This window comes from Massilia sp. R2A-15, from assembly GCF_030704305.1.
GTDB lineage: Bacteria > Pseudomonadota > Gammaproteobacteria > Burkholderiales > Burkholderiaceae_D > JAFCUW01.
Genome location: NZ_CP131935.1, coordinates 570,369 through 626,468, shown reverse-complemented (window position 1 = coordinate 626,468; position 56,100 = coordinate 570,369). Strand labels below are relative to the sequence as shown.

The following is a 56,100-nucleotide window of genomic DNA, read 5'->3' as shown; positions in this document are numbered from 1 at the left end:
CAGCATCACGGCCATCACCAGCCACAGCACATTGCGGCGGCCCAGCCGGTCGGCCAGGCGCCCTGCCCACACGGAGCTGAAAATGCCGAGCAGGTAGAGCGCCGACAGCAGGCCGACCGCGCTCTGCGACAGCCCATACGCTGGCCCCAGCAGGCGGTAGCCGATGTAGTTGTACAGGCTGACCATGCAGCCCATCAGCAGGAAGGCCAGCGCGAATAGCCATGGAAGGCCGGGATCGGACAGGTGCTGGCGCACGCCGGCCACCAAGGCCGCGACGCCGACCTGGCCCTGTTTGAAGTTCTGCGACGCCGGCAGGCTGCGGCGGAATTCCCAGGCCGCGTACAGGCCGGCCGCGCCCATCGCCGCGAGCGCCACGCGCCACGAATAGAAGTCGCTCAGCACTGACGTGACGACTCGCCCGAGCATGCCGCCGAACGCGCTGCCGCCGATGTAGAGGCCCATCGACAGGCCCAGCGACGCCGGTTCGATTTCTTCGCCGAGGTAGGCCATTGCAATGGCCGGCATGCCTCCGAGCGAGACGCCGAGCAAGGCGCGCAGCACCAGCAGTTGGGCGTAGTCCTGCGCGAAGGCCGATGCGACGGTGAAGATGGCGCCGCCCATCATCGCTGCCACCATCATCGGTTTGCGGCCGATGCGGTCGGAGATCACGCTGGAAAACAGCAGCGACAGCGCCAGCGCAAAGGTCGACACCGACAGCGCCAGGCTGCTCTGCGCCGGCGTCAGCGTGAACTGGTGCGCCAGTTGCGGCATCAGCGGCTGCACGCAGTACAGCAGCGCGAAGGTGGAGAAGCCGCCGAACACCATGGCGCGGTTGATGCGCTTGAAGGCGGGGCTGCCGGCTTGGATGGACATGATTACTTTCGAGGAGGGATAGCTCCATCTTAGGATTGCGGATTAATACTGTCCAATATATATTTAAAGCGTTTCTAATACTTTAAAACGATTAATATCATGGAGTTAAGACATCTGCGCTACTTCATCGCCGTCGCCGAGGAGCTGCATTTCACGCGCGCGGCCGAGCGGCTACACATCGGCCAGCCGCCGCTGAGCCATGCGATCCAGGTGCTGGAGGCCGACGTCGGCGCGCGCCTGCTCGAGCGCACCAAGCGCTCGGTGCGGCTGACCGAGGCGGGCAAGCTGTTCCTGGCCGACGCGCGCAAGATCCTGACGCTGGCCGAGCAGGCGGCCGAGACGGCGCGGCGGGCCGAGCGCGGCGAAGCGGGCGAGCTGCGCATCGGCTTCACCTATTCCACGCCGCTGACGCCGCTGTTTGCCGATGTGATCAATCGCTACCGGCAGGAGTTCCCGCATGTGACCTTGACCTTGCACGAGATGGCGACCTTGCGGCAGTTGGAGGCGATCGGGCAGCGCACGCTGGACCTGGGCTTCATCCGGCCGCCGGAGGTGGCGGTGCCGGCGTCCATCAAGCTCACCAGCCTGCGCGAAGATCCGCTGGTGGCGGTGCTGCCTGCCGCGCATCCGCTGGCGGCGAAAAAGCAGATTGCGATCCGCGAGCTTGAGCACGAGGCGTTCGTGATGTATCCGCCGGGCGCCGGTACAGGGATTTATCCGCAGATTTTCAGGCTGTGCCGCGAGGCCGGGTTCGTGCCGCGGGTTGGGCAGACGGCGGGCGAGGCGTCCACGATCATCGGGCTGGTGGCGGCGGGCAGTGGTGTGACGCTACTTCCGGCGTCGTTCGATAGGATCAAGATGGATGGGGTGTGTTATCGGCCGATTGTCGATAAGGGGGCGACGACCATGCTGTTCCTGGCGCAGCGGGGCGGGGAGCATGCGCCGCTGGTGGATGCGTTTGTGGCGCTGGTGACGAATCTATGAAGATGGGGACAGGTCCGCAGGACCAGTCCCCGATGCTGCACGCGTCGCCGACAAAGGCGGGGTCAGGTCCTGCGCGACCTGACCCCATTTTGCTCTAATCGTAATCCGCGTCGAGCTCGGAGCCGGCGTAGTTCTCCAGCTCCGCAAACAGCGTCTTCATCGCCGCCCTCGTCCGAATCTTCTGGATCACCGTGCAGTGCTCGCGGTACGACGCGATCCGCTCGGCCATCACGGCCTGGTGCTGCGCCGGGATCTTGGCCATCAGCTCGGCCCACCCCGCGTCGTAGTCCGGCTTGTTCTTGCGCACCGATCCCACCAGCCGCTCGAACTCCTTCTGCCCGGTGCGCGCGACAATCCGCCCGCCGCCTTCGATCGCGAAGATGATCGCCAGCGCAATCACGCCTTCCGCATTCAGGTCCGGATCGTTGATCGGACCTTTGTAGTGATGCCGCCGCAGCCAGCCGGCCGCGCGCACGATCGCCTGCACCGCCTTGCGCTGCTTGAGCTGCAGTGCGTAGCGCTCGGGCCCCGACCAGTTCTGGCTCGGATCCGCGCTGCAGATATCGACGAACAGTTCCTTCAGGCGCCGCTGCATGTACACCGGGTCCTGGTCGTACTCGCCAACCAGCGCATCCTCGGGCAGCGCCGACAGTTCCTTGATCATGCGAAAACCCACCTGGAAGGCCGCCTCGGCGCCCTCCCCGATCAGGTATTCGAGCGCCGTCTCGTCGTCAGTCTCTTCGATCGCATGGTCGATCCCGAGCGACACGCCGCCGACGGTCAGGAAGAACGCGCGCTGGATGCCTTCGGCGGTGCGGTCGTTGGTAAACTTCTCGGCGACCATCGCGGTGATGCCGGCCAGTTCGTCGGCCAGCATCACGGCTTCGTCGCCGGCCGGCCGCGCGGACAGCGCGCGGATCGCCCGCACCAGCCGCGGCAGCTTTTCTTCGACAATCGCAATCTGCATCGTGCTCGCTTCGGCCATCACGAGAAGATGTCCGTGCCGATGCTCTTGCGCGCGCCGGCCTTGCGCACGATGCTGCGCGTCGACGGCACTTGCTTGCGCAAGCGGTACAGCAGTTCCTTGGTCGAACGCTGCAGGAATTTCGGCTCCTCGTCCGGATCGTCCGAGAACTCGGCGTCGGCCAGGTCGGCGCTGTGGCGGAAGTCGGGGAACAGCTCGAACAGCGCGCGGTCCCAGCCGTCTTCGCTGGCCTTGGCCAGTTCGATCGCCAGCGGCACGATGTCGCTGTCGCCCGAGGTCAGGCCGGTGATGTAGCTGCCCTTCGAGATGATCTCGCCGGCCACTTCCAGGATTTCCTTCGGCGCCATCGAGAACAGAATCGCGAACACGGTCGCGCCGTGGTCGCTGGCGGAGGCCTGCTCGAGCAGTTCGCGGCGGCGCTCTTCGTCGTCGGTCGAGAACACCACGCCGTGCACGTGCGAGAACAGGGTCTCGGCCACGCGCTCCGGGTCATCCTCGATCTGGTCGTCGGACCAGGTGGCGGCGATGAAGGCCAGGCTGTCGGCCCAGGCCTTGGGCGGCACCAGCAGCGTCGCCAGCGAGGTCTTGCCGCCGTCGAAGCCGGACAGGTGCAGCGCGGTCACCTGCGGCGCCAGCGTGCCCAGTACCTCGACCACGGCCAGGTCGCCATGCGCCTCGACCGCTTCGGAAAACGCCTGCTCGGCGTGGCTCAGCGAGCCGGCCAGCACCAGCTCGCTGACCTGCTTCGACAATGCGGGCAGATTGGAACTCATGATCAATCCTCCTGGTCGAACATCTGTGCGAAGTCGTCGGTGACGTCGTCCTCGTCATGCACGTCGTCGCCGTCGTCGTTGCGGGTGATCTGCTCGAGCGACTGGTCGTCGTCGTCCCACTTGCGCGGGTGCTTGAACAGGAACGCCGTGATGATGGCCTGGCGCGCCAGTTCGGGATGGTTCTCGGTCATGGCCGCGTACATCTTGCCGGCCTCGCCGTCGCAGGACGCCATCGCGAACACTTGGGCGGGGTCGCCGCCTTCGTATTCGGTCGCCTCGCGCAGCAGGCCTTTTGGATCGGAAAACTTGATGTGGTCAACCAGCGCGAAGCTCATCATGTTGACGTCTTCGATGCCGCCGCCGCTGGCGTACTCGCCGGCCAGCGCGTCCTGCATCATCTTGTAGTTCTTGCGGTCGGGCGGGTCGCCCAGGATGCCGTCGATCTGGCCCTCGAGTTCACGGGACTGGTAGGCAAATTCGGGATGTACTTTTCTCATGGGGATTCTTTTCGTTACTATTGTGTGACTCAGGCGGGCAGCGACACGCCGTTCAGGCTGAACAGCGAGCGCCACAGTTCGAACGCTTCGGCCTCGGCGTCGAGGATGATGCGATGATTCACGCTCTGGTCGTATTCCGCGCGCTTGGCGGGATCGGACAGGATTTCGTAAGCCTTGGTCACGCTCTTGAAGCGCACCTCGGCCGCCGGGGCGTCGTTGCGGTCCGGGTGGTAGCGCATCGCCAGCGACCGGTAGACCTTTTTGATCTCCTCGTCGGTAGCGTTCGGCGCCACGCCGAGGACGGCATATAAATTTTCCACGTGGGATCCTTGGCAACAGCCAAAACCATTAAAGCGAGATTATCCTATAGAACGCGCCTGCCCGCCCAAGTTCCCCCTTCCATACGGTAAAATGCCGCAACCCCATCATTTTTAAGCCTTTTTAATGAGCAACGATAAAAATAATGCGGCGCCCAATGCGCCCTCCTCGAATTTCCTGCGCGCCATCGTCGAATCGGACTTGGCGGCAGGCACGCACGTGCGCGAAGGCTTGCCGCCGGTAATCACCCGCTTCCCGCCGGAGCCGAACGGCTACCTGCACATCGGCCACGCCAAGTCGATCTGTGTCAATTTCGGCATCGCGCGCGACTACAGCGGCCTGTGCCACCTCCGCTTCGACGACACAAATCCCGCGAAAGAAGAGCAGGAATACGTGGACACCATCATCGACACCGTCAAATGGCTGGGCTTCAACTGGGAGCAGGACGGCAAGAGCCACCTGTACTACGCGTCGGATTACTTCGAGCAGCTGTACCTGATGGCCGAGTACCTGATCACCTCGGGCCACGCCTACGTGGACAGCCAGAGCGCCGAGGACATGGCGAAGAACCGCGGCAACTTCAGCACGCCGGGCACCAACTCGCCGTTCCGCAACCGCCCCGCCGCCGAATCGCTGGCGATCTTCCGCGGCATGAAGGCGGGCAAGTACAAGGATGGCGAACACATCCTGCGCGCCAAGATAAGCGAAGACGGCATGGCCTCGCCCAACATGAACATGCGCGACCCGGCGATCTACCGCATCCGCCACGCGCACCATCACCGGACCGGCGACGCCTGGTGCATCTACCCGATGTACGACTACACGCACCCGATTTCGGACGCGCTGGAAAACATCACGCATTCGCTGTGCACGCTCGAGTTCCAGGATCACCGGCCGTTCTACGACTGGCTGCTGGCCACGCTGACCGAAGGCGGCTTCTTCAAGGCGCCTCTGCCGCGCCAGTACGAATTCTCGCGCCTGAACCTGACCTACCTGGTGATGAGCAAGCGCAAGCTGCGCCAGCTGGTCGATGACGGCATCGTGTCCGGCTGGGACGATCCGCGCATGCCGACCCTGGTGGGCCTGCGCCGCCGCGGCTACACGCCGGAATCGATCCAGCTGTTCTGCGAGCGCATCGGCGTGTCGAAAGCCGACGGCTGGATCGACATGAGCACGCTGGAAGGCGCGCTGCGCGACGACCTCGACCCGAAAGCGCCGCGCGCGACCGCCGTGCTGCGTCCGCTGAAACTGATCATCGACAACTTCCCGGAAGACAAGTCCGAGGAATGCACGTCGCCCGTGCACCCGCACTTCCCCGAGCGCGGCCTGCGCACCTTTCCGATCACCAAGCACCTGTGGATCGAGCGGGAAGACTTCATGGAAGTGCCGAGCAAGGGCTACTTCCGCTTCTACCCGCCGATCGGCGACGCGCCGGGCAGCCGGGTGCGCCTGCGCCACGGCTACGTGGTCGAGTGCACCGGTTACGACAAGGATGAGAACGGCGTTGTCACGGCCGTGCACGTGAAGTATTTCGAGGACAGCAAGTCGGGCACCGAAGGCTCGAACGCGTACAAGGTCAAGGGCAACATCCACTGGGTCAGCGCCGCCACCGCGCTGGAAGCGGAAGTGCGTCTGTACGACCGCCTGTTCTCGGACCCGAATCCGGACGCCGGCGGCAAGGACTTCATCGCCGCGCTCAACCCGAACGCGCTGGAAGTGGTCACCGCCTACCTGGAGCCGGGCATGAGCGCGGCCGAGCCGGACCAGCGCTTCCAGTTCGAGCGCCACGGCTATTTCGTGGCCGACCGCGTCGACAGCAAGCCGGGCAAGCCGGTGTTCAACCGGGTCACGACCTTGAAGGACAGCTGGGTCAAGTAAGCAGGCAGCTCCTAACGAAAAATCCCGCTCCGGCAGCCGCCGCGGCGGGATTTTTTACGAGGTAAACAACCAGTGCATTCTGCTAGGTTCGTTTGTTCGCGACTTTGCGTAACTTAGACCTATATCAAATCCCCCTAATTCCAGATCCGCGATTGCTCGACTGGATCGTCGAAAGTAGCGAGCGATGCACTCTCTGACCGGCCACAGCAAGGCGTTCGTTTCGGGAAAATCGGCATTCTCGATCGGCGCCCTGCTGTCTTGCGGCGTTGGACTGCTGTGCTACGTGACCACGACGCAAACCATAGAATCCGATGCACAACTGCGCTTCAATACCATGGCGCGCAGCGTACAGACCGCAATTGATGGCCGCATCAAGAGCTATACCGATGTGCTGCGCGGCAGCGCCAGCCTGTTTCAGACTTCCCCCAATCTGACGCGCGAGCAATTTCACCGGTACGTCGAAGGACTGTCGCTTGCCAAGGAATTTCCCGGCATCGAAGCGATCAATTTCGCCCGCCATGTCGACGAAGCCGAACTGCCGGCCTTCGAGGCAAGCATGCGCAAGGAGATCGCCGCCATGTCCAGCGGCTATCCCCCGTTCCGCATCGCGCCGCCAGGGCGCCGCGCCAGCTACAACGTGGTCACCTATATCGAGCCGATCGCCGGTTGGGCCAACAGGTTCGGCTTCGACATCACCGGCCATGGCGAATTGCCAGCATTTAAGAAAATGCGCGAAACAGGAGAGATGTCGGCGTCCGCCGTACCGGTACCGTTTTTGTCCGGGGTCAACAGAACCGGCCTGTCGCTGCGCATGCCGATCTACCGCATGGGCGCGAATCCCACCACGGTAGAGCAAAGGCGCGCCGCCTTTGTCGGCAGTGTCGGACTTGGCTTTCGCGTGCAGACGCTGGTCGCCGGCGTGCTCGATCAATTGCCGGTGCGCGGCGTGCGCCTGACCTTGAGCGACTTCGGCCTGCGACAGGAGCAAGCGCAACGGCCCGTCCACCCGCTGGTGCTGTTCGATTCCATGGCCAGCGCGGAACAACCGGCGCCGCCGCTGGCAACGCCGGACCGCGACACGTTCGTCGTCAGCTTGCCGCTCGGGTATAACGCGCGCGTGTGGGAAGCCCATTTCAGTATCCGCAAGTCCGACCTCTATACCGGCTTCGACGCCTACGTTCCCTGGCTGGCGATGCTGGCCGGATCCGTCAGTACGCTGTTGCTGTATGTGTTGTTCCAGATGCTCAGCTCATCGCGCCGAAAGGCTGTCGCGCTGGCCCAGAACATGACCAAGGAGCTGCGCGCCAGCGAGGCGAAACTGCAACGCTCGAACGAGACCCTGCGCCGGCTCGGCGCGCACGCGGAGCACATCAAGGAGGAAGAACGCAGACGCATCGCACGCGAAATTCACGACGACCTGGGCCAGAATCTGCTGGCGCTGCGCATCGAGGCCGACATGCTATCCTCGCGCACCGGCGATCGGCATCCGCGCCTGCATGCGCGCGTGCGCGCGACCGTGAACCAGATCGATGCGACGATCAAGAGCGTTCGGCAAATCATTAACGACCTGCGTCCGAACGTACTCGATCTGGGGCTGAGCGCAGCGGTGGACTGGCAAATTGCCGAGTTCCGGCGGCGTACCGGCATCGAATGCGAATTCACTGAAACTCATCAGGATATCGAAGTCAGCGACCACAGTGCGACTGCGCTGTTCCGCATCTTGCAGGAGTCGTTGAGCAATATTGTGCGTCACGCCCAGGCGACGCGGGTGCAGGTCGTCCTGCGCATGGAGCACGACTCGATCTTAATGTCGGTCCACGACGATGGTGTCGGGCTCCATCCCAAGGGGCGCCACAAACCAGGCTCATTCGGGCTGGTCGGCATCGAAGAACGAGTCAATATCCTGGGCGGCACGTTCGACTTCCACAGCGAGCCCAACGCCGGCACGACGATCCGGGTGGCCGTTCCGATGCACACCGCGATCCCGGAGCGCCCCGTTGTCAGCGGTCAGATCGACGTGTTCGGCGACCACACCGCCATGGTCTGATTGGCCGCCGCATTTTCCTACACGACTGATGCCGTCACCGCTAAGCGCGTGTCGGCGGATCCGACTGTGGCTCGGAATCCACTTCTTGCATTTATTGATCGAACGCAAGTTCGTGTGTCCTCGCGTAAGCAAGAATAGCCTCAATGCCTGAGCTCAATACGGCAGACGGAAAACCTCCCGCAACGTCACCCTGATGGCCCTTTAACGGATTCGTACAGATGAGCGAAAAACCCCGAACTCGACCCCCATAAAAACCAAAGGTTACAACACTCCAAATACTTAGGATACGCCATGAACTCGACCGCACAATTCAATGTCATTGCAGCACTGGATCTGGCTTCGATCAAAACCAAGCTGATGAACCCGGAATCCGGCGAAGGCTGGAGCCGGGACCGGGTCGACGCTGCGGAATTCGAATACCGCCGCTTCCTGTACCTCGCCAAGCTGTATCCGCACGAATCGGCGGCACCGCTGTGCGACGTTGATATTTTCTGGCATCACCACATCCTCGACACGATGAAGTACGCCGCCGACTGCGAGCAGGTGTTCGGTTACTTCCTGCACCACCTGCCGGACAACGGCCAGCGCGGCGAAGTGGACGCCGCGCTTCACGACCGCTGCAGCGGGCGCATGCACGATTTGTATGCGGCGACCTTTGGCGTGGAATGCGGCCGTCAGCACAACGATGGGCCGGCGATTGCGGCGAATGCGGCCTGGTGCCAGCTCGGGATCAAGAAGAAACCGCAGGCTGCCGCGGCAATCGGGATGCAAATGGCATGGTGCCAGTTGGGAATAGAGAAGAAATCGCAGGGCGCGGCGGCAACCGGGGCCCAAGTAGCTTGGTGCCAACTCGGATCTCCTGTGAAAGCGGATGGTGTGAATGCGCAAACCGCCTGGTGCCAGTTGCTGACCCCGGTCACGGCGCGCATGGCGGCACAGAACCATCGCCTCTATTCGCCAGTCCCGGAAGTGGCCGCAGCAGCATAGCAACGCCCTACCAGGTCGCCTCCAACCCGTGTGCCGGGTTGGAGGCGACCGATCTTCGCGCCTTTGATCTCCCCGCATCGCAGCGTCCGCCCCTTCCCTGTCCGCAATCGCACGTGAATATTCACGGCCGCGTTTGATCTGGATCAAGTTGTTGTTCCATTAATAGTTCGATATTTGATTTCCATCATGACCAAGGCGTCGGCGGTCCGACAGCGTGCGGCCGTCCTGACTACCCAATCTCGTCACTTAAGAAAGCGAATCGAACATGAAAACACCCGCACTCTGCGCGCCCATCGCGGCGCTCGACCTGGATCCAATTAAGGTCAAAATCATGCACGCGCAATCCGGCGAAGGTTGGTCGCTGGCTTACACCGAAGCGGTAGAAGTGGAGTACCGCCGTTTCCTGCACCTGATGAAATTATTTCCCCATGAACAGGCAGCGCCGCTCTTCGATGTCGATGTGTTCTGGCACTACCACATCCTCGATACGATGAAATACGCGGCCGACTGCCAAGCGGTATTCGGCTATTTCCTGCACCATTTCCCCTACGTCGGGCTGCGTGGCGAGGACGACCTCGAAGCGCACGAGCGGGCGGGCGGGCGCATGGACGAACTGTATGAGCGGACTTACGGCGAACCCCAGGCCATGACCTGCCCGGACGCAAGCAGAATCGCGTTCTCGCTCGCCACCGCCCCGTCCGCGCCCACGCTGGCGGGCGAGGTGGCGTTCTCGCTCGCGGCTGCCCCGGCGGCACCCACAATGGCGGGAAAGGTTGCGTTCTCGTTGGCGGCGGTCACAGCTGCCCCCGCAGACGATGCCGAATTCGCCGATTTCGGCCAGCTCGACACGGTGGCCGCAGCAAGGTTCTTTTCCACGCGCCCGCGCCTGGTCCGGAGCACTCCCGCTACCTAGCAAATGTGTGAATTGACGATATTGCGGCGCGCGATAATCTTATCGTAATGAAATCGGCGCGGGGCCAAAGCGTGTTCGGCTGTCAGCCGCCATCCTGATCAAGCAACAGGGGCATAATAGCGATGGTCCGAGAAACAATATCGTCAAAGCCGAACTGGCAGATCTCCTTGCAACTGGCAGCCGGCATCGCAGTGATCGCCGCGCCGCCGCTGCGGGCGCAGGAGAAAATGGAAGTGGTGCAGGTAACGGGAACGAGGATCACCGCACCCGGCACTACCTCCAACAGCCCCATCTCGTCGATCGGCGCGGAGGAAATCAAGGCTGCTCAACCGATCGCCGTCGAGGAATTTTTCAAGAGCCTTCCGGCGGCAGTGCCGGCGATCGGGCCCGGCACCAACAACGGCACCGGCGGCGCCGCGACGATCGATCTGCGCGGCCTCGGCCCGAACCGCACGCTGGTGCTGGTCAACGGCCGCCGGCTGGTGCCGTTCAATCTGAGCGGCGCAGTCGACACCAATGCGATTCCGCTTGCATTGATCAGCCGGGTCGACCTGATCACCGGCGGCGCATCGGCAGTGTATGGCGCCGATGCGGTGTCGGGTGTGGTGAACTTTAACCTGAAGCGCAGCTTCACTGGCATCGAGCTGGCCACCTCGTATGGCGCCACCGCCGACCAGCGCGACGCGAGGCGCCGCCGCGCCGACCTGACGATTGGCGCCAACCTGCCCGATCACCGCGGCAACGTGGTGCTGAATGTGGGAAAGACCATCGCCGATCCGCTGACCCAGGGCGCGCGCAGCTACGGCATCACCAGCCTGAACTCACTGACGGGCGGACCGACCGGGTCGCCCACCACGGTGCCCTCGGCGTTTTCGACCAGCAAGGGCGCCGGCGGCACCGATGCCCTGCCCGGCACCTGGCAGATCGACCCCGCCAGCGGCGCACTGGTGCAACCGGTCCAGCTCTACAACGGCAATCCGCCCAACTATTATGTGACCGGCTTCGATCGGAAGCAGGCCACTTCGCTGGGCAATTTCAAGTTCAACGAGCACGCCGAAGCGTACGCCGAACTGTTCCACACCGACAGCAAAGTCGGCGCTACCATCGCCGAGGCAGGCACCTTCAGCAGCACGTTCAACGTCCCGATCGGAAATCCGTTCATTCCGGCGGCGGCGCGCCAGCAGTTGTGCGCACGCCGCGGCATACCTGCCGCCAGCTGCGTGGAAGGCAATCCGACCATCGTCCCGCTGATGATCAACCGGCGTTTCGTCGAACTGGGACCGCGCGCCTTCGACTTCGACACCAGGACGCAGCAATACACTGTTGGCCTGAAGGGCGAGATCGCGGCCGACTGGACCTACGATCTTTACTGGAGCCGTGGCAACGCCGACCAGGACGGGATGCGCCGCAACTGGGGCTCCCAGTCGAGGGTGGTTCAGGCGCTGAACGCGCTCACGACGACAACCTGCGTCAACCCGGCCAACGGCTGCGTGCCGCTCAACGTGTTCGGCGCCGCCGGGTCGATCACGCCGGCCCAGCTCGGCTTCATCAACCTGAGCACCCACATGCTGCAATCGCTGCGGCAGGACGTCGGCGCGCTGTCGGTCTCGGGCGACCTGGGCCAACGCATGGCCAGTCCTCTCGCCGCGCAACCGGTCACGATGGCGCTCTCGCTCGAGCAGCGCAAAGTGCGCGCGTACACGCAATCGGACGCCGCCTTGCAAACGGGCGATGTGCTCGGCAACGCGGCGATGGCGCCGGATCGCGCGGGCGCGTTCGAACTGAGGGAGTACGCGCTCGAAACGCTGGTGCCGCTGGTGAGCGACAAGCCGTTCATCAAGGCGTTGAACCTGGAGCTCGGATATCGGCAAACCCGTTTTTCCACCGACGCCAGGTCGCTCGACTACGGCAGCTGGAAATACGGCGGCGAATGGGCCCCGGTTCGGTCGCTGCGCTTGCGCGGCATGGTCCAGAAGGCGACGCGCTCGCCGAATATCAACGAACTGTTCGCGCCGGTGGTGCCAGGCCTGTCGAACCTGGCGGTCGATCCATGCCAGGGCAACCGGATCAACCAGGCCGAATCGAATGTGGCGGGCACCCTGTCGAACCTGTGCCGCCTGACAGGCGTACCGCAAGGCGAAATCGGCGTCCTGCCGGCGCCGACGACGGGACAGATCAGCATCCAGAGCGGCGGCGACCCCGCGCTGGGACCCGAGGAAGCGAAGACCAGGACCATCGGCTTCGTGTGGGAGCCGCTGCCTAAATTCGCGCTGACGGCCGACTACTACAAGATCGACATCGACAAGGCGATCTCGAGTCCGAGCACCACCGACATCATTGACGGCTGCTACAGCACCGCGTTCAACCCGGGCCTGACGCCGAACGCCGCGTGCGCCCTGCTGGGTCGCAACACGATCACCGGCACGTTCAACGGCGTCGAGGCGAAGGGCGTGCAGACTGCGCTGTCGAACCTCGGCAGGCAGAACATCAGCGGCGTCGATGTGAATGTCGCCTACCGGTTGAGCGCGGGCGCTTTCGGCATCGATGCCAGATACGGCAGCATCGACATCAGCGGCGGCTTCAATCAGATACAGCGCTTCCGCTTCCGCCCCACGCCCGCCGCGATCGAACACGATTGCCTCGGCTATTACAGCGTGGCTTGCGGCGGACCGACCTACAGGCGCAAGTTCAATCAGCGCACCACCTGGACGGTCGGCGCCTTCTCGCTCGGCTACAACTGGCGCTATGTCAGCGCCGTGAGCGAGGAACCTGGCGGCACCGACTTCCTGCCGGCATTTGCCAAGATCGCCCCGTACCACTACGTCGATGTCAGCGCCGGGTGGAACGTGACGAAGATGATTCGCCTGAACATCAGCGTGAACAACATCGCCAACAAGCAGCCGCCCATCGTCGGCGGCACGATCGGCACCACCACCACCAACAGCGGCAATACCTTCCCCCAGTATTACGATGCGGTCGGGCGTTACGTGACGTTCGGTGCCGCGCTGAAGTTCTGAACCCTTTCAGCGGGGGCGGGTGCCCCCGGCGGCGCGCGACGCGGCGAACATCCAGTCGAGCAGCAACTGGGCGGTGAGCTGGCCGCAGGCCGACGGAATAAGGCAGAACTGCAGCAGCGCGGGCTCGCCGGGCGGCGCCTCCAGGCGCCAGCCCAGCTGGCGGCGGATTTCAGCCGGCGCAGGCGGCGGCCGGTGCGCGGCCTCGCGCCGCATCATGTAAGCCCGCACTTGCTCCTTGGTCGGATGAGTGATCTGATGGTCCATGATGGCGCTGGCGCATGTGGGAAAATCGGAAGGAGACACGTTCCACAATAGAGCGTGCGGCTCACCCCGGTTTGACGATTGTCAAATGGGCGCGTGGAACCTTGCAAAATGGCGCAGGTCCGCGGGACCGGGCCCCGGCCGGCTATTTCTTCTGGCGGGCCTGGTAAATCGTCTTGGCGTCCTTGTGCGCATTGTCCAGGGTGCGCAGCTTGTCGTCCTGGTCGTGCGGCACGAAAAATTCGGCGTCCTGCGCCTTGACCACCAGGTCGATGGCGGCGGCGTCGCTCAGGTTGTATTTTTCGGCGATCAGGGTGGTTACTTCATCGAGGTATTCTTCGTAGGTCATGGCGCTTTTCCTTGTTAGCGCGTCATTTTACCAGCGCCATGCGCGCCAGCGCGGGACGCACCTCGGGATACGCCAGGCGCACCCCGAGCTCGCGCTTGATGCGGTCGTTGCGCAGGCGCCGCGATTCGGACATGAACGACAGCAGCACCGGCGACACTTCCCGCGCCAGCTCCGCGCGCGCCAGCCGCGGCGGACGCGCCATGCCGAAGGCGTCGGCCACGGCGTCGAAATACTCGGCCATCTTCATGTGCGAGTCGTCCACCGCGTTATAGACTCGTCCTGGCAGCGCGCGAAACAGCGCCAGCGCGGCGATGCGCGCCAGGTCGTCGGCATGAATGTGATTGGTGTGGACGTCGTCGGCGTCGCGCAGGGCCGGCGTGCCCTTTGCCAGCCGCTCGAGCGGGAGCCGGCCGCTTGCGTAGATGCCGGGCGCGCGCACAATCGCCAGCCTGCCCTGCGCGCGCCGCGCCCACGCGCGCAGCACGCGCTCGGCGTCCACCCGCCGCGTGGCGCGCGCATTGTGCGGCGCCACGGGGCGCGTCTCGTCGATCAGCTGCCCCTGGCAATCGCCGTACACCCCGCTGGTGCTGACATAAACGAGGCGTGCCCCGTCGGGTAAAATGGCGGTCAGCCTGCGCGTGCGCAGGTCGAGCGCGCCGCTTGGCTGCGGCGGCGCCAGGTGCACCACGTACGGCGCCAGTCGCGCCAGGCGCTGCAGGCTCTCCGGCTGGTCGAGGTTTGCGACGATCGGGATCGCGCCGGCCGCGCGCAGCTCCGCACGACGCTCCGCGCTGCTGGTGACCGCGAACACGCGGAACCGGCCGCGCAGCAGCGGCAGCAGGCGCATGCCGACATCGCCGCAGCCGACAATGAGCAGGCGTGGGCGCCCGAATTTTTGAACCATATTGTTTTTCATGTTGAGGATTGTATGACTTTCCAGATCACTGTCCAGCCGAGCGGCCACCGCTTCGAATGCGAAGCCGACGAAACCGTGCTGGGCGCCGCCATCCGCGCCGGCGTCGGCCTGCCGTACGGCTGCAAGAACGGCGCCTGCGGTTCGTGCAAGGGCAAGGTGGTCGAAGGCGCCGTCACGCACAAGGCGCACCAGCAGCGCGCGCTGTCGGAACAGGAAGCGGCCGAGGGCTTTTCGCTGTTCTGCTGCGCCACGCCGTCGGCCGACCTGGTGATCGAAGCACGCGAGGTGGCCGGCAGCAGCGAGTACCCGGTGCGCAAAATGCCGTCGCGCGTCGCGAAGCTCGAAAGGGTCGCGTCGGACGTGATCGTCATGAGCCTGCAGCTGCCGGCCAACGAGGCGCTGGCCTACCGCGCCGGCCAGTACATCGAATTCATGCTCAAGGACGGCAAGCGCCGTGCCTACAGCATCGCCAACGCGCCATCGAGCCTCGACTCGCCGGTCACGCTGCACATCCGCCACATGGGCGGCGGCCTGTTCACCGAACACGTATTCAACACGATGAAGGAGCGCGACATCCTGCGCTTCGAAGGCCCGCTCGGCACCTTCTTCCTGCGCGAGGAATCCGACAAGCCGATCGTTCTGCTCGCGTCGGGCACCGGGTTCGCGCCGGTGAAGGCGCTGGTCGAACACCTGATCCACCTGAAGTCGCCGCGCCCGGTCACGCTGTACTGGGGCGGGCGCCGGCCGCAGGACCTGTACATGAACGAACTGTGCGAGCAGTGGGCGCAGATCCTGCCGAATTTCACCTACGTGCCGGTGGTGTCGGACCCGCTGCCGGAAGACCACTGGACCGGCCGCGGCGGCTTCGTCCACGCGGCCGTGATGCAGGACCTGCCGGACATGTCGGGCCACCAGGTCTATGCGTGCGGCGCGCCGATCATGGTGGAATCGGCCCAGCGCGATTTCGTCAAGCAGTGCGGCCTGCCGGCCGACGAATTCTTCGCCGATTCGTTCACCTCCGAGGCCGACCTGGCGCGGCCGTAAAGATATATCGCCGAGCTTCGATTTGAGGTAATTTATGGGTCCGGCTTTCAATCCGGTCCCATATTCCAATCTCACATGAAGGGGCTCCACATGCACCAACGACTCGCCTCCCTGCTGCTCGCCTGCTGCGCCTGCGCGTTCAATGCGCCGGCCTTTGCGTCGCCCGATATGTACAAAGCCGCGATCGACCATCCGGCCCGCACCGCCGATGACCGCAAGGGCGATGCCAAGCGCAAGCCGGCCGAATTCCTCGCTTTCGCCAAGGTGCGGCCGGGGATGAAGGTGCTCGACGTGTCGGCTGGCGCCGGCGCCACCTCGGCGTTGCTGGCCGCGGCGGTCGGGCCATCGGGCGAGGTGTGGGCGCAGACGCCGAAAGCGTCGCCGAAACTCGAAGCGAGGCTGGCTGCGGCGCCGATGGCGAACCTGCATCCGCTGGTGGCGCCGTTCGACAGCCCGGTGCCGGCCGGTACGCCGCCGCTGGACCTCGTGACCATCAACATGAACTACCACGACATCGTCAACACGCCAACCGACCGCGCCGCGATGAACAAGCGCTTGTACGACGCGCTCAAGCCGGGCGGCGCGCTGGTGGTGATCGACAATGCCGCGAAGGCTGGCAGTGGGCTGACCGCGACGCAAACCCTGCATCGGATCGAGGATGCGGCGGTGATCGACGAAGTGACCAAGGCCGGCTTCGTGCTCGATGCGAAGAGCGACTACTTGCACGTGGCGTCGGACCCGCGCGATCAGCCGTTCTTCAAGATGGAAGGCAAGCCGGACGACAAGTTCGCGCTGCGGTTTGTGAAGAAGTAGCGTCAGCTTGCATAAAGGTCGTCGTACCTGCGAAGGCAGGTACCCATACTGAAGGTGCTCGGCTCCAGGCTTGCTCAGTATGGGTTCCTGCCTTCGCAGGAACGATGCTGCGCCTTTGCGCGTGCAAATGCTGGTACCCATTTTTAGAAAGCTTCAATGTCTCTGCAGTTCCCCGCCGTCCTCCGCAACCGCAACTTCGCGTGCTACCTGTCGGCCCGCGTGCTCGGCACCCTCGCCGTCCAGATGCAAAGCGTCGCCATCGGCTGGCAGGTCTATGAAATCACCGGCAACCTGTATGACCTCGGCCTGATCGGCCTCGCGCAGTTCGCGCCCTTCCTCGCGCTGATCCTGTTCGCGGGCCACGCCGCCGACCGCTACAACCGCCGCAACATCATCGTGCTGTGCCTGGCCGCGCAGATGGCGTGCGCCCTGCTGCTGCTCGCCTTCACCCTCTCCGGCAGCCACGTCGTCGCGCCGGTGTTCGCGATCCTGGTCCTGTTCGGCAGCGCGCGCGCCTTCATGATGCCAGCCACGCAGGCGATCATGAAGAACCTGGTGCCGATCGAGCGCTTCAGCCAGGCGGTCGCACTGAGCTCGTCGACCTTCCACGTCGCCGTCATCACCGGCCCGGTGCTCGGCGGCCTGCTTTACCTGGCCGGTCCGAAGATGGTGTACATGACGTCGGCGAGCCTGCTGATGCTGTCGGTCTTCCTGATGAGCCGGACGAAGAACGCGCCGCAGGCGGTCAACACCGCGCCGGCCAGCTGGCACACGGTGCTCGAAGGCTTGCGCTTCGTGCGTTCGCGCCCGGTGGTGCTGGGCGCCATGTCGCTCGACCTGTTCGCCGTGCTGTTCGGCGGCGCGACGGCGCTGCTGCCCGCCTACGCGCGCGACGTCCTGCACGCCGGCCCGACCGGCCTTGGCCTGCTGCGCACCGCGCCCGGCGCCGGAGCCGCGCTGTGCTCCGTGCTGCTGGCGGTCGCGCCGATCCGGCGCCGCGTCGGCGCCTTCATGTTCGGCGGCGTCGCGCTGTTCGGCGCCGCCACGCTGGTGCTCGGCGCCACCACCAGCTTCGCCCTCGCGCTCGGGGCGCTGTTCCTGCTCGGCGTCGGCGACATGGTCAGCGTGTACATCCGCCACCTGCTGGTGCAGTTCGAAACGCCGGACGAAATTCGCGGCCGCGTCAGCGCGGTCAACTCGGTGTTCATCGGCGCCTCGAATGAACTGGGCGAGTTCGAATCGGGCCTGACCGCCGGCTGGTTCGGCCTGGTGCGCGCGATCCTGCTGGGTGGCGCCGCCACGCTGGTGGTCACCGGCACCTGGGCGCTGCTGTTCCCGGTGCTCTCGCGCATGGACCGCTTCCCGCATCACGGCAAGGATGGCCGCTGATGTGGAATAATGGACCGCATTGACAGTTCCCTAACAAGAAGAACATGGCCTCGACCCATAAGAAGCACAAATGGCACAGCATTCTCTCCAGCCGCCCGCACCTGTTGGGGTCGATCGGCCTCGGCGCGATCGTCGCGGTGTTCCTGCCCGACGAGCTGCAGCTGATCACGCGCGCGCTGATCGCCTGGAACGTCGCGGTGTGGGCGTTCCTGGCAATGATGATGCGGGTGGTGATCACCTCGAACCACCACGAGGTGCGCGCGCTGGCCGACAAGCAGGACGAGAACGCCGGCGTGGTGCTGGTGGTGCTGCTGGTCGCATCGATCTTCAGCCTGTCCGCGATCTTCCTCGAACTGAGCAAGCTGACCGACGCCAAGGGCGCCGAAACCGCCGGGCGCTACGCGTTGACGGTGGCGACGCTGTTCGGCTCGTGGATCATGGTCGGCATCCTGTTCTGCTTCCACTATGCCCACAAGTACTACCGCTGCGACGAGACCAAACTGCCGCTGAAGTTCCCCGATGACGAGAAGGAGCCAGACTACTGGGACTTCATGTACTTCTCGTTCACCATCAGCGTCGCGGTGCAGACCTCCGACGTCAGCGTCATGACGCGCGGCATGCGCAAGCTGGTGCTCGGGCACTCGGTGCTCAATTTCTTTTTCAACCTGGTGATCCTGGGACTGTCGATCAACATCGCGGCCGGCCTGATCAAATAAGGCGCGTCCAGCAGGACGTTGCCATTTTGCTTAAAGGTGTAAGATCGAATCAAGTGCGCACTGCATCGCCAACCATTGGCTCGACGCGGTATCCGCGCGGACAGCACGCCTATGGTTGGGGCAGGCATCGATCAACAACCAGGAGCGACCTATGCAAATTAATATCAACACCGACAAGACCATTGAACGCCACCAGGGTCTCGACGAGCACGTCGAGTCCGTCGTCAACGCCGCCGTAGCCCGGTTTGGCGAGCAAATCACCCGCGTCGAAGTACACCTGAGCGACGAGAACAGCCAGAAATCGGCGGACGGCGGCAGCCGCTGCATGCTCGAAGCGCGCGTCACCAACTATCAGCCGATCGCCGTCAGCGACCATGCGCCGACCCTGCACCAGGCTATCAGCGGCGCGGCGGAAAAGCTCAAGCGCGCGGTGGACAGTGCGCTTGGCCGCCTGCACGACAAGCAGCTGCACAAGACGCCGACGCTGGCCGACCAGGCCGGCGAAGCCGAAGACATCAACGAATAACTCCTGCCCTGCCCGTCGCACCTGTGAAAGCAGGTGCCTTTACTGAGCGGGCATGCGCGCATATTCGAGTTCAGCATGGGTACCTGCCTTCGCGGGTACGACAACACAGGTGGCCGCGCAGTCCTTCCGCCGCGACCACCATCAAACCAGCAGTTTCCCCTCGGCGATCGCGCGCAGGTAGCGCAGGCCGGCCAGCGAGCGGCTGCCGTACCAGGACATCATCTCCCCATCGATCAGGTGCACGGGCTTGCCGATCTGCCGCTTGAGCGCGTCGGCGTGCGCCTCGGTGAAGCGGTACGGCTCGGTCGACAGCAGCACGCCGTCTATCGCGTCCACAAGCGCGGCGTTCCACTCGAAGCGGGGATAGCGCGCGGGCTCGCGCATCGGCGGCAGGCGCCAGCCGATTTCGGCCATCATGCGGGCGATGTAGGTGTCGGGCGACACGCTCATCCACGGGTCCTGCCAGATGCAATACAACATGGTGCGCGGCGGGCCTTTCGGCGTCGCCTGCAGCGCCGCGTATTCCGCTTCGAACTGCGCGCACCAGGCCGCCGCTTCGGAATCGCGGCAGAACACCCCGCCCATCAGCCGCGCCAGGTCGAGGTTGTCGCGCGGCGCCAGCGGATGGGTGACGACGATGTGCGGGATGAATTCGGCCAGCGCCTCGACTGTGGGCTTCTCGTTTTCGTCGATATTGACCACCAGGTGGGTCGGCGCGAGCTTGCGGATTTTGTCGATGTTGACGTCCTTGGTGCCGCCGACCTTCGGGATAGCCGCCACCTGATCGGCCGGGTGAATGCAAAAGCCGGTGCGCCCGACCAGCTGGGAGGCCAGGCCCAGGTCGCACAGCAGTTCGGTGACCGACGGCACCAGCGAAACGATGCGGGCGGCGGGGTCCGGCGTGTGGTGCGCGCCGGCGGCGTCGATGAGGGTCATGTGCTTGTTTTCCAAAAAAGGCCAGGCCGCCATTGAAACACTGTTGTTTATCGCGCGCCAGCCCTCCTTGGCGGCGTTGCAATGGGTTATCATACTATTGCTTAGCAGAATTATATTTCCAGCACGAAATCCTGAGGCTTATTTTGGACCACATCGGCACCTTTGGCGCCTCCCCCTACCGTATCCGCGACCTGCACCTGTTCCGCGACACCGACGAAGCACAGCTGGCCGCGGCATTGGCCCACTGCGCGGTGTGCCGGCTCGCGCATGGCCAGCGGCTGGAGGACACCTTTCGCGCGCGCCTGTACATCGTGCTGCGCGGCGCGCTGGCGGAGACGGCGCCGGACGGCGCGATCGGCAAGATCCTGCCGGGCGAAAGCGTGGGCGAGCAATCGGTGCTCGACGAGACGACCAACCTGGCCGACATCAGCGCGATCGACGACACGGAGCTGCTGGTGATCGAGGCCGACCTCGTGTGGCAGCTGATCGACCAGTCGAACGGCGTGGCGCGCAACCTGCTGCGGCTGCTGTCGTTTCGCATCCGCGCCGCCAGCGCGCTGCTGCGCCGGCGCCAGAAGCTGGGCGAATTCTACCGGCAGCTGTCGATGAACGACGGCCTGACCGGCCTGTACAACCGCGCCTGGCTGGCCGACATGCTGCCGAAGATGGTGTCGGCGGCGCAGCGAGCCGGCCATCCGCTGTCGCTGGTAATGATCGACCTCGACCATTTCAAGCGCTTCAACGACACGCACGGCCACCTGGCGGGCGACGAAGCGCTGCGCGCGGCGGCGGGCGTGATCAACGCGGCGCTGCGGCCGTCGGACTTCGCGGTGCGCTACGGCGGCGAAGAAATGCTTGTGATCCTGCCCGAGACCGGTGAAGCGCGGGCGCGGATGGTGGCCGAGCGGCTGTGCGAGCGGCTGCGGCAGGTGGTGATCTTCGACGACATGCGGCTGCCGATGCCGCAGCTGACGGGCTCGTTCGGCGCGGCCAGCCTCGGCGACGACATGGACGAACAAACGCTGCTGGCGGCGGCCGACGCCGCGCTCTACCGCGCCAAGGAATCGGGCCGCGACCGCGTCTCCCTCTAAAAAATTCTTGAATTCAAATTGGGGTCAGAGCCGCTTTTTCGCTGCCGCCGCTCCGTTTTCGCCTGACAAAAAAGCGGGTCTGACCCCAAAGTGATTTTGGGAATTTGCGCGCGACGCTGACGCCGCCCCTAGCCGCTGGCTCAGTTTCGTGACACCATACGCCCGCCCCCACTGAGCATCCGATATGAGCAACCACACTTTCCTCTGGCACGACTACGAAACCTTCGGCGCCGTGCCGCGCCGCGATCGCCCGGCGCAGTTCGCCGCGATCCGCACCGACGCCAACCTGAACGAAATCGGCGACCCGATCATGCTGTACTGCGCGCCGGCAAACGACTTCCTGCCCGATCCGCAGTCCTGCCTGATCACCGGCATCACGCCGCAGCAGTGCCTCGAGTGGGGCGTGCCCGAGCACCAGTTCGCCAAGACGATCGAGTCAGCCTTCAGCCAGCCCGGCACCATCGGCGTCGGCTACAACACGATCCGCTTCGACGACGAGATCACCCGCTACATGTTCTGGCGTAACCTGATCGATCCGTACGCGCGCGAGTGGCAAAACAATTGCGGCCGCTGGGATCTGCTCGACGTGGTGCGCATGACCTACGCGCTGCGCCCCGAAGGCATCGAGTGGCCGCTGCGCGAGGACGGCAAGCCGAGCTTTCGCCTCGAGGACCTGGCGCGCGCCAACGGCCTGCTGCACGAGGCCGCCCACGACGCGCTCTCCGACGTGCGCGCCACCATCGCGCTGGCCCGCCTGATCCGCGACAAGCAGCCCAAGCTGTTCGACTTCTGCCTGGGCCTGCACAAGAAGGACAAGGTCGCCGCCGAGATGGGCATGCACCTGGCCGCCGCGTCGCGCCAGCCCTTCCTGCACGTGTCCGGCATGTTCCCCGCCGAGCGCGGCTGTCTGGCGCTGGTGTGGCCGCTGGCAACGCACCCGACCAACAAGAACGAGGTGCTGGTGTGGGATTGCAGCCACGACCCGGCCGAGCTGTTCGCGCTCGACGCCGACACCATCCGCCTGCGCATGTTCACCCGCAGTGCCGACCTGCCGGAAGGCGTGACGCGCCTGCCGATCAAGAGCATCCACGTCAACAAGTCGCCGATGCTGGTCGGGAACCTGAAGACCCTGAGTCCGGCGATGGCCGAGCGCTGGGGCATCGACATCGAACAGGGCCGCGCGCACGCGCAGGCTGCGGCCGGCGCGCCGGACATGACGGCGCTGTGGGCCGAAGTGTACAAGCGCCCGGCGATGGCCAGCCTGGATGTGGACGAGGATTTGTACGGCGGCTTCGTCGGCAACAACGACCGCCGCAAGCTGGACGCCCTGCGCGCCGAGACGCCCGAGCAGATGGCGAAAGCGCGGCCGTCGTTCGACGATGATCGCCTTGAAGAACTGTTCTTCCGCTACCGCGCGCGCAACTTCCCCGAGACGCTCGGAGACGCGGAACGGACGCACTGGGAGCAGCATCGCGCCGCCAAACTGTTCGACGGCGAAGGCGGCGCGCGCACGATCGAGCAGCTGTTCGCCGAGATCGACGCGCTGTACGAAGACGCCGACGAACGCACCGAGGAAATTCTGGGCGCGCTGTACGAGTACGCCGAGTCGATCGCACCGGTGCGCCGCTAGGTCACGCGCCGCATGCATCGCCGGGGTCTGGTCCTGCGGACCTGACCCCATTTTGCATGAGCCGCGTGAAAAATGAAAATGGGGTCAGGTCCGCAGGACCAGACCCCATCCGGGCCACCGCCGCGTGAGCTTAACGCGACGCGTTGATCGCATCCCGCGTCTCCAGCGCCACCCTGCGCGCCGCCTCCGCGAAATCTTCGCCGCCAGCCGGCTTCGCATACAGGATCGCCCGCGACGAACTGATCATCATCCCGGTCCCGGCCGCGGTCACGCCGCCCTTCACCGTCGCCTCGATATCGCCGCCCTGCGCGCCGATGCCCGGCACCAGCAGCGGCATGTCGCCGACGATCGCTCGCACCTGCGCCAGCTCGCCCGGAAACGTCGCGCCCACCACCAGCGCGCACTGTCCGTTGCGGTTCCACTTGCCGGCCACCATCGCCGCCACGTGCTGGTAAAGCGGCTTGCCGCCGACGTCGAGGAACTGCAGATCCGAGCCGCCCGCATTCGACGTGCGGCACAAAATGATCTGCCCGCGGTCGCTCCACTCCAGGTAGGGCTCGACGGAATCGAAGCCCATGTACGGACTCAGGGTGACGGCGTCGGCGCCGTAGCGGTCGTACGCCTCGCGCGCATATTGATGCGCGGTGGCGCCGATGTCGCCGCGCTTGGCGTCGAGGATCAGGGGAATGTGCGGGTAGCGTTCGCGCAGGTAAGCGCAGATTTTTTCAAGCTGCGCTTCGGCGCCGAGCGCCGCGAAGTACGCGATCTGCGGCTTGAACGCGCACGCCAGGTCGGCCGTCGCATCGATGATCGCCTTGCAGAACTCGAAGATGCCCTCTTCGCGGCCCTGCAGGTGCGCCGGCAGCTTTGGCAGGTCGGGATCGAGCCCGACGCACAACAGTGAATTGTTACTGGTCCACGCCGCGGACAGCTTGTCGATGAAATTCACGTCATGCCTTTCGTCTTTTTTGCAAACGCAGCATTGTACCGCGCCCACGCACGGTTGAACCGGCAAGGTCGATCCGATTAGGGTATATTTTGTACATTCGACAACTCGCCAGGACCCCATCATGACTCACCAAGGTTTCGCGCGCTGGACGCGCCTGCTGCTGACGCTCTCCTTCATGGCGTCGCTGCTTTCCGGCTGCGGCTACAACAAGTTCCAGTCGCAGGACGAGGCGACCAAGGCCGCGTGGAGCGAAGTGGTCAACCAGTATCAGCGCCGCGCCGACCTGATCCCGAACCTGGTCAACACCGTCAAGGGTTACGCCGCGCACGAAAAGGATACGCTCGAAGCCGTCACCAAGGCGCGCGCCGCCGCCACCAGCATGACAGTGACGCCCGAAGTGCTGAACGACCCGGCCGCCTTCGAGAAGTTCCAGAAGGTGCAGGGAGAATTATCGAGCGCCCTGTCGCGCCTGATGGTGGTTACCGAAAACTATCCGAACCTCAAGGCCGACGCCGGCTTCCGCGACCTGCAGTCGCAGCTCGAAGGCACCGAGAACCGCATCACCGTGGCGCGCCAGCGTTACATCGCCGCGGTCCAGGAGTACAACGTGTCGGTGCGCAGCTTCCCGAACAACCTGACCGCGATGATCTTCGGCTACAAAGCGAAGCCGGCTTTCACGGTGGAGAACGAGAAGTCGATCTCGACCGCGCCAACCGTCAACTTTGGCAAATGAAATGAGTAGCCGGCTACGCTTTTTGTGGATGGCGCTGCTGGCGTGGATGCTGGCCGGCGCGGCGTACGCGCAGCTGGCGCCGGTGCCGAAGCTGACCGGCCACGTCACCGACCAGGCCGGCATGCTCGACGCCGCCCAGCGCGACAAGCTCGAGTCCGTGCTGACCGACTACGAAGCGAAGACCGGCAGCCAGATCGCCGTGCTGCTGGTCAAATCGACCGAGCCCGAGCAGATCGAGCAGTACAGCATCCGCGTCGCCGACGCGTGGAAGCTTGGCCGCAAGGGCGTCGATGACGGCGTGTTGCTGCTGGTAGCGAAAGACAATCCGGCGGCGCTGCGGCGCCTGCGCATCGAAACCGGGCGCGGTGTCCAGGGCGTGCTGACCGACGCCAAGTCGAACCAGATCCTGCAGGACGTCATCGCGCCCCATTTCCGCAAGAACGAGTACTACGATGGCCTGGTGGCCGGCGTGGGCGCGATCGCCACCCTGCTCAACAAGGAACAATTTCCCGCCGCGCCCGAACAGCAGCGCCAGCAGCCGCGCGAGTCGTCCGACGGCGGCATCCCCCTGATCCCCTTGCTGGTGTTCGGGTTTTTCATCCTCATGTCGATCTTCCGGCCGCGCCGCTCGCGCCTGTCGTCGGGCGGCTGGGGCAGCGGCGCGACCGGCTTCATCCTCGGCGCCGCGATGAACAGCCTGGGCCGCGGCGGCGGCGGCTTTTCCGGCGGAGGCGGATTTGGCGGCGGCGGCGGCGGTTTCTCCGGCGGCGGCGGCGGCTTCGACGGCGGCGGCGCCTCGGGGAACTGGTGATGAGCAATCTCTCCACCCGCCTCAGCCGCGCCATGCGCCACTGGAAAACCAGCGCCGCCGACGGTCGCCGCGCCTTCCCGCCTGAAGCGCTGGCGCAGATCGTCACGGCCATCGGCGAAGGCGAGCGCACCCATCGCGGCGAACTGCGCCTGATCGTCGAGGCCTCGATGCCGTTCGAGGCCATCTGGAGCGACGTCGGCAACCGCCAGCGCGCACTGGCCCTGTTCGCCGAGCACGGCGTGTGGGACACCGAGGAAAACTGCGGCGTGCTGATCTACGTGAACCTGGCCGAGCGCGCGGTCGACATCGTCGCCGACCGAAACATCGGCCGGAAGATCGACGCCGCCACCTGGCAATCGGTGTGCCGCACCATGACCGACGGCTTCGCGCACGGCCAGTATCGCGAAAGCACGCTGGCCGCGATCGCGCAGGTGAACGCCCTGCTGCACCAGCATTTCCCGGCCAGCGGCGCGCGCGCCAACGAACTGCCCGACAACCCCATCATGCTGTAGGGGCTTGCGCGAAACCCGCCACGCGCCGGCCGCCACTGGGTAAAATTCGTTCTTTCGAATTTACTGAAAGCGATCCATGAAACTAGCCGACAAAGTTGCCATCGTTACCGGCGCGACCCAGGGCATCGGCCTGGCCTGCGCCGAGCGCCTGGTGCGCGAAGGCGCGCGCGTGATGCTGGTCGATATCAAGCCGGAAGGCGAACAGGCCGCGCAGAAGTTCGGCGACGCCGCCCGCTTTTTCGCCGCCGATGTGAGCCAGAAGGCCGACGTCGACGCGATGATCGCCGCCACCCTGCAGGCCTTCGGCCGGATCGACATCCTCATCAACAACGCCGGCGTCACCCACGCCGCCGATTTCCTCGACCTCTCCGAAGACGATTTCGACCGCGTGCTGCGCATCAACCTGAAGTCGATGTTCCTGTGCGGCCAGGCCGCGGCGCGCGAGATGGTCAAGCGGCAGAGCGGCTGCATCATCAACATGTCGAGCGTGAATTCCGAACTGGCGATCCCGAACCAGGTGCCGTACGTGGTGTCGAAGGGCGGCGTGAACCAGCTGACCAAGGTGATGGCGCTGAACCTGGCGCCGCACGGCATCCGCGTCAACGGCATCGGGCCGGGCACGATCCTGACCGAACTGGCCAAGAAGGCCGTGCTGGCCAGCCCGGAAGCGCGCCACACCATCCTGTCGCGCACGCCGATCGGACGCTGCGGCGAGCCGGAAGAAGTCGCCTCAATCGCCGCCTTCCTGGCCAGCGACGACGCCTCCTACATGACCGGCCAGACCATTTACGCCGACGGCGGCCGGCTGGCGCTGAACTACACGGTGCCGGTGAAGGAATAAGCCGCCGCGCCACGCCGCCGGATCGGCTGCTCAAGATATTTGAATTAAGTATATCTGGTATCCGAATTCACAATTAGACATATATGTGGCGACGCAGCATAATCTCACCTGTCTCCACTATTCTCCTCCAAGAAAATAGTCTTCAAGCCCGCTTTCATCAGCGGGCTTTTTTTTTGCCGCAGCGCCACCCAACGATGGCGAAAACCGGATCCCGTGGCCCATCCTCGGGCTATTTGTGCCGGAAAGGGCCCGGACGCTTTTTCTTTTCTGGTGCCATCTGAAATCTGGTCTGGTCGAAGCTCGTGCGCTGGACCAGCAACTCTTCGCCGTCGATTCGCTGGGCCAGGGATTCAATGTTGCGATCCGTAACGCCTACCGTTGCGAAGTGGTCCCGCCAGCCGTTCACCACTTCGATGACAGCCGCCACCTCCGCGGCCGCTTCCATTGAGGTCAAGCCGAACGCAGCGCACTGCGACATCGCGTTTTCGAGTGTCGAATCTCGCCCCTGCGCGCCGCAAATAAATTCCTGATAACCTTGCCCCGAATTGGTCGGCAACACATCGTACGCGGGCGCCAGCTTGAAGCGGCCATTGTCGAACGGGTTCAGCACCAGCAGTGAATGATTTTTTTCGTGGTCATCGGTGTTGTCGATCAGGATGTTGAAAACCATGCGCCGAAAGAGCTCACGGGCGTCATGCCGGTTGGTGTCGTTGTCGGTGACGCCGACGCGGCGAAGAATCCGCGCCAGTTCCGGATAGCCCATCTCAGGTTCATCGGTGGACGCCGTAACCGCACGGATCGCGGTGCCCGCCGAAATACTGTGAATTCGTAGGCCGCGTTCGCGGTCGAAACGACGCACTGCCACCGCGCTGGTCTCGGCGAGGGGTATCGGTTGCGTCTCTGCTACGGTGATGCCGGCCCGCGCGGCGAGGGTCATCGCAGCGTGTTCCACAAGGGGCCCATCGACGGGCTCGCCGTTGTAGAATTTGATAACCCATTGCTCGCCACCGATCTCGATGAGCGCCTTTGGCTTGGCGCCGCCGAGACTGCCGCCCGCGCGGGCCAGGGTTGCTTCCAAGTCGCTGATGGGCTCCGATGCTGCTATCTTGGTGACCACGTCGCTGAGGCGTTGCACCTGTGCCAGCCGAGGTAGCGGACCACCCGCTCGCGGGCTGTACACACTCGACGATGTTGAAACCCCGAGCGCGCCGAATCGGTCGTCTCCCGCATAGTAGAGATATTCCATGAGGGAGTGGCGCCGGGGTTTGTCCACAATGCGGATCACCTTCTCGCCCCAACGGTCCGGGCGCGCATCATCGACTGCGCCAACCGCGCGTGGTGCGTCGGCGGCAAGACGGCCTGGTGGCAAGTGCTCCATGGCAACGAGTGGCAAGTCCTCGCTCAAAGGGAAGCCGCTGCTCAGCCATTCGTCGGCATAGCGTAGTGAGACACCCTTGCCGGTGGAGACCAACTTCAGTTCACCGACGTAGCGCGGTGCGGCAGGGTTACCCAAATACCACAGGTACAGTTCGTCAAGCCGCATCTCAATCCTTTCCGAGATTCCTATTCATCCGCGCTTCCGCGGAGACCCGCGCCCGGGCGCGGCCCAATTCCAGGGCCTCGCGGACATCCATCTCTATCGCGCCTTGATCGTGTTCGGGCGCCGCGACATTTCTCAGCTCTCCGTCGCGCTGGATTAGCCAGAGCGCGGTCGCGACGATGCCGATGCCAACCGACGGGTCTCCTGCTTCGAGTCGTTGCAGGGTGGGCACGGACACTCCCATGCGCTTGGCCCAAGTTTTCAATGACTCCTTGCGACGCAAGCGGGCGACAGCCAGGTCTGCGCCTAGCTTTTCGATGGCGGCAGCAGTGGCAGGAGGAAGTTGCAGGAGGGCGCGAGCAGTTTTCGGCATACACATAGATTATTACGAAAGACTGTGTATCGTCTACATCTATATTCATTTTTGGAGATTATCCGTGCGATGTCGGCGCACTCCACGCGACGGGCCGCAACCGTTCCGTCGCCCGACCGGGCCCAGCCGATATCGTTCGCCCCGGCCCGCCCCAGCCTTGCGCCGCGTCATACCCGTGTCACATTGGCCGCCTATACTTTGCTTCATCTGCCTTACATGCAACCGATATGCGTGATCGCAGCCAGGCGTGCCTCCCTCCAACGTTGGCACGCCACAACGAATTTCTCTCTCTTGGCCCGATCTTGGGTTTGCCCTCCTTCACGGCGGGCATTTTTTTGTTCTACATCAAGCCGGCGCGCTACTTTCCCGATTGGCGCGGATAACTGCTTGCAGCCGGCGCGCCATCGGCTATAGTGAATATCCCCCGACAGGTTTACCTGATTAACATCATTTCGCTGCGTCGGCAGCCAAAGGGAGTCCACCGAATGAGCTTGCAAACCCTCGAAACCCCGTTCAGTCCCCCATCCGAAACAACGGTCCATGGCCGCCGCCAGCGCCGCGCCGACGACAGCCTCCTCCTCACCGAACTCAGCCCATACGCAGTGGTCGACCACCTCGATGGCGACCAGGCGCCGGTCAACCTGACAAGTTTCGGTGTCGTTCGAGAAACCTGCCCGAAATGCCTGCAATCGCAGTTGCACCTGGTGCTGCGGCAACGCAATGTGCGCGCCGCGCACCTGTTCTGCGCCGCCTGCCACAGCTGTTTCGACGCACACTACGCCAGCGGCGCCCCGGCACTGACCATCTGAGCGGCGACAGCGCGCCTGCGCGGGCCGCACTGTGCCCGGCCGCCGCGACGTGCTATCGTTGCGCCTTTCTTCTTCACCTACCTCGCATGAACGCCAAGTTGTCGCTGCTCGTCCTCGATCCAAAACTGCGCAGGCTGCGCCTCGGAGTGGCCATGACCATGTACGCGGCGATCCTGATCATGGGATCGATCCCCGGTGCGCGCGCGGAAATCGGCCACTATGCCACCGGCGTCGTGCTGCATTCGGTCGCCTACGGCATCCTCGCGTTCCTCACCTTTACCGGCAGCACCGGCAGCGCCGCACGGCGCGCGCTGAAAGCCGTGCTCGCCGTGGCCCTGATGGGCGCCGCCGACGAGCTGGTCCAGAGCATGTTCCCGTATCGCGGCGCCGCGGTGGGCGACTGGCTGGTCGACTGCAGCGCCGCCGCCGTCACCGCCGCCGCCCTCTGGGCCTGGCTGCCCGAACCTGTCCTGCCAGCGCCCCCCTCCGTACCGAACTCCCCCACTGTTTGAACTGGCGCAGGCCGACTCCGCCTGAGCTGAACATTGCGCCCCTGCGCCGCTCTGACCTGGAGTGGCGCGCAGCCGTTTCGTTTGATCCAGGTCAGCGATTGCCCGGTTCCGCCCGAACGTCTTGCCGCTTTTCGCCTCTTACCCTCGTGGCAAACGGCATCGTCACGCACACCTACATCGCAGGACCCAACCCAAGGAGTGGATCATGAATCGAAAACAACAGAGCGTGGTACTGGCGAGCTTGCTGGCGCTGGCGTTGGCGGGATGTACTTCGACCAAGACCGCCGGAGACGAGACGGCAAGCAGCAGCGGCGCCACCAGCGCCAGCCCGGCCGCGCCGCCCGCAGCCGCCGGCGCCCCAGCCACCGCCGCCACCGAAACGCCGATGGCCATGCCGCCCCAGGAGCCTGGCGCCCAGTCCCCGGCGCCCACCGCCATGCCTGCCACGGCGCCGAACGCGGTGGTGGTATCGATTGAAACCGTGCCGCGCCAGGGCGCCGGCAGCACCTCGATGGGCACCAGCACCGCCGGCGCCACCGGCTCGTCGATGGGCCAGGACAAGCAGTACCGGATCACGCTGCGCATGGACGATGGCGCCACCCGCGTCGTCACCCAGGACAAGGCGCCCACCTTCCGCAACGGCGACCGGGTCAACATGAGCGACGGCATCATCAATCGCTAGGGAACGGCAACCGCGTCGCCGCCATGCAGGCGCCCGCGGGGCTGCCTGCGCGTGCCTGTCAGCGGCGCGCCGCCTTGCGTGACGCCGCCTCCCGCGGTCTTGAGGTATTGTCATGTTCATCCCCTCCACTGGAGCATTTCGGCATGAGCGACAAGACCATCAGGCGGCTGCACCAGGCCGTGCGCGACGACATCGGCGACCTGCTGACCCAGAGGCCGCTGCCCAACCCGCACCTCGACCAGCTCGACCCCTTCCTGTTCCTCAATCACCACGGCCCGCAAACCTACGGCCCGGACAACCACGGCCTGCCCTTCGGTCCGCACCCGCACCGCGGCTTCGAAACCGTCACCTTCATCCTGGCCGGCATGCTGACCCACCAAGACAGCGCCGGCCATGAAAGCATCATCCGCGCCGGCGGCGTGCAGTGGATGACGGCCGGGCGCGGCATCATCCACGCCGAAATCTCGCCGCGCGAGTTCCTGCGCGAGGGCGGCCCGCTCGAACTGCTGCAGCTGTGGATCAACCTGCCCGGCCGGCTGAAAATGAGCCCGCCCGCCTACACCGGCCTGCAGCGCGAACAGATCCCGGCGCTGCCGGTTGCCGGCGGCAAGGCCACCTTGCACCTGATCGCCGGCCAATGGGAGGGCGTGACCGGCCCGGTCGCCTCGCTGACCGGCGTGTTCATGAGCACCATCGATCTTCAGGCCGGCGCCACGCTGCGCGTGCCCGACCTGCAGGCGCGCGCCGTTTTCCTATACGTGGTGCGTGGCAGCCTGACCATCGGCGGCCAGCGCGTCGCCGGCTTCCACCTGGCCGAACTGAACGCGGGCGGCGATGCGCTCGAACTGAACGCCGAGGAAGACAGCCTAGTGGTGTTCGGCCACGCCGAGCCGATCGGCGAACCGGTAGTGGCGCACGGCCCGTTCGTGATGAACACCCGCGAACAGATCGCCCAGGCGATCGCCGACTATCAGGCCGGCCGTTTCGGGGCGCCGCTGGCAGGCTAGTTCGGCTGGGCCCGCTATCTCGAACTGCGGGAGCCCACAGCAATCTGCATCAATGGTTCGCTGCGAACCAAGTTCAGCGCCGGACGATCCGATAAGGACACGCTCATCGCGGGCCTTGTCATGTCGCTCAAAAAACTGTTGTGCATCGCATTCGACGGCGCCGAGGGCGCGGCCGAACCGTGCGCCGCGCTGGGCGACTGGGACGTGCGCATCGTCACCGGCTGGCGCGACGCCGCCCGCGCCTTGCGCACCCGCAGCTACCTGGTCGGCCTTGCGCTCGACCTGCCGGGGCCGGACGGGCCGCACGAGGCCGAGCGCTTCTTCCGCGAACACTGGAACGTCCAGTGGGTCGGCGTGCTGGCGCCCAACGCCCTCGCCGCCGCCGCCTGCCGCGCGCTGGTGGCCGGCCACCTGGCCGATTTCCACACCCGCCCGGTCGACCCGCAGCGCCTGCTGCACACGCTCGGCCACGCGCACGGCATGGCGCTGCTGCGCGCCCAGCCCGACGGCACGCCCGCGGCCGACCTGATGGCGCTCACTGGCACCAGCGCGGCGATCTGCCGCCTGCGCGCGCAGATCGCCAAGGTCGCGCAATCGCAGGCCCCGGTGCTGATCTGGGGCGAGAGCGGCAGCGGCAAGGAGCTCACCGCGCAGGCCATCCACAGCCAGTCGGCGCGCGCCGCCGGGCCGTTCGTGCCGATCAACTGCGGCGCCATCCCGCCCGCGCTGATCCAGTCCGAACTGTTCGGCCATGCGCGCGGCGCCTTCACCGGCGCGGCGCGCGACAAGACCGGGCTGATCGAATCGGCCGCCGGCGGCAGCGTGTTCCTCGACGAAATCGCCGACCTGCCGAAAGACCTGCAGTCGAACCTGCTGCGCTTCCTGCAGGAGAAAACCATCTACCGGGTCGGCTCGACGCGCGCCGTGTCGGTCGACGTGCGCGTGATCGCCGCTTCGCACGTGAACCTGCAGCAGGCGGTGGCCGACGGCCTGTTCCGCGAGGACCTGTACTACCGGCTCAACGTGCTGCCGATCGACGTGCCGCCGCTGCGCGAGCGCCGCGACGACCTCGAGATGCTGGCGCACCACTTCTTCCGCACCTTCGCCGCCGAAAAGGCGCCGCACCTCAAAGGCTTCGGCAGCGACGCGCTGCGCGCGATCCGCGACCATGACTGGCCGGGCAATGTGCGCGAGCTGATCAACCGCACCCGGCGCGCGATGGTGCTGTCCGAAGGCCGCCTGATCGGGCCGCACGACCTGGGCCTGGCGCCGCGCCGCGCCCTGTCGCGCGGCGCCGGCCTCGACGCCTCGCGCATCGATGCCGAGCGCGCCGCCATCGGCGCCAGCCTCGAACGCGCCGGCCGCAACATCACCCATGCGGCACGCGATCTGGGCGTCTCGCGCATGACCCTGTACCGCCTGCTCGCCAAGCACGGCATCGAACCGTGAGCCCGACTGTATCGCCCGCGTTACCGGGCACCGCCCCGCGCCGGTGCACGCACCGGCCTGCTGTCACAGCGCTGCGACACGATGCGTCGCGTCACGCATGCGCCCGCCGCCCCGTGCTGACGCCGCTGCGCGCAGGCGCCCGTGACGTCCGTCCCATCTCAGCCGTCGCACGGCCGATACGCCGGGGCCGTCACGGCGCCCGGTGCGCTACCACAAGTCACAGGCTTTTCCTTGTGTTTTCAATCACCTGGCGCAGCCGCGGCCGCGCTGGCATCGTCTTTGCAGTAGTAGGCCTGCCGGACCAGTCGCCGGAGGCATCGACCGACTTCAATCTTTCCGTAAATTGTTTCTCCAAAGGGGCTACTACTATGAAACGAACTATCTTGGCGGCAGCGATCGCGCTCGCTTTCTGCGCAACCGCCAGCGCAAATCCCACCAACACCGCCGGCGGGCCCACGGTCGACGGCAGGCTCGCCCAATTGGCCGTGGCCAACAGCAATCAAAGTGGCCACGGGCCACAAGCGAACGAAAATTCCACGGCAACAGACAGCTCGGCGCACGACAACGACAACAGCAGCGCACACCATAACGACAACAGCACCGACCAGAACAACAGCACTGGCGGGGCCGAGTCGTACGGCCATGGCACTGCCGCTGCCAACAACGGCGGCACCGCCACGGCCACGTTCAGCGATTCGTTCAACTCCAACAGGGCCATCAATACCAGCAACCTGAATGGCACAGTGACGGGCAACACCGTCTACGGCATCGGCAATACCGCCATCAACACGGGCAACAGCACGGCCGGCAACGGCGGCGACGGCTACGGCGGCTACGGCAAGGGCGGTTCGGCCCTTGGCGTGGGCGGCAACGGCGGCCATGCCAGAGGCGCCAACGCAGCTTCCGGTTCGACCGGCGGCAGCGCCCTCAACAATGGCTGGGCCAGCAACGGTGACGCCTCGGTCGGCGACAGCAACGCCGGCAATGGCGGCAGGGGCGGCGACGCCGTTGGCGCCATCAGCGGTGACGGCGGCGCGGGCGGCAATGGCGGCAACGGCGGTGCCGGCGGCGCGGGCGGCGCGGTCTACGGCGGCAACGGCGGCAAGGGCGGCCTGGCCGTCGGCGGCTGGGGCGGCGACGCGGCCCGCAGCAGCGGTGGCAACGGCGGGCGCACCGGCGGGGCTGCCGGCGGCAACGGCGCCGAAGGCGGCTACGGCGGCTACGGCGGCGACGGCGGCGCTGGCCTGGGCGGCATCGCCGCTTCCGGCAGCAGGGCGAGCGGCAGCAGCCGCGGCGACACCGCCGGCACCGGCGCAGGCTCGGCCGGTTCGTCCGCCGCCGCGGTCGGCGGCGCCGGAACTTCCGGCGCAGGTGGCGCTGGCGGCGCCGGCGGCGCAGGCGGCGCAGGCGGCGCGGGCGGCACCACGGGCGCTGGCGGCGCAGGCGGCACGGCGGCCAGCACCGCCGGCAATGGCGCGCTTGGCACCGGCGGCGCAGGGGGCGCAGGCGCTGGCGGCACCAGCAGCGGCGCGGCAGGCGGCAATGGTGCGGCAGGCGCGGCTGGCGGCAACTCCGGCGATGCCTCGAACACCGCGGGCAATGGCGCCACGGGCGGCGCTTCGTCCAACGGCAATGCCAGCAACGGCCCTGCCACTGTCGGTGACGCCACCGCCGGCAATGGCGGCGCAGGCGGCAGCGGCGGCACCAACACCGCGGGCAATGGCGGCGGCGGCGGCACCAATACCGCAGCGGCCGGAACCGGCGGCGACGGCACTGGCGCAGCTGGCGGAAACAGCGGCGCCGTCAGCGTCGATGCAGGCACCTTCAATGCGTCCAATACCATGACCACCGTGGGTCAGTCGGCGGCAGGCATCTTCCTTGCCAGCCAAAACACTGGTATCGCCGCACTGGTGCAGCAAAACGTCAACGTCCAGGCCAACCTGAACGTCGGCAGCCACTAAGCGGCTGGCCGCCGCACCGGACGTCCCCGGTGCGGCGGCTTCATCTGCCATCGAAAGGAGAAGCCATGCTTCCTTTATCCAGCCGCCGCCGCATCGTGTTCGCCGCCGTGCTCGCATTCGCGTCGGCCGCGCAAGCGCAGCAATCCGATCCCGGCGCCGCCGCAATACCCGAGGCGCGCGCGCCACTTCCGCAAGCGTCCGCGCCACCCCGCCAGCAGGCCCCTGCTAGGGAGGAAGCGCTCGGATTCGCGGTTCCCGCCGATGACGCCCAGCTCGAGCATTCGCGCGGCGGCGACGTCCGCACCGCGATCGACACCAGGTTCACCGGCACCGTCAACGGCAATTCGGCGACCAATGTCAGCACCGGGTGGAACATCATCGAGAGCGGCTCGTTCGCCAACATGAGCGGCATTCCGATCGTCATCCAGAATTCCGGCGCCAACGTGCTGATTCAAAGCGCCACCGTCATCAACCTTCAGCTGCAATAGCCATGAACATCCCGCGACTCGCCGCCGCCTTGCTGCTGTCGTGCGCGGCGCAGCAGGCGGGGGCCATCGACCTGCCCGGCATCGCCGGCGCGCGCTATTCGGTGCCGGTGGCGAGCATGAAAGAGATGCGCTTCAAGAGCACGCTGCGGCAGCAATTCGATTTCAGCTGCGGATCGGCGGCCGCAGCCACCCTGCTCACCCATCACTACGGCGTCGCGGTGAGCGAACAGGCGGTGTTCGAGCAGATGTATCTGCACGGCGACCAGCGCAAGATCCGCAAGGAAGGTTTTTCGCTGCTCGACATCAAGCGCTTCCTCGCCGCCAAGGGCTTCCAGGCCGACGGCTTCAAGCTGCCCTTGCAAAAGCTGATCGACGCCAGGCTGCCGGCCATCGTGCTGGTCTCCGAAAAAGGCTACAACCATTTCGTCGTCATCAAGGGCGCCGCCGAGGGCCGCATCCTTATTGGCGATCCGGCCAACGGCACGCGCTCGCTGCCGCGCGAGGCCTTCGAACAAATCTGGCGCAACAAGCTGCTGTTCGTCATCCACGGCGACGCGCGCACGCCCGCCTTCAACCGGCTCGCCGACTGGCGCGCCGCGCCGCACGCGCCGCTGGGAACCGGCATCAATCGCGACGGCCTCAGCACCATCACCATGGCCAAGCGCGGACCGGGCGACTACTAACTGGAGAACTTCATGCGAAGCACCAAGGAACTCTTGCACGTGAGCCTGTGGCTCGCGCTTGCCGGCTTCGGCGCGCCCGCTGCGGCCGACGATAGGGCCGACCCGGCCAGCGACTGGCAGCCGGTCGACGCCGGTCAGCTCGACGCCGCGCGTGGCGGCTTCACCTTGCCCAACGGACTGGCGATGTCGCTCGGCATCGAGAAAATCGTCTCGATCAATGGCGACGTCGTTGCGCGCACGCGCATCGATATTGCCGACCTGAATCGGCTGAGTTCTGAGCAGGCAATTCAAACGCACGAAGCCCTGTCGTCCGTCAAACTCATCCAGAACGGCAGTGACAACATCTATCAAGCGGGTGAGTCCGCGCGCGTTCTTGGCGGTGTCGTGATCCAGAACACGCTGAACGATCAACTGATTCGCAGCGAGACTGTGATCAGTGCGACCGTCAATAGCGGCAGCTTGCTGAAGAGCCTCAATTTTCAAAGCAGCCTGAACGATGCGCTGGCGCGCGCCGTCAGTCCCTAGTGAAAGTCGCGCCGACCCAGGTATTCGATCGGAGGAAGCATGCAGCAATTTCTTGTCACTGGTTTGCGCAGCGCCGGATTGTCGGCGCTGTTGCTCAGTCCCATTTCGCACGCGCGTCCACAGGAGGATCTCACACACCGGGAGCTGACCAACCAGCTCAAGGTCATGAGGCAGGAACTGGCTGCCCAACGCAAGGAGCTCGAAGCGCTCGCGCGCGAAGTCGCGGCGCAGCGCGCGCTCGAACGCGATCTCGGCGCGTCCTTCGGCGGCGGCGTGCGCAGCGCCAGCGTCGAACAGCTCGATGCGCAGCGCGGCACCGGCAACGGCCAGGCACAGGACACGACCGGCGCCGATCCGGCCAATGGCCAGACCCCGCAGGACGCAAGCGTGCCGGCGCCACAGCCGCCGCAGCAGCCGCAGCCGGCGCCACAGCCGCAGCCCGCGCCGCTGCCGCGCAGCGCGGTCGGCCAGCCGCCGGCGCGCGACGGCCGTCCGCCCGCGGTCGCACCGCTGTTCGAACAGCCCGGCGTGCTCACGCCGCGCGGCAAGTTCGTGCTGGAGCCGTCGGTGCAATTCGCCTATTCCTCCAGCAACCGGATTTCCCTGGTCGGCTACACCATCATTCCCGCCTTGCTGATCGGCCTGGTCGATGTGCGCGAAGTGAAGCGCAACACCCTCACCGCCGCCCTGACCGGCCGCATGGGCGTGTCCAACCGCCTCGAGGCCGAACTGAAGCTTCCGTATGTGTACCGGTCCGATTCGTCCGTCAGCCGCGAAGTGTTTACCGGCACCGCGGTCGATCGCGTATTCGACACCAGCGGCCGCGCCATGGGCGACGCCGAATACGCCTTGCGCTACCAGATGAACGACGGCGGCGCCGACAAGCCCTACTTCATCGCCGGCATGCGCTTCAAGTTCCGCAACGGGCGCGACCCATTTTCCGTCGTCACCGATTGCCTCAAGCGCTGCATCGGCGAAAACGTCACCGGCAGCGGCCTGCCGCTCGATCTGCCCACCGGCTCCGGCTTCTACTCGCTGCAGCCGAACCTGACCTGGCTGTTCCCCTCCGACCCCGCGGTGTTTTTCGGCAGCGTCAGCTACCTGCACAACTTCAAGCGGCGCAACATCAGCCGCCTCGTGCTTGGCGGCGAGCGCGAATTTCTCGGCGAGATCAAGCCGGGCGGCGTGATCGGCTTCAATTTCGGGATCGGCCTGGCGCTCAACGACAAGGCCTCGTTCAGCCTCGGCTACGATCACCAGTCGATCGCGCGCACCCTCCAGAACGGCGTGCCGGTGCCGGGGGCGGTACGCACACAGCTCGGCACGCTGCTGCTGGGATACTCCTACCGTCTCAGCGAAAAACGCACGCTCAACGTGTCGGTCGGCGCCGGCCTCACGCGGGATACGCCGGACGTCTCGCTGACCGTACGAATTCCCACCAGCTTCTGAAGCCCCAGCGCCCTCCCCGGCCCGGTGGCCGGTCCCGCGGGCCTGCCCCCATCGTCGAAGCCGGCACGGTCGGCGCGGCGCGCGAGATTGGTGGCGCGCCGGTTTTCGATTACAGTAGGAGCCGTCCCTCGCAACCGAGACCGCTCCATGAAGCTTGTCCCCTTGGTTGAAACCACCCGCGGTTTTCCGTCCACCGGGTACAGCGCCGAAAACGTCCATCTCGGCTCGGTCGCCGTCGTCGATACCGAGGGCAGGCTGCAGTGGTGGGCCGGCGACCCGGACTTCATGACCTTCACCCGTTCGGCCATCAAGCCCTTCCAGGCCCTTCCCTTCCTGCTCGCCGACGGCCCGGCCCGCTTCGCCCTGACGCCGTCCGAAGTCGCGCTGCTGTGCGCCAGCCATTCCGGCGAGCCGAAGCACATCGCCGCGGTCACCTCCATCCTCGCCCGGATCGGCCTGGCCGAAAGCGATCTCGAATGCGGCTGCCACTTGCCGCTGTACTACGACAGCGTCGGCCAGCCCGCGCCCGATCGCCGCTGGAGCCAGCTGCACCACAACTGCTCCGGCAAGCACAGCGGCTTTCTCGCCTGGTGCCGCCTGCACGACCAGCCCGTCGCGGGCTACGTCGACCCGGCGCATCCCTTGCAGCAGGCGATTCGCGCGACCCTGGCAGCCACCGCCGGCGTCGATGCGCGCGCCATGCCGGCCGGCCTCGATGGCTGCTCGGCGCCCAATTACGCGCTGCCGCTGTCGCGCCTCGCGCACCTGTTCGCGCGCCTGGCCCAAGGCCGCTCCGATCCGCGCCTGGGGGCGCCGCTGGGCGACCTGTTCGACGCCATGACGGCCCACCCCGACCTGGTGTCGGGCGAGGCCCGCTGCGACCTGGCCTACATGACGGCGGGCGCCGGCGAATGGGTGACCAAGGTCGGCGCCGACGCGGTGCAGACGATCGGCGTGCGCTCCGCGGGCCTGGGCATCGCCATCAAGATTGCCGACGGCGCCGCGCGCAGCCTGCAGTGCGCCACCTACAGCGTGCTCGACCAGCTCGGACTGCTCGATGCGCGCCAGCGCGCGATGCTCGAACACTATCGCGAGCCCGAATTGAAAAACGTGCGCGGCGCGAAAGCCGGCACGATCCGGCCGGTGTTCACACTGCAGCGCGCCCGCTAAGCGCTGTCCGCCGCCGCGGTTTGGCCGCTGTGATATCCAGCGCACGCAGTTCGTCGCACCATCGTTGTATGCGAGCCACGCAAGCGGCGAACTTCAATTGCGCGGGGCCGCACGACTGCGCGCTGCCCGGCAAACTGGCGCGAACGCGAGTAGACTGGTGCGTATGAACAATACCAAAAAAGTCGCGGGAGTCGCCGGCATCGCCAGCATGCTGTGGCTCGGTTTTGCCGGCGCGATTGCGGCGAGCCAGCGCCGGCTGGTGTTCAATCCCACCATCAAGCGCGAAGTCGAGCGGCCGCGCAGCAGCGGTCACCGCACCCGGCCTATCGTCCTGCGCGCCGACGACGGCACCAAGCTTTCCGGCTGGCTGATGACGCCGGCGGTGGTCGGTCCGCACCCGGGCGTGATCTACTTCGGCGGCCGTTCGGAAGAAGTGTCGTGGGTCGCGCGCGACGCCGGCAAGCTGTTTCCCGGCATGGCGGTGCTGGCCGTGAATTACCGCGGCTACGGCGACTCGCAGGGCGATCCTGCCGAACAGCACATGGTCGACGACGGCCGCATGCTGTTCGACTGGCTGTCCGAGCGCGGCCACGTCGATCCCGCGCGCATCGCCATCGTCGGCCGCAGCCTGGGTTCGGGCGTCGCGGTGCAGGTCGCGATGCAATGCGCCGCCCATTCGGTGGTGCTGATCACGCCTTACGATTCGATCCTGGCAATCGCCAAGCGGCGCTTTCGCACCATGCCGATCGAGTACGTGCTGCGCCACCGCTTCGAGTCCGTCAAGTACGCGTCCGCGCTGACGGCGCCGACCTACGTGCTGCGCGCCGCGTTCGACGACATCGTTCCGCATTCGCACACCGACCTGCTGGTGGCCAAGTTGGGCAAGCTGCACAAGGACGAAATCGTGCCCGATTCCGACCACCTGAACATCCCCTACCTCGAAGGCACGCAGACCCGCATCGCCGAATTCCTCAGCAGTCAGTTCCAGCAGCGGCGCGGCTGATCACGACAGCAGTCCCATGATCCACGATGGGTGGAACGGCAGGCCGGCCAGTCCGGCCACGCCGAAAAACACTCCGATCGCGGTCGGCGCCATGGCCACCCAATACAGCCAGCGCTGGCCAGTGAGCGTGGTAATGGCCAGCAGCGAAATGGCGATCGCCAGCAAGGCGTCGGACAAGTCGAACTGGTCGTCGCGATAGTTCGATGCGTCGTAGGCTTTCTGGTCCTGTTCGGCCTGCGCGCGCACCTGCTCCTTCTTCACCTTCTGGTCCGCGGCGAGCGCCTCGTATTTCTTCACGGCGTCGGCGTACGCGCCTTGCTCCGCCGCCGGCCGCGCCAGCGCCGCCAGCTTCAGTTGCGTCGCCGTGGCCGCGGCAACCTCTTCGCGCACATTGCGCGCCTGGTAGTACGACCAGTGATCGATCTTGTCGGCCTGGGCCTGCTGCATGCCCTGCACGATGTTGTCGTCCTTGACCTTGCACACGCCCATGAAGGTCGCGAGCAGCGCCACGGTGACGGCGACGCGCCGGTTCAGGGATGCGGCGTGGCTGGCTTCGCCGGCGATGTCGACGACTTCGGTAATTTCCATAATGTTGAACGCAATGTGACGAGTAAAGAGTCCGCTGAAACGACTATGGCGAACGCGGCGTTGACAATCGTTACAAGCCGTAACGCCCTCGTAATGATTCGATGGCCGCTATGCGGGGTATCGCACATACGCCGGCGCTCTGGCGACCTATGCTGTTCTCACTGACTCACATTTCTCTGGAAGACAAGCACCATGAAAATCAAACTCATTTCTCTCGCCCTCGCAATGTCCATGGCTTCTGTATCCGGCGTGTCAAGCGCGGGCTGCCTGAAAGGCGCGCTGGTCGGCGGCGTGGCCGGACACGTGGCAGGACGTCATGGACTCGCCGGCGCCGCCGCCGGGTGCGCGGTGGGCCATCACATGAGCAAGAAGAAGCAGCGCGAACAGGCCGCGCAGCAGCAGGCCGCCGCGCAAGCGCAGGCAAACGCGCAGGCGCAGGCAGCGCCGAAAAAGAAATAGCGCGTAATGCAACCCTGGGCCGGGTCCGCGGAAACCGAACCCGGTTTCAGATGCGTCAGAACATCGCGTACACGTAGGGCGACAGCTCGGCCTCGGGTTCATCGCCCACCAGCGCCGCTTTCGCCGCGCGCGCCGCATCGGCAAACTGGCCCGCGTGCGCCGCCAGTTCGTGGCGTCCCAGCGAATGCCAGTGCGCCGCCAGGCGCCGTTCGAGGTCGGCGAAGTCGGTACACGAACAGCTGGTGAAATCGGCGCGCGTCATCGACGCACGTTTGCGGCGCACGTAATAGCTGAGCCAGGAAACGTCGGGCTCGAGCGGGAACGCCTGCACGCCGGCTTCGCGCATGCGCTGCGAGATCGGCATCAGCACGTCGTCGAACAGCGGCCCCATCGCGCTCGCCATCTTTGCGTCTTCAATCGAGTTCATACGTCTTCCTCCAGTCTTCCTGCTCGTTCAAGGCGGGTTGCTCATGGCGCCACAGGATCACGTCTTCCAGCACCAGCATGTCCATTTCCGTGCGTACGAAGCAGCGGTACGCGTCTTCCGGCGAACACACGATCGGTTCGCCGCGCACATTGAACGAAGTGTTGACCAGCATGCCGCAGCCGGTCAGCGCCTCGAACGCGCGGATCAGCGCGTGGTACTCCGGATTGGTGGCGGCATCGACCGTCTGCACCCGCGCCGAATAGTCCACGTGGGTAATTGCCGGCACATCGCTGCGCGCCTGGTTAATCACTGCCAGCATATCGTCATCGCCGTCATCGAAGCGCACGCGGTCCGTTTCGATGCGCCGCTCCTCGCGCACGGGGGCGATCAGCAGCATGTACGGGCTGTCGCAATCGAGCTCAAAATACTCGGCGCAGCGCTCGCGCAGCACGCTCGGCGCGAACGGCCGGAACGACTCGCGGTACTTGATCTTCAGGTTCATCGTCTCCTGCGTGGTCGGACTGCGCGGATCGCCCAGGATCGAGCGGGCGCCGAGCGAGCGCGGACCGAACTCCATTCGTCCCGAGAACCAGCCGACGATCTTGCCTTCGGCCAGCGCCTCGGCCACCACCGCCAGCCGCTCTTCCTGGTCCGCAATCAGCGTGTGCGGATAGGCGTGGCGGTTGACGAAGGCCAGCACCTCGCTGGTGGTATAGGCGGGGCCCAGATAGCTGCCCTGCTGCGCGTCGCCCCCGCCGTGCGTCATCACGCGGGGCCGGTCGAAGTACACGTGCTCGGCCAGCAGCGCCGCGCCAAGTGCGCCGCCGGCGTCGCCCGCGGCCGGCTGGATCCACACCTTGTCGAAGATGCCCTCGGCCACCAGCTTGCCGTTGGCGACGCAATTGAGCGCCACGCCGCCGGCCATCACCAGGTTCGATTCGCCGGTGATCGAGCGCAGGTGGCGCGCCGTGCGCAGCATGATTTCCTCGGTCAGCTTCTGCACGCTGGCGGCCAGGTCCATCTCGCGCCGCGTGATGGGCGACTCGGGCTGGCGCGCCGGCCCGCCGAACAATGCCGCGAAGCGCTCGCCCGTCATCACCATGCCGCTCAGGTAGCCGAAGTAGGAGGTGTCGAGCCGGTACGAGCCATCGTCGCGCACGTCGATCAGGTGCTCGACGATGGCCTTGTAGTAGCGCGGCTCGCCATATGGCGCCAGGCCCATCAGCTTGTACTCGCCGGAGTTGACCTTGAAGCCGCAGAAATACGTGAAGGCGCTGTAAAGCAGCCCGAGCGAGTGCGGATAATTAATCTCCGAGAACAGGCGCAGATCCTTGCCGTCGCCGGCGCCCAGGCTGGTGGTCGCCCACTCGCCGACGCCGTCGATGGTCAGCACGGCGGCGCGCTCGAACGGCGACGGATAGAAGGCGCTCGCCGCGTGCGCCATGTGGTGCTCGGCGAACAGCACCTGCCCTTCGCGCCCGAGCGAGCCGAGCGCGCGCTGCACGTGATCGTTGACCCACACCTTGTCGCCGAGGATCTGGCCGGCCGCCTTGAGGAACTGCGAGCGCCCCTCTTCGCCGGCCGCCAGCGCGTTCTCGACCACGCGGTCGAAGGTGGCCAGCGGATTGTCGTAGAAGATGATCGCGTCGAGTTCGTCCGGACTGACGAAGCCCTCCTCCAGGCAGTAGTTGATGGCGTTGACCGGAAAGCGCGGATCGTGCTTCTTGCGCGAGAAGCGCTCTTCCTGCGCGGCCGCAACGATGGCGCCGTCGCGCACCAGCGCTGCCGCCGAGTCGTGATAGAAGGCGGAAATGCCGAGAATGGTTTTGCTCATGTCATGTGCCTCATCGTGCGTCGCTCCACGGTTGGGGAAAACAAGCGAAATGATGTCCAGCCGAATTTTTACTCGGGCGTGGCAAGTTCCATTCTGCGGTGCATTGTCGTTTGTTCATTTGGTCCATATCAACTGCACGCGCAAGACGTCGCGGCGCCGAGACGAGCGCGGCAAGCAAAACGAGGTAAAGTGATGGAATTACAACCGACCGAATTAAGGAGGAACCATGAACGACGAGAATTTCAACTTAAGCCTGCGCAAATTCCTGAAGATGGTGGGCGTCAGCTCGCAAAACGAGATCGAGAAAGCCGTCGCCAGGGCGATCGCCGACAAGACCATTTCGGGGAACGAGACCCTGCCGGCGACCATGACGCTGGACATCGCGGGCGTGAAGTTGAACGTGAAGTTCGAAGGCGCGATCACGCTCGAGTGATCTAAGGGGGCGAACCATGGAAATGAAGAAGATCAATGCCGGCAAGCTGCGCGCCATCGGCTACGACGCGCGCGAGCGCATCCTGCGCGTGGAATTCGACGACGGCAGCGCGATCGACTATTCCGGCGTCGGCAACGAGACTTGGCGTCGGTTTTCGACATCGGGCGTGGCCTGGAGCTTTTACCGCGACAACATCGAGGAAGAGTTCCATGGCAAGCGCGGCCGCGCCGCGCCGCGCCAGAAACCGGCCGGGCTCGATGAGTTGTTCGGCGAGCCCGGCGAAGGCAAGAAAGAATGAACTAGTTATGCCTTTTGATGACTTTTCATCGGGCCGGGGATCGCCCGGCGTCGCTCCACGTAGATGAGCAAGGGAATGCCGAGCGCGTTCACCAGTCCCAGTGCGATGAGTTGATCGCTCGCGAAGAGGTCGACGTATTTCATCACACTGAGCCCTGTCGCCACTGCGCATGCCACGGCGAGCGCCGACAAGTACGAGCCAAGAATGGACAGTGACCGCAGCGTGGTATGTGCGCCGAATCCCAACAGATACAGGCCGACGAATTGGGCAAAGAGATAGAGGGCCCAGGTGAGCTGATGGGATTCCTCAGGTCCCTTCGCCAGCGCCAAATGCGCGGCAAACGCCAGGCTGGAGAGCAGCATTGCGGCGCCCAAGCCGCGAACGAAAATACAGATCGCCGTCAAGCTCGCTTCGGGAAGATCCTTCCGATCATCCAGCCGTTGCTCCAGCGCTCCAATCGTCTTCTCATTGGCCTGAATGCTGGAACGAAGCGCGTTGATCTGGTCAGCGTACTGTTTCGCGGTTTTCGCCAGCACCGCATTCGAGCGTTCTGCATCCGCCAGCTTCGAACTGAGGGAAGCGTTTTCCGCCTCCAGGGCCTTTTCCCGCCCGTCAAAAATTCCCATGCCGCCTCTCCAATGGCCAACGGTTAATTATCTTGCAAATAGTTGCACACTAGCATTTTAGCAGGCACCGGTCTCTGCGCGCCCCGGCCGTTAAAATCTCTGCACTTTCTTCCAAGCATTTGACCTAGAACAAACTCGAGCGGTAATCCCGGCGCACGATGAAGTGTTGCCGCAGCGCCTTTCTTGCGAGGAGCCAACGTGATCAAGATCGAAGCCGAAGACGCGATTTCCGAATTTCGCGATATCGATACCTTGCCCGGTCCGCGCGGCCTGCCGTTGTTGGGCAATGCGCTGCAAGTCCATGCCCCCAGCTTCCATCGCCAGCTGGAATCGTGGAGCACGCAATTCGGTCCCTTTTTCAAAGTGAGGCTGGGCGGCGCGACACTGCTGGTGGTCGCCGATCACAGCGCGATTTCCACCATGCTGCGCAATCGCCCGGACGGCTTCCGGCGCACCACGCAGCTGCAACAGATCGCATCGGAAATGGGCTTGGCCAAAGGCATCTTCGTCGCCGAAGGGGACGACTGGCGCCGCCAGCGCCTGATGGTCATGGCCGGTTTCGACCCGCGCCATGTCAAACGCTACTTTGCATCGATGCAGCAGGTCAGCGCGCGCTTGCTCGCGCGCTGGCGCAAGGCGGCTTCGGCCGGCACGCAGATCGATCTGCAGGCCGACCTGATGCGCTACACCGTCGACACCATCGCCGGCCTGGCGTTCGGCACCGAGGTCAATACCCTCGAGTCCGATGACGACGTGATCCAGCGCCACCTCGACGTAATTTTTCCAAGCCTGTGGAAACGCCTGCTCGCCCCCATTCCCACCTGGCGCATCGTGCGCACGCCCGCCGACCGGCGGCTCGAGCGTCACATCGCCGAAGTCGACCGCGCGATTGCCGGCTTCATCGCCAAGGCGCGCGCCCGCATGGAGCAGGATCCCGCGCTGCGCGACAGTCCCGTCAATCTGCTCGAAGCAATGATCGTCGCCGCCGACCGCGACAACAGCGGCATCGACGACAGCCACGTGAAGGGCAACGTGCTGACCATGTTGCTGGCCGGCGAAGACACGACCGCCAACACCATTGCCTGGATGATGTATCTGGTGTGCGGCAATCCGCGCGTCTTCGCGCGCGCGCGAGACGAGATCCGGGATGTTGCCGCCGGCGGCGTCGAGGCGACGCCGGAGCAGCTGGGCGAACTGCCCTACATCGAAGCATGCATTCATGAAACGATGCGCCTCAAGCCGGTGGCGCCGATCATCTTCCACCAGGCGGTGCACGACACTTCGCTGGGCGACATCCGTGTGCCCGCGGGCATGACGGTCGTCACCCTGATGCGCAAGGACAGCCTCGACCCGAAGCTCGTTCCGGATGCAGGCACTTTCGAGCCGGAGCGGTGGCTGGGCGGCGCCAACCCTTCCAAGCGCACGTCGATGCCCTTCGGCGCGGGCGGGCGCATCTGCCCGGGCCGCTATCTGGCGATGCTCGAAATGAAGATGGCGATGGCGGTGATGCTGTGTCACTTCGACGTGGAAAGCGTGGGCACCGCAGACGGCAGCGAAGCCGAGGAACACCTGGCTTTCACCATGGGGCCGGCAGGCTTGCAGATGCGGTTGCGCGAGCGCGGCGCCACTGGAAGATGAGGCGCCTGGACCGCGTCGGTCAGCGCCCTATCTGAATTAGGTACAAGGGATGAGAAGTTCTCTGCACCATAAAACGAAAAAAGGCCACCCGATGGTGGCCTTTTTCCTTGTTCCTAGCGGCGAGAGGCGGATTCGCCCCCCCGATAGGCTATGAAGCAAGACATGCAAACCTCAAAAATTCAGTCACTTACCTAGAGCCACCCGCGCTATTGATAGCGAACAACTACTTGTAGGAACACTGGGGAAAGCAGAAGAGTCACATCCCCAATAGCGCAGCTGACACACTTAAGTGACAAAATGTGAGGATTTTCAATTTGGAAACCTGCTAGTCTGAGCCCTTGACTTGTCAATAACCGCTCACCACCCTACCCTCCTCTTCTGCAATGAAAATCGAAATTAAAAATTGTAACAGTATCGATCAAGCCACTATTTTAGTTGAGCCAAACAGACTAAACATCAAGCATGGCCCAAATGGGACTGGCAAAAGCACTTTAGCAAAAGCCGTATTATTAAATTGCGAAGAAAAGGCATCGTTGGCAAGCCTTACTCCCTTTAAGTACAGGGATCTTGATCCAAGTCTTGAGAATCAGCCTTCGGTGACAATAGATACTGCGGTTAATGCGGTAGCGCTCTTTAATGAAGATTACATAAATCGATTTGTTTTTACTCAAGATGAGGTACTAAAGAACAGCTTCGACATATTCATCAAGACTCAACAGTACGATGAAAAGATGGCGGAAATCGAAGGGATTATTTCCGACATCCGCAAAACGTTTAGAGATCATGAAAAAATTGATGTTGTTTTAATCAACCTCAATGAGCTTTTGGAATGCTTTGGAAAATCCAGTAAAGGACTCGCCAAGTCCAGCAAGTTTATCAAAGGCGTCGGCGATGGGAATGCTATTGAAAACATTCCAGTCGAACTCGCACCATTCGAAAAACATATTAAGAGTGATAGCAACTTAGCTTGGTTGAAGTGGCAGATGAGCGGCAATGCGTTTTTGGAAATTTCCGATGACTGCCCTTACTGCACATCTCCCACCGCAGAGAAAAAACAAACTATTTTAGCAGTAGAGAAAACGTATGATGCGAAGGCAGTAGAGCATTTATCAAAAATACAAAATGTGATTGAGAAGCTTGGCGATTACTTTTCTGATGAAAGCAGAAGTAAACTAAAAAAGATCGTCAAGAATAAAGATGGGCTAAAAAAAGAAGAGGAAGCGTTTCTTGGTGAGATAAAAAAACAAGTAGAAACGCTCATAACAAAGCTTCGCGATATCAAGTTTATTTCGTACTTCTCACTCAAGGACTCATCTGAGATAAAAAAAGAAATTGAAAATCTAAAAATTGAACTCGATCTTTTAAGCCACCTCAGCTCTAAGCCCACAAAAGAGATTGCAGATGAGATTAATCTCTGCCTCGACAATGTAATAGTGAAAGCCGGAAAACTGCAGGGCGAGATCAACAAACAGAACAAGCTAATTCAACAAACCGCCGAAAAACACAAAGAGGATATCAATGGTTTTTTGAAGTACGCTGGTTACAAGTACTATGTGGATATCGCTGAGGAATCAGATACTTACAAAATGAAACTGAAGCATTCCGAGTGTGATGGCGAGATTGCACATGGTGCAACACACTTAAGCTACGGGGAGCGCAACGCGTTTTCCCTAGTGCTTTTTATGTACGATTGCCTCACAAAAAATCCAGATCTAATCATCCTCGACGATCCCATTTCCTCATTTGACAAAAATAAAAAATACGCGATTATCGAAATGCTTTTTCGGGGTAAAAATTGCCTTAAGAATCGCACTGTACTGATGTTGACTCATGACATTGAGCCGGTGATTGATATGATCAAGAATTTGGCGCAAAATTTTCAGCCTCGTCCATTAGCACATTTCCTCGCTTCCAAAGGGGGAGTTATCGCGGAAAAAGAAATTCGACGTGATAACATTCTCAGCTTCCCCCAAATTTGTGAATACAATATTGCATCCGCAAAGCATTGTGCAATCAAGGCGATCTACTTGAGACGTCACTATGAGATCATTGATGACAAAGGCCTGGAATATCAATTGCTGTCGAATGTTTTCAAAAAAAGAATTAAACCTATAATCCGGTCAATTGGCCTGGACGGAAATCCTATGGAAGTGGACATGACCGCTGAGGACCTAGCTAAGTCGCAGGCAGAAATTCAGCGAAAAATCCCCGAGTTCGATTATCAAACAATCGTATCAAATATGAATGACAAGGCTGCAATGACAAAACTTTTCCATGAGACTACCAATAATTACGAAAAGCTTCAAATTTTCAGACTTATCAATAGCGACAATCACGAAAATAATGTAATAAAGAAATTCGTCAATGAGACATATCACATTGAGAATGAATATATTATGCAACTGAACCCGCATGAATACGATTACGTACCGGACCATATCGTAGTTGAGTGCACCAATCAGCTGCTGTGACGTGCTAGCGCAATTGGTGACTCGAGGGTTAGCCACGGTGCCGCTCGCTGCCCAATCTGCGGGGCAAGAGCGAGCGCCGCGGTGAGGTAACCACACTATAAGTAGTGAACAAGAGCCATGGTGGTCAGTTCTGACATTCGGACACAAGCTCAGCTTTGTGCATCTAAATGCATCAGCGTGCAATTGTGCATCGCCAGCAAGAACATAAGAGCAGCGCCGTGACGCAACAACGCTAGGTGAACGATTCGGAGAGGCAGGCGCTTGTACGCGCGAATCTTTCGAACCTGCCATCTACCGCCGGAAGTAAGATCGTCCAATCGCCCACACAAAAGGCACGCGGTCGGCTTGGTTGTTTCCGCCATGAAACGCAAAAAGGCCACCCGAAGGTGGCCTTTTTTTTTGTATTCCTGGCGGAGAGAGGGGGATTCGAACCCCCGATAGGCTATGAACCTATACACGCTTTCCAGGCGTGCGACTTCAACCACTCATCCACCTCTCCTGGTGCTTCGCTTTCACGAAGCCGCAAATTATAGCAAACATTCCGATGAGCTCCAAGAAATTCCCCGCGCAGCACCGATTGTGTCCCCGGCGCGGGACGACTGGCCGAGGCGCAGGCTAGATCCGACGCCTCTCGCACGACGTCTGGGCCGTACAAAAATTCACCGTCGCTCCGGCTGTCAGGCGGTGACTCGCCTGCCGCCACGTCCACCAAGCTCCAGCTGCAGGCGCGCCCTCCCTCGCTTCCGGCTAAGGGCCCCGCGCCCATCTGCCCGATCCACCCCTTCCTTGAGTCCGCCGATGTTGGCATTTGTGCATCAACAAGATGAAGCTCGAACCGGCTGAGCATGATGAAACAGTTCCGAAGTACGCCCCGCTCGCGGAAGGAGAAAATGATGGCACGAATAAACTGGCGCAATGTCTTCGAGGCCTGCGTGGCCGCGCTCCTCCTCGCAGGCTGCGCGGCGCCTTACCAGATACAGCCGGCCATACCCAACGGCGGCCGGGCGGTCGCCGTCAGCATCGCGCCCGGCGACGCGACAAAAATGGTGGTCGCATCGGCGTCGGGCGGCATCTTCTACAGCGCCACCGGCGGGACCACGTGGTCGCAGACCAGCGGTAACGGCACGTTCTGGTTCAACGCCGTGAAGCATCTGCCGGCCAGACCGGGCGTCGTCCTGGCCGCTGCCAGCGACGACACCCGCATCAGCAGCGGCGGCGGGATCTGGCGCAGTACCGACGGCGGCGCCAACTGGTCGCGCATCACGATCGCCACCCCGGTCCCAAGCTGCGCATCCACCCTGTCCGCCTACGGGCTGGACGCGGAGCCGGCGCGCGGGCGCGCCTGGGCGGCCACCTCCTGCGGGGTCGCCTACAGCGACGACGCCGGCGCGACGTGGCGGTTTATCCACGCCGCGCCGGGATACGACAACGACCAGGCATACGCCGTGCTGGCGCCCACCAGCAGCCGCCTCGTCATCCTCACCGACGCCGGCGTGAAGGTGTCCTCCAACGCGGGAGGCAGCTGGTCGTGGTCGAGCGCGGGTCTCCCCGACAACATCCTCATTGGCGCGCACAACCAGATCGCCGTCTCGCCCTTCGCTCCCGCCCACATCTTCTGGTCGTTCAACTACCGCGTGTGGGACACGCCCAACGCGCGCTGGATAGGCCACGCCGCCCTGTACCGCTCGTGGGACGGCGGCGCATCGTGGAGCTCCCTGCAAGACATTCTCGCCATGAGCCGCCCGCCATTCGTCAAGATTGCGCGGCCAGCCGACCGCACGCACTACACGCTGCATTTTTCGGACGGCGTCTGCACGCTGGAAAACGCGAGCGTGACCCACGGCGCCACGCCGACGCTGTCTGCGTGGACCACCGCCAGAATCGACCACTGCGACCCGTCCGACATGGGCTTCGAGTCGGACGGGCGTACCCCGCTGCTGCTCACCTCGGACGCCGGCGTGCACAAGACCGCCGACCGCGGCGCAAGCTGGACCCTGGCCGGCGCCGGCCCGGCCGGCTACGCAGCGCTCCAGGTGACCGAGGTAACCGGCCAGTTGCACCCGGACCGCAGCAGTTCGGACTTGTATTTCGCCACCCAGGACAACGCCATCTGGGCTTCCCGGGACGGCGGGGCAACATGGCCGGGCAACCGCTGCTGCGAAGGGTTCTACCTGAACATCTGGCGCGCGCCGCTGCCCGCCTCCGAAACCAAACTGAATGGGGTGACGTGCGGCCCGTGCGTCAACTTCCTCTCCAGCCCCTTGTTGCTCACCCAGGCCGCATTTCCGCAGCCAGCCGGGAGTGTCGGCAATCCGCGTTTGATCAGGCCGGGGAACTACGTGATCGGCACGGCGATCGCAGGCCTGCCCGACATCAGTGTGTTCGAGCTCACCCGCGACACCGGCGCGACCTGGACACCCCGCTATGCCTTCCCTGAAGCGGTCCGCGACCAGGCCCGGATTGGGGGGGACGCCAATCCGGTGCTCTACACCGCCATCAAGCTGTCGGGTGCGACTCCCGATGGCACCGAGGTCGTCGGCATCAAGCGCATTGCCGATACCTTGGCGAGCGGTTCGCCGGTGCTGTCGAATATCGCGGGCATCGGCGGTCTCGGCACCTTCGCAACCGAGTACGCGTGGTACACCCCGTTCGGGGTCGATCCCCACGATTCGAATTTCCTGATCGCCCCCGACATCACCAGCGACACCGTGAAGGTCTCCAGGAATGCGGGCGCCACGTGGGCCGACGACACCGTCCTGGCCGGCCTTGTCACCCAGGGCGGCGTTTTCAAGTTCCATTGGGGGCAGTTTTCCCAGATCACGTCCTTCGGCTTCGATCCGGACTGCCGGGGACACATTCTGGTCGGCACCCAGCAGGCCGGCATCATGGAGACGTTCGATCGCGGCGCCACGTGGAGTACCATTCTTGACTCCGACTTCATCCCGGCCGTGTCCTCGTTTTACTTCCAGGGACGCGACCAGGTGGTCATTTCATCGTACGGCCGCGGTCTGTGGAGGCATGCCTACACCTGCCCCACCCGATTTTTCCCGCCCATCGACACGGCCGTGCTGACCGAACCGACCATTTACTGGAAGGGCGCGAAGGTGCCGTTCCGCCAGATCCACAATCCCGACGTCTGCCCGGTGTGCGGCTACTTCATCACCTCGGGCGGCGAGATTGTCGACTTCGTGCTCGACCCTGGCACCGGCGCGGTGCGCGAAGTCGTGCTCGACAAGGGCGCCATCCGCGGCTTCACTTACGAGCGCAAGCCGGTCGAACCGCCGTTCCGCGTGACCCAGGCACTGCGCGCCGGCACGCTGGGCATCGACGCTGGGCTGCGCGCCCAGCTTCGGGCCGGTGCGCACATCAAGGGACTCTATCTCGACGGCCAGCAGCTGAAGGGCGTCATTCTCGCCCCCCGCGAGGTGAGCGTGGAGGAGCTGCCGCGCAAGGTTGCGCTGGGACCCTACGTGAAGGTGGACGTGAAGACCGAGGACGAAGACGACGAGGCTGGCGGCGTGCAGACCGTGGTGCTGCGCGGCTCGGGCTTCGATCCGCGCCGCCCGATCGCGGTGTCGATCGACGGCCGGACAGTCCAGCTGGACGCGCCGCGCTTCGACCAGAACGGGAACTTCACTGTCGCGCTGCCGCCGGTCGTCGGCCGCGGCAAGCACTCGGTGCTCGTCGAACAGCAAGGTGAGCAGGGGGTGATTCGCGATGCCACCACCTTCATCATCGGCGTCGAGGACATGGTGGGGCATTAGGAACAGCTGCACGGTCAGCGCCAGCGTCGCCGACACGCGGACTCAGCATGGGTTCCCGCCTGCGCGGGAACGACGGGCTGGTGGCGTCGGTTCTGCGAGCGCATGGCGCAAGAAAATGCCCGCCCGGCGGCAAGCGCGGGGCGGGCACGGCATCATTCAGCCAGCCGGTATCAGGAAGCTTCCTTCAACTGCTCCAGGATGGCCGGATTTTCCAGCGTCGAGACATCCTGCGTAATCGCCTCGCCCTTGGCCAGCACGCGCAGCAGGCGCCGCATGATCTTGCCCGAACGCGTCTTCGGCAGGTTGTCGCCGAAGCGGATCTCCTTCGGCTTGGCGATCGGCCCGATCTCCTTGGCCACCCAGTTGCGCAGTTCCAGCGCCAGCTTCTTGGCTTCCTCGCCGGTCGGCCGCGCCTGCTTCAGCACGACGAACGCGCAGATCGATTCCCCGGTCGTCTCGTCCGGCTTGCCCACCACCGCCGCTTCCGCCACCAGCGGATTGGCCACCAGCGCCGACTCGATCTCCATCGTGCCCATCCGGTGCCCCGACACGTTCAGCACGTCGTCGATGCGCCCGGTGATGGTGAAGTAGCCGGTGTCCTTGTTGCGGATCGCGCCGTCGCCGGCCAGGTAGTACTTGCCGCCCAGTTCTTCCGGGAAGTAGCTGGTCTTGAACCGCTCCGGATTGCCCCAGATCGTGCGGATCATCGACGGCCACGGGCGCTTCACCACGAGGATGCCGCCCTGCCCGTTCGCCACGTCGGCGCCGGCCTCGTCCACGATCGCCGTCATGATGCCCGGCAGCGGCAAGGTGCACGAACCTGGCACCATCGGCGTCGCGCCCGGCAGCGGCGTGATCATGTGGCCGCCCGTCTCGGTCTGCCAGAAGGTATCGACGATCGGGCAGCGCTCGTTGCCGACGTTCTTGTAGTACCACATCCACGCTTCCGGATTGATCGGCTCGCCCACCGAACCCAGCAGGCGCAGGCTCGACAGGTCGTAGTTCTTCGGATGCACTTTCGGATCCACGTCGGCCGCCTTGATCAGCGAACGGATCGCCGTCGGCGCCGTGTAGAAGATCGATACCTTGTGCTTGGCGATGGTCTCCCAGAACCGGCCAGCGTTCGGATAGGTCGGAACGCCTTCGAACACGATCTCGGTCGCGCCCACCGCCAGTGGGCCATAGGCGATGTAGCTGTGGCCGGTCACCCAGCCGATGTCGGCGGTGCACCAGAACACGTCGTCCGGCTTGATGTCGAAGGTCCACTTCATCGTCAGCGCGGCCCACAGCAGGAAGCCGCCGGTCGAATGCTGCACGCCCTTCGGCGTGCCGGTCGAGCCGGACGTGTAGAGGATGAACAGCGGGTGCTCGGCGCCGACCCACTCCGGCTCGCACTCGGCCGGCTGGTTCGCCACCAGCTCGTGCAGCCACAGGTCGCGCCCTTCGGCGAACGCGATGTTGCCGCCCGTGCGCTTGTAGACGATGACGTTCTTGATGCTCTCGCAGCCGCCCAGCGCCAGCGCTTCGTCCACGATGGCTTTGAGCGGCAGCGGCTTGCCGCCGCGCAGCTGCTCGTCGGCGGTGATCACGGCCACGGCGCCGGCATCGATGATGCGCTCCTGCAGCGACTTGGCGGAGAAGCCGCCGAACACGACGGAGTGCGTCGCGCCGATGCGCGCGCAGGCCTGCATCGCAGCCACGCCTTCGATCGACATCGACATGTAGATGATGACGCGGTCGCCCTTCTTGATGCCGCGCGCCTTCAGGCCGTTGGCGAATTTGCACACGCGCTCGTACAGTTCCTGGTACGTCGCGCGCGTGACCTGGCCGTCGTCGGCCTCGAAGATGATCGCGGTCTTGTTGGCGTTGCCGTTCTTCAGGTTGCGGTCGAGGCAGTTGTACGACGCATTGAGCTGGCCGTCGCCGAACCATTTGTAGAACGGCGCGTCGGATTCGTCGAGCGTGCTCGAAAACGGCTTGTGCCAGTCGAGGTTTTCGCGCGCGAGTTTGGCCCAGAAGCCCTCGTAATCGGCGGCCGCTTCGGCGCACAGCTTTTCGTAGGCTGGCATGCCGGAAATGGCCGCGTTCGCACTGAAAGCGGCCGGCGGCGCGAACACGCGGCTCTCGCCCGAACCCTGGTTGTCCTGTTGATTGGTGTCTGTTCCGGCCATGATCGTCTCCCTAGTATTTTTATCCACATTAGACATGCTCGCTTACTGAGTGCTTACATTCGAGCTTGCCGTGTCTGCAAGGTGTCGATTTTACCAACCTTTGAGCCGGCCATTGCGCTTATCCGCAAGCCCGCCGCGACGCGTGTAAAATGACGCGTAGAAAAATTTGCCCAGCGCGCGCATCGCCGGGGTCTGGTCCTGCGGACCTGACCCCATGTTGAGAATCCCGACGACACTGAAGGTTGTGGCGAAATCAAAATGGGGTCAGGTCCGCAGGACCAGACCCCGATTCTGCGAGCCGCGCCAATTTGACCTTAATTTAACGGCATTTATGCCTCTCTCCGTTCTTACTACCCTCGCGAGAATCCCATGACAGTCATCAAGCAGGAAGACCTGATCGAATCGGTCGCCGCAGCCCTCCAGTACATCAGCTATTACCACCCGGCCGACTATATCCAGCACCTGGCGCGCGCCTACGACGCGGAACAGAGCCCGGCGGCCAAGGACGCGATCGCGCAAATCCTGACCAACTCGCGCATGTGCGCCGAGGGCAAGCGTCCGATCTGCCAGGACACTGGCATCGTCAACGTGTTCCTGAAAATCGGCATGGGCGTGCGCTTCGAGGGCTTTTCCGGCACCGTCACCGACGCCGTCAACGAAGGCGTGCGCCGCGCTTACGGCTTCGACGACAACAAGCTGCGCGCGTCCATCGTCGCCGACCCGCAGTTCGAGCGCAAGAACACCAAGGACAACACGCCGGCCGTGGTGCACATGGAACTGGTCGAGGGCGACACGGTCGACGTCAAGGTCGCGGCCAAGGGCGGCGGCTCGGAAAACAAATCGAAGTTCGTCATGCTCAACCCGTCCGACTCGCTGGTGGACTGGGTCATGAAGACCGTGCCGACCATGGGCGCCGGCTGGTGCCCGCCAGGCATGCTGGGCATCGGCATC

At 64.2% G+C, this 56,100-nt stretch carries 53 protein-coding genes and 1 tRNA gene (2 of these 54 running past the window's edge); 36 read left to right on the top strand and 18 right to left on the bottom strand.

Annotated features, from left to right (window positions below; all coding sequences use genetic code 11):
- On the bottom strand, positions 1-873 hold the 5' portion of the coding sequence (locus tag Q4S45_RS02825) for an MFS transporter (protein ID WP_305508943.1). 333 nt of this gene lie to the left of the window's left edge; only the first 873 of its 1,206 coding nucleotides appear in the window; the start codon lies at positions 871-873; its stop codon lies beyond the left edge, outside the window.
- A gap of 99 nt (positions 874-972) precedes the next feature.
- Here Q4S45_RS02825 and Q4S45_RS02820 point away from each other — a divergent pair, with 99 nt between their 5' ends.
- Complete coding sequence (locus Q4S45_RS02820) at positions 973-1,857, top strand: LysR substrate-binding domain-containing protein (RefSeq protein WP_305508941.1); 885 nt, start codon at positions 973-975, stop codon at positions 1,855-1,857.
- Positions 1,858-1,951: 94 nt separating this feature from the next.
- On the opposite strand, the gene Q4S45_RS02815 is transcribed toward Q4S45_RS02820, so the two are convergent.
- From Q4S45_RS02815 to Q4S45_RS02800, 4 genes are read right to left on the bottom strand one after another with little or no spacing between them, the layout of a single operon-like run.
- A complete protein-coding gene (locus Q4S45_RS02815; RefSeq protein ID WP_305512028.1) occupies positions 1,952-2,824 on the bottom strand; it encodes a hypothetical protein in 873 nt (290 codons plus the stop codon).
- 17 nt (positions 2,825-2,841) lie between these two features.
- Positions 2,842-3,621, bottom strand: coding sequence for a hypothetical protein (locus Q4S45_RS02810; protein ID WP_308633166.1), 780 nt, complete (start codon positions 3,619-3,621; stop codon positions 2,842-2,844).
- Entirely contained in the window at positions 3,618-4,112 is a 495-nt protein-coding gene (locus Q4S45_RS02805; protein ID WP_305508937.1) for a hypothetical protein, read from the bottom strand. The genes Q4S45_RS02810 and Q4S45_RS02805 overlap by 4 nt, the downstream gene beginning before the upstream one ends.
- 29 nt (positions 4,113-4,141) lie before the next feature.
- Entirely contained in the window at positions 4,142-4,432 is a 291-nt protein-coding gene (locus Q4S45_RS02800) for a DnaJ domain-containing protein (protein ID WP_305508935.1), read from the bottom strand.
- 124 nt (positions 4,433-4,556) lie between these two features.
- Here Q4S45_RS02800 and Q4S45_RS02795 point away from each other — a divergent pair, with 124 nt between their 5' ends.
- From Q4S45_RS02795 to Q4S45_RS02775, 5 genes are all read left to right on the top strand, one after another.
- Positions 4,557-6,308 (top strand): glutamine--tRNA ligase/YqeY domain fusion protein, encoded by a 1,752-nt coding sequence (locus tag Q4S45_RS02795; RefSeq protein ID WP_305508933.1) that lies wholly within the window; start codon positions 4,557-4,559, stop codon positions 6,306-6,308.
- A 184-nt stretch (positions 6,309-6,492) separates the two neighbouring features.
- Positions 6,493-8,355 carry a CHASE domain-containing protein gene (locus Q4S45_RS02790; protein WP_305508931.1) on the top strand — a complete coding sequence of 621 codons (1,863 nt, stop codon included), beginning with the start codon at positions 6,493-6,495 and terminating at the stop codon, positions 8,353-8,355.
- Between the two features lie 291 nt (positions 8,356-8,646).
- A complete protein-coding gene (locus Q4S45_RS02785) occupies positions 8,647-9,342 on the top strand; it encodes a glycine-rich domain-containing protein-like (protein ID WP_305508929.1) in 696 nt (231 codons plus the stop codon).
- Between the two features lie 265 nt (positions 9,343-9,607).
- Positions 9,608-10,255 carry a glycine-rich domain-containing protein-like gene (locus tag Q4S45_RS02780; protein ID WP_305508927.1) on the top strand — a complete coding sequence of 216 codons (648 nt, stop codon included), beginning with the start codon at positions 9,608-9,610 and terminating at the stop codon, positions 10,253-10,255.
- Positions 10,256-10,422: 167 nt separating this feature from the next.
- Positions 10,423-13,272, top strand: a complete 2,850-nt coding sequence (locus Q4S45_RS02775; RefSeq protein WP_305508925.1) for a TonB-dependent receptor domain-containing protein — start codon at positions 10,423-10,425, stop codon at positions 13,270-13,272.
- A gap of 6 nt (positions 13,273-13,278) precedes the next feature.
- Here the strand turns inward: Q4S45_RS02775 and Q4S45_RS02770 are convergent, their stop codons facing one another.
- The 3 genes from Q4S45_RS02770 to Q4S45_RS02760 form a co-directional block, all read right to left on the bottom strand.
- The gene (locus tag Q4S45_RS02770; RefSeq protein WP_305508924.1) at positions 13,279-13,575 is read right to left on the bottom strand and encodes a hypothetical protein; all 297 of its coding nucleotides are present in this window, start codon (positions 13,573-13,575) and stop codon (positions 13,279-13,281) included.
- Between the two features lie 103 nt (positions 13,576-13,678).
- On the bottom strand, positions 13,679-13,882 hold the full coding sequence (locus Q4S45_RS02765) for a hypothetical protein (RefSeq protein WP_305508922.1): 204 nt from the start codon (positions 13,880-13,882) through the stop codon (positions 13,679-13,681).
- 22 nt (positions 13,883-13,904) lie between these two features.
- The gene (locus tag Q4S45_RS02760; protein ID WP_305508921.1) at positions 13,905-14,786 is read right to left on the bottom strand and encodes an SDR family oxidoreductase; all 882 of its coding nucleotides are present in this window, start codon (positions 14,784-14,786) and stop codon (positions 13,905-13,907) included.
- 24 nt (positions 14,787-14,810) lie between these two features.
- Between Q4S45_RS02760 and Q4S45_RS02755 the strand changes: the two genes are divergently transcribed.
- The 5 genes from Q4S45_RS02755 (at position 14,811) to Q4S45_RS02735 (ending at position 19,286) form a co-directional block, all read left to right on the top strand.
- The gene (locus tag Q4S45_RS02755) at positions 14,811-15,842 is read left to right on the top strand and encodes a CDP-6-deoxy-delta-3,4-glucoseen reductase (protein WP_305508920.1); all 1,032 of its coding nucleotides are present in this window, start codon (positions 14,811-14,813) and stop codon (positions 15,840-15,842) included.
- A 90-nt stretch (positions 15,843-15,932) separates the two neighbouring features.
- A complete protein-coding gene (locus Q4S45_RS02750; protein ID WP_305508919.1) occupies positions 15,933-16,655 on the top strand; it encodes a class I SAM-dependent methyltransferase in 723 nt (240 codons plus the stop codon).
- Positions 16,656-16,811: 156 nt separating this feature from the next.
- On the top strand, positions 16,812-18,044 hold the full coding sequence (locus Q4S45_RS02745; protein ID WP_305508917.1) for an MFS transporter: 1,233 nt from the start codon (positions 16,812-16,814) through the stop codon (positions 18,042-18,044).
- Between the two features lie 44 nt (positions 18,045-18,088).
- Positions 18,089-18,760, top strand: a complete 672-nt coding sequence (locus tag Q4S45_RS02740) for a DUF1345 domain-containing protein (RefSeq protein WP_305508915.1) — start codon at positions 18,089-18,091, stop codon at positions 18,758-18,760.
- Positions 18,761-18,911: 151 nt separating this feature from the next.
- The gene (locus Q4S45_RS02735) at positions 18,912-19,286 is read left to right on the top strand and encodes an HPF/RaiA family ribosome-associated protein (RefSeq protein ID WP_305508913.1); all 375 of its coding nucleotides are present in this window, start codon (positions 18,912-18,914) and stop codon (positions 19,284-19,286) included.
- Between the two features lie 141 nt (positions 19,287-19,427).
- Here Q4S45_RS02735 and Q4S45_RS02730 read toward each other — a convergent pair whose 3' ends face one another.
- Positions 19,428-20,222 (bottom strand): helical backbone metal receptor, encoded by a 795-nt coding sequence (locus tag Q4S45_RS02730; protein WP_305508912.1) that lies wholly within the window; start codon positions 20,220-20,222, stop codon positions 19,428-19,430.
- Between the two features lie 143 nt (positions 20,223-20,365).
- On the opposite strand from Q4S45_RS02730, the gene Q4S45_RS02725 reads away from it, so the two are divergent.
- Both Q4S45_RS02725 and sbcB read left to right on the top strand, forming a co-directional pair.
- Complete coding sequence (locus Q4S45_RS02725) at positions 20,366-21,313, top strand: GGDEF domain-containing protein (RefSeq protein ID WP_305508910.1); 948 nt, start codon at positions 20,366-20,368, stop codon at positions 21,311-21,313.
- A 184-nt stretch (positions 21,314-21,497) separates the two neighbouring features.
- Positions 21,498-22,943, top strand: coding sequence for an exodeoxyribonuclease I (sbcB, locus tag Q4S45_RS02720; RefSeq protein ID WP_305508908.1), 1,446 nt, complete (start codon positions 21,498-21,500; stop codon positions 22,941-22,943).
- Positions 22,944-23,073: 130 nt separating this feature from the next.
- On the opposite strand, the gene pyrF is transcribed toward sbcB, so the two are convergent.
- A complete protein-coding gene (pyrF, locus tag Q4S45_RS02715; protein ID WP_305508906.1) occupies positions 23,074-23,892 on the bottom strand; it encodes an orotidine-5'-phosphate decarboxylase in 819 nt (272 codons plus the stop codon).
- A gap of 175 nt (positions 23,893-24,067) precedes the next feature.
- Between pyrF and Q4S45_RS02710 the strand changes: the two genes are divergently transcribed.
- The 4 genes from Q4S45_RS02710 to Q4S45_RS02695 all read left to right on the top strand — a co-directional run bounded on the left by Q4S45_RS02710 (position 24,068) and on the right by Q4S45_RS02695 (position 26,789).
- Positions 24,068-24,625, top strand: coding sequence for a LemA family protein (locus Q4S45_RS02710; RefSeq protein WP_305512027.1), 558 nt, complete (start codon positions 24,068-24,070; stop codon positions 24,623-24,625).
- 1 nt (position 24,626) lies between these two features.
- Positions 24,627-25,436 (top strand): YgcG family protein, encoded by an 810-nt coding sequence (locus tag Q4S45_RS02705; RefSeq protein ID WP_305508904.1) that lies wholly within the window; start codon positions 24,627-24,629, stop codon positions 25,434-25,436.
- Positions 25,436-25,948 carry a TPM domain-containing protein gene (locus Q4S45_RS02700; RefSeq protein WP_305508902.1) on the top strand — a complete coding sequence of 171 codons (513 nt, stop codon included), beginning with the start codon at positions 25,436-25,438 and terminating at the stop codon, positions 25,946-25,948. The genes Q4S45_RS02705 and Q4S45_RS02700 overlap by 1 nt, the downstream gene beginning before the upstream one ends.
- Before the next feature lie 76 nt (positions 25,949-26,024).
- A complete protein-coding gene (locus Q4S45_RS02695) occupies positions 26,025-26,789 on the top strand; it encodes an SDR family NAD(P)-dependent oxidoreductase (protein WP_305508900.1) in 765 nt (254 codons plus the stop codon).
- Positions 26,790-27,018: 229 nt separating this feature from the next.
- Here Q4S45_RS02695 and Q4S45_RS02690 read toward each other — a convergent pair whose 3' ends face one another.
- Positions 27,019-28,332: a type II toxin-antitoxin system HipA family toxin gene (locus tag Q4S45_RS02690; RefSeq protein WP_305508899.1), complete on the bottom strand. Its 1,314-nt coding sequence runs from the start codon at positions 28,330-28,332 to the stop codon at positions 27,019-27,021.
- A 1-nt stretch (position 28,333) separates the two neighbouring features.
- Positions 28,334-28,702 carry an XRE family transcriptional regulator gene (locus Q4S45_RS02685; protein ID WP_305508898.1) on the bottom strand — a complete coding sequence of 123 codons (369 nt, stop codon included), beginning with the start codon at positions 28,700-28,702 and terminating at the stop codon, positions 28,334-28,336.
- A 485-nt stretch (positions 28,703-29,187) separates the two neighbouring features.
- Here Q4S45_RS02685 and Q4S45_RS02680 point away from each other — a divergent pair, with 485 nt between their 5' ends.
- The 12 genes from Q4S45_RS02680 (at position 29,188) to Q4S45_RS02625 (ending at position 40,440) form a co-directional block, all read left to right on the top strand.
- Complete coding sequence (locus tag Q4S45_RS02680) at positions 29,188-29,511, top strand: hypothetical protein (protein ID WP_305508897.1); 324 nt, start codon at positions 29,188-29,190, stop codon at positions 29,509-29,511.
- An 86-nt stretch (positions 29,512-29,597) separates the two neighbouring features.
- The gene (locus Q4S45_RS02675; RefSeq protein ID WP_305508895.1) at positions 29,598-30,023 is read left to right on the top strand and encodes a VanZ family protein; all 426 of its coding nucleotides are present in this window, start codon (positions 29,598-29,600) and stop codon (positions 30,021-30,023) included.
- A 205-nt stretch (positions 30,024-30,228) separates the two neighbouring features.
- Positions 30,229-30,705: a hypothetical protein gene (locus Q4S45_RS02670; protein ID WP_305508893.1), complete on the top strand. Its 477-nt coding sequence runs from the start codon at positions 30,229-30,231 to the stop codon at positions 30,703-30,705.
- Positions 30,706-30,848: 143 nt separating this feature from the next.
- On the top strand, positions 30,849-31,712 hold the full coding sequence (locus Q4S45_RS02665; protein ID WP_305508891.1) for a pirin family protein: 864 nt from the start codon (positions 30,849-30,851) through the stop codon (positions 31,710-31,712).
- A 120-nt stretch (positions 31,713-31,832) separates the two neighbouring features.
- Positions 31,833-33,161 (top strand): sigma-54-dependent Fis family transcriptional regulator, encoded by a 1,329-nt coding sequence (locus Q4S45_RS02660; RefSeq protein WP_305508889.1) that lies wholly within the window; start codon positions 31,833-31,835, stop codon positions 33,159-33,161.
- Between the two features lie 368 nt (positions 33,162-33,529).
- Positions 33,530-35,122: a hypothetical protein gene (locus Q4S45_RS02655; protein WP_305508887.1), complete on the top strand. Its 1,593-nt coding sequence runs from the start codon at positions 33,530-33,532 to the stop codon at positions 35,120-35,122.
- Between the two features lie 65 nt (positions 35,123-35,187).
- Positions 35,188-35,610 (top strand): hypothetical protein, encoded by a 423-nt coding sequence (locus Q4S45_RS02650; protein ID WP_305508885.1) that lies wholly within the window; start codon positions 35,188-35,190, stop codon positions 35,608-35,610.
- A gap of 2 nt (positions 35,611-35,612) precedes the next feature.
- A complete protein-coding gene (locus Q4S45_RS02645) occupies positions 35,613-36,293 on the top strand; it encodes a C39 family peptidase (protein ID WP_305508883.1) in 681 nt (226 codons plus the stop codon).
- A 12-nt stretch (positions 36,294-36,305) separates the two neighbouring features.
- Positions 36,306-36,818: a hypothetical protein gene (locus Q4S45_RS02640; RefSeq protein ID WP_305508881.1), complete on the top strand. Its 513-nt coding sequence runs from the start codon at positions 36,306-36,308 to the stop codon at positions 36,816-36,818.
- A 39-nt stretch (positions 36,819-36,857) separates the two neighbouring features.
- A complete protein-coding gene (locus Q4S45_RS02635) occupies positions 36,858-38,267 on the top strand; it encodes an acetate kinase (RefSeq protein WP_305508879.1) in 1,410 nt (469 codons plus the stop codon).
- A gap of 147 nt (positions 38,268-38,414) precedes the next feature.
- Positions 38,415-39,437, top strand: coding sequence for an asparaginase (locus Q4S45_RS02630; protein WP_305508877.1), 1,023 nt, complete (start codon positions 38,415-38,417; stop codon positions 39,435-39,437).
- Positions 39,438-39,600: 163 nt separating this feature from the next.
- Positions 39,601-40,440, top strand: a complete 840-nt coding sequence (locus Q4S45_RS02625) for an alpha/beta hydrolase (RefSeq protein WP_305508876.1) — start codon at positions 39,601-39,603, stop codon at positions 40,438-40,440.
- Here Q4S45_RS02625 and Q4S45_RS02620 read toward each other — a convergent pair whose 3' ends face one another.
- The gene (locus Q4S45_RS02620; protein ID WP_305508874.1) at positions 40,441-41,028 is read right to left on the bottom strand and encodes a DUF4337 domain-containing protein; all 588 of its coding nucleotides are present in this window, start codon (positions 41,026-41,028) and stop codon (positions 40,441-40,443) included.
- Positions 41,029-41,220: 192 nt separating this feature from the next.
- On the opposite strand from Q4S45_RS02620, the gene Q4S45_RS02615 reads away from it, so the two are divergent.
- The gene (locus Q4S45_RS02615; protein WP_305508872.1) at positions 41,221-41,487 is read left to right on the top strand and encodes a hypothetical protein; all 267 of its coding nucleotides are present in this window, start codon (positions 41,221-41,223) and stop codon (positions 41,485-41,487) included.
- 55 nt (positions 41,488-41,542) lie between these two features.
- Here Q4S45_RS02615 and Q4S45_RS02610 read toward each other — a convergent pair whose 3' ends face one another.
- Positions 41,543-41,914 (bottom strand): hypothetical protein, encoded by a 372-nt coding sequence (locus Q4S45_RS02610; RefSeq protein WP_305508870.1) that lies wholly within the window; start codon positions 41,912-41,914, stop codon positions 41,543-41,545.
- Positions 41,901-43,748, bottom strand: a complete 1,848-nt coding sequence (locus Q4S45_RS02605) for a carbamoyltransferase (RefSeq protein ID WP_305508868.1) — start codon at positions 43,746-43,748, stop codon at positions 41,901-41,903. The genes Q4S45_RS02610 and Q4S45_RS02605 overlap by 14 nt, the downstream gene beginning before the upstream one ends.
- Before the next feature lie 226 nt (positions 43,749-43,974).
- On the opposite strand from Q4S45_RS02605, the gene Q4S45_RS02600 reads away from it, so the two are divergent.
- Positions 43,975-44,181: a DUF6494 family protein gene (locus Q4S45_RS02600; protein WP_305508866.1), complete on the top strand. Its 207-nt coding sequence runs from the start codon at positions 43,975-43,977 to the stop codon at positions 44,179-44,181.
- A gap of 16 nt (positions 44,182-44,197) precedes the next feature.
- Positions 44,198-44,479 (top strand): KTSC domain-containing protein, encoded by a 282-nt coding sequence (locus Q4S45_RS02595; protein ID WP_305508864.1) that lies wholly within the window; start codon positions 44,198-44,200, stop codon positions 44,477-44,479.
- A 5-nt stretch (positions 44,480-44,484) separates the two neighbouring features.
- Here the strand turns inward: Q4S45_RS02595 and Q4S45_RS02590 are convergent, their stop codons facing one another.
- Positions 44,485-45,105 carry a hypothetical protein gene (locus tag Q4S45_RS02590; protein WP_305508862.1) on the bottom strand — a complete coding sequence of 207 codons (621 nt, stop codon included), beginning with the start codon at positions 45,103-45,105 and terminating at the stop codon, positions 44,485-44,487.
- Positions 45,106-45,303: 198 nt separating this feature from the next.
- Here Q4S45_RS02590 and Q4S45_RS02585 point away from each other — a divergent pair, with 198 nt between their 5' ends.
- Together Q4S45_RS02585 and Q4S45_RS02580 are read left to right on the top strand one after the other, a co-directional pair.
- Positions 45,304-46,743 carry a cytochrome P450 gene (locus tag Q4S45_RS02585; protein WP_305508861.1) on the top strand — a complete coding sequence of 480 codons (1,440 nt, stop codon included), beginning with the start codon at positions 45,304-45,306 and terminating at the stop codon, positions 46,741-46,743.
- A gap of 383 nt (positions 46,744-47,126) precedes the next feature.
- Positions 47,127-49,214: a hypothetical protein gene (locus tag Q4S45_RS02580; protein WP_305508859.1), complete on the top strand. Its 2,088-nt coding sequence runs from the start codon at positions 47,127-47,129 to the stop codon at positions 49,212-49,214.
- A gap of 408 nt (positions 49,215-49,622) precedes the next feature.
- Here Q4S45_RS02580 and Q4S45_RS02575 read toward each other — a convergent pair.
- A tRNA-Ser gene (locus Q4S45_RS02575) sits at positions 49,623-49,713 on the bottom strand.
- Positions 49,714-50,104: 391 nt separating this feature from the next.
- Here Q4S45_RS02575 and Q4S45_RS02570 point away from each other — a divergent pair.
- Positions 50,105-52,978, top strand: a complete 2,874-nt coding sequence (locus tag Q4S45_RS02570) for a sialidase family protein (protein WP_305508857.1) — start codon at positions 50,105-50,107, stop codon at positions 52,976-52,978.
- Between the two features lie 170 nt (positions 52,979-53,148).
- Here the strand turns inward: Q4S45_RS02570 and acs are convergent, their stop codons facing one another.
- The gene (acs, locus tag Q4S45_RS02565; RefSeq protein WP_305508855.1) at positions 53,149-55,149 is read right to left on the bottom strand and encodes an acetate--CoA ligase; all 2,001 of its coding nucleotides are present in this window, start codon (positions 55,147-55,149) and stop codon (positions 53,149-53,151) included.
- 369 nt (positions 55,150-55,518) lie between these two features.
- On the opposite strand from acs, the gene Q4S45_RS02560 reads away from it, so the two are divergent.
- Positions 55,519-56,100 carry the start of a fumarate hydratase gene (locus Q4S45_RS02560; RefSeq protein ID WP_305508853.1) on the top strand. Its footprint extends 960 nt past the window's final position, so the window shows 582 of its 1,542 coding nt (coding positions 1-582); it begins with the start codon at positions 55,519-55,521; its stop codon lies off the right edge, out of view.

Excerpts from the sequence above, each read along its gene's own strand:
- Q4S45_RS02670 (WP_305508893.1), top strand. The coding sequence starts at position 30,229 with ATGAATCGAAAACAACAGAGCGTGGTACTGGCGAGCTTGCTGGCGCTG.
- Q4S45_RS02570 (WP_305508857.1), top strand. The coding sequence starts at position 50,105 with ATGATGGCACGAATAAACTGGCGCAATGTCTTCGAGGCCTGCGTGGCC.
- Q4S45_RS02630 (WP_305508877.1), top strand. The coding sequence starts at position 38,415 with ATGAAGCTTGTCCCCTTGGTTGAAACCACCCGCGGTTTTCCGTCCACC.
- Q4S45_RS02755 (WP_305508920.1), top strand. The coding sequence starts at position 14,811 with ATGACTTTCCAGATCACTGTCCAGCCGAGCGGCCACCGCTTCGAATGC.
- Q4S45_RS02610 (WP_305508870.1), bottom strand. The coding sequence starts at position 41,914 with ATGAACTCGATTGAAGACGCAAAGATGGCGAGCGCGATGGGGCCGCTG.
- Q4S45_RS02635 (WP_305508879.1), top strand. The coding sequence starts at position 36,858 with ATGCAGCAATTTCTTGTCACTGGTTTGCGCAGCGCCGGATTGTCGGCG.
- Q4S45_RS02660 (WP_305508889.1), top strand. The coding sequence starts at position 31,833 with ATGTCGCTCAAAAAACTGTTGTGCATCGCATTCGACGGCGCCGAGGGC.
- Q4S45_RS02590 (WP_305508862.1), bottom strand. The coding sequence starts at position 45,105 with ATGGGAATTTTTGACGGGCGGGAAAAGGCCCTGGAGGCGGAAAACGCT.
- Q4S45_RS02690 (WP_305508899.1), bottom strand. The coding sequence starts at position 28,332 with ATGCGGCTTGACGAACTGTACCTGTGGTATTTGGGTAACCCTGCCGCA.
- Q4S45_RS02745 (WP_305508917.1), top strand. The coding sequence starts at position 16,812 with ATGTCTCTGCAGTTCCCCGCCGTCCTCCGCAACCGCAACTTCGCGTGC.
- Q4S45_RS02675 (WP_305508895.1), top strand. The coding sequence starts at position 29,598 with ATGAACGCCAAGTTGTCGCTGCTCGTCCTCGATCCAAAACTGCGCAGG.
- Q4S45_RS02750 (WP_305508919.1), top strand. The coding sequence starts at position 15,933 with ATGCACCAACGACTCGCCTCCCTGCTGCTCGCCTGCTGCGCCTGCGCG.
- Q4S45_RS02595 (WP_305508864.1), top strand. The coding sequence starts at position 44,198 with ATGGAAATGAAGAAGATCAATGCCGGCAAGCTGCGCGCCATCGGCTAC.
- Q4S45_RS02680 (WP_305508897.1), top strand. The coding sequence starts at position 29,188 with ATGAGCTTGCAAACCCTCGAAACCCCGTTCAGTCCCCCATCCGAAACA.
- Q4S45_RS02780 (WP_305508927.1), top strand. The coding sequence starts at position 9,608 with ATGAAAACACCCGCACTCTGCGCGCCCATCGCGGCGCTCGACCTGGAT.
- Q4S45_RS02805 (WP_305508937.1), bottom strand. The coding sequence starts at position 4,112 with ATGAGAAAAGTACATCCCGAATTTGCCTACCAGTCCCGTGAACTCGAG.
- Q4S45_RS02710 (WP_305512027.1), top strand. The coding sequence starts at position 24,068 with ATGGCGTCGCTGCTTTCCGGCTGCGGCTACAACAAGTTCCAGTCGCAG.
- Q4S45_RS02685 (WP_305508898.1), bottom strand. The coding sequence starts at position 28,702 with ATGCCGAAAACTGCTCGCGCCCTCCTGCAACTTCCTCCTGCCACTGCT.
- Q4S45_RS02730 (WP_305508912.1), bottom strand. The coding sequence starts at position 20,222 with ATGACCCTCATCGACGCCGCCGGCGCGCACCACACGCCGGACCCCGCC.
- Q4S45_RS02640 (WP_305508881.1), top strand. The coding sequence starts at position 36,306 with ATGCGAAGCACCAAGGAACTCTTGCACGTGAGCCTGTGGCTCGCGCTT.
- acs (WP_305508855.1), bottom strand. The coding sequence starts at position 55,149 with ATGGCCGGAACAGACACCAATCAACAGGACAACCAGGGTTCGGGCGAG.
- Q4S45_RS02605 (WP_305508868.1), bottom strand. The coding sequence starts at position 43,748 with ATGAGCAAAACCATTCTCGGCATTTCCGCCTTCTATCACGACTCGGCG.
- Q4S45_RS02785 (WP_305508929.1), top strand. The coding sequence starts at position 8,647 with ATGAACTCGACCGCACAATTCAATGTCATTGCAGCACTGGATCTGGCT.
- Q4S45_RS02625 (WP_305508876.1), top strand. The coding sequence starts at position 39,601 with ATGAACAATACCAAAAAAGTCGCGGGAGTCGCCGGCATCGCCAGCATG.
- Q4S45_RS02650 (WP_305508885.1), top strand. The coding sequence starts at position 35,188 with ATGCTTCCTTTATCCAGCCGCCGCCGCATCGTGTTCGCCGCCGTGCTC.
- Q4S45_RS02615 (WP_305508872.1), top strand. The coding sequence starts at position 41,221 with ATGAAAATCAAACTCATTTCTCTCGCCCTCGCAATGTCCATGGCTTCT.
- Q4S45_RS02765 (WP_305508922.1), bottom strand. The coding sequence starts at position 13,882 with ATGACCTACGAAGAATACCTCGATGAAGTAACCACCCTGATCGCCGAA.
- Q4S45_RS02705 (WP_305508904.1), top strand. The coding sequence starts at position 24,627 with ATGAGTAGCCGGCTACGCTTTTTGTGGATGGCGCTGCTGGCGTGGATG.
- sbcB (WP_305508908.1), top strand. The coding sequence starts at position 21,498 with ATGAGCAACCACACTTTCCTCTGGCACGACTACGAAACCTTCGGCGCC.
- Q4S45_RS02645 (WP_305508883.1), top strand. The coding sequence starts at position 35,613 with ATGAACATCCCGCGACTCGCCGCCGCCTTGCTGCTGTCGTGCGCGGCG.
- Q4S45_RS02695 (WP_305508900.1), top strand. The coding sequence starts at position 26,025 with ATGAAACTAGCCGACAAAGTTGCCATCGTTACCGGCGCGACCCAGGGC.
- Q4S45_RS02580 (WP_305508859.1), top strand. The coding sequence starts at position 47,127 with ATGAAAATCGAAATTAAAAATTGTAACAGTATCGATCAAGCCACTATT.
- Q4S45_RS02760 (WP_305508921.1), bottom strand. The coding sequence starts at position 14,786 with ATGGTTCAAAAATTCGGGCGCCCACGCCTGCTCATTGTCGGCTGCGGC.
- Q4S45_RS02700 (WP_305508902.1), top strand. The coding sequence starts at position 25,436 with ATGAGCAATCTCTCCACCCGCCTCAGCCGCGCCATGCGCCACTGGAAA.
- Q4S45_RS02655 (WP_305508887.1), top strand. The coding sequence starts at position 33,530 with ATGAAACGAACTATCTTGGCGGCAGCGATCGCGCTCGCTTTCTGCGCA.
- Q4S45_RS02600 (WP_305508866.1), top strand. The coding sequence starts at position 43,975 with ATGAACGACGAGAATTTCAACTTAAGCCTGCGCAAATTCCTGAAGATG.
- Q4S45_RS02790 (WP_305508931.1), top strand. The coding sequence starts at position 6,493 with ATGCACTCTCTGACCGGCCACAGCAAGGCGTTCGTTTCGGGAAAATCG.
- Q4S45_RS02820 (WP_305508941.1), top strand. The coding sequence starts at position 973 with ATGGAGTTAAGACATCTGCGCTACTTCATCGCCGTCGCCGAGGAGCTG.
- Q4S45_RS02735 (WP_305508913.1), top strand. The coding sequence starts at position 18,912 with ATGCAAATTAATATCAACACCGACAAGACCATTGAACGCCACCAGGGT.
- Q4S45_RS02815 (WP_305512028.1), bottom strand. The coding sequence starts at position 2,824 with ATGCAGATTGCGATTGTCGAAGAAAAGCTGCCGCGGCTGGTGCGGGCG.
- Q4S45_RS02665 (WP_305508891.1), top strand. The coding sequence starts at position 30,849 with ATGAGCGACAAGACCATCAGGCGGCTGCACCAGGCCGTGCGCGACGAC.
- Q4S45_RS02795 (WP_305508933.1), top strand. The coding sequence starts at position 4,557 with ATGAGCAACGATAAAAATAATGCGGCGCCCAATGCGCCCTCCTCGAAT.
- Q4S45_RS02740 (WP_305508915.1), top strand. The coding sequence starts at position 18,089 with ATGGCCTCGACCCATAAGAAGCACAAATGGCACAGCATTCTCTCCAGC.
- Q4S45_RS02620 (WP_305508874.1), bottom strand. The coding sequence starts at position 41,028 with ATGGAAATTACCGAAGTCGTCGACATCGCCGGCGAAGCCAGCCACGCC.